Origin of the sequence: Lactobacillus rizhaonensis, from assembly GCF_036246345.1 — a bacterium.
Classification (GTDB): Bacteria; Bacillota; Bacilli; order Lactobacillales; family Lactobacillaceae; genus Lactobacillus; species Lactobacillus rizhaonensis.
Map to the genome: position 1 here is coordinate 288,357 of NZ_BTTV01000001.1, position 57,671 is coordinate 346,027.

Here is a 57,671-nt window from a genome sequence, read left to right on the forward strand (position 1 = left end):
CGAAGCTAACGATATATCACCAATAGTTGCGATCAAATCAACGTCACTTGCACTAGGGTCAAGCTTGAAAAGTGAACGACCGTCATCACTAACAATAAACTTTTCTTTTGCAGTTATTTCCACAAAACAATAAACTGACTCATTAAAAGAATCACGATAAATTGTTTCAACTTCCAGAGTATTTTGATCCATTAGTAAAACATGAGTATGATTATTAACCCATAATTGCAGAGTATTTTTAAACTCATTCAAATCAGCATTTTTTCCTATCATAGCGAATTTTTACCCCGCTCTTGTTTCTAACTTGATATTTTGCATCCCAATCATAGGATCTATCTGCCCAGAGTATATCAATTCAGGTGTCAAAATATAATTCGTTTTCTCAGGATTTATTTCTTCAGAATTCGGTATAACATCTTGGTCACTTTTAGCTGGAATCTGCTTCTTAGTTTCCTTGGGCTCAACTTTTAACACCGCTTGTAATTTAGTAGTTAAGCCAGTCTTGCGATCGTTACCTGAAGTAGTCAAAGCCATTTCATAAGCATGAGGATCACCGATTAAAACCAGATTTTTTTCTGCACGGGTAACGGCAGTATATAACAAATTACGCTTAAGCATGACATAATTTTGCATAGTCAGACTAAGGATAACTAAAGGAAATTCAGAACCCTGGGCTTTATGAATAGTAATTGCATATGCTCTAGTTAAATCGAAAAGATCCTTTTTGCTAAAAGTAACTTCCCTATCATCGAAATCAGCAACCATACACTTTTGCGAATTTTCGTTATCAATTGCTAGAATTTTACCGATTTGACCGTTATAAATATCTTTTTCCGGATTATTCTGCAGTTGTAGAATACGATCACCTATACGAAAAATCTCGTCATGTACTTCCAGAACTTTACTGTTAGGCTTAGCTGGATTCATAATTTCCTGAATTACATTATTCAAATTATTTACTCCGCCATCACCCTGATACATAGCTCCTAGGACTTGAATATCATCGGGATTGAACCCCTTTGCCAAAGCCCGCTCAACAATCTGACTAACTACGTGAGCAACTTCATGAGGTGGACAAGAAATGAAGGAATAGTTGCTGGTTTTCTGAAATAATTCTTGCACATTTTTACCCATATTAATGTCATGAGCAAGTGTGATAATGCTGGAATCATCACCTTGACGGTGGATTTGCTTGAGAACTGTAGTGGGAAAAGCTTGCGATTTGATCAAATCAGCAAACACATTTCCTGCACCAACAGAGGGCAACTGATCCTTATCTCCAACAAAAACAATATGTTTAGTTTCATTAATGCTATAAACCAATTGTTTAAACAAAAACATATCTACCATTGACATTTCATCAATGATTAAAATCTCACCATTTAATTCGTTCAAATCAGTTGCATCATTTTCTCCAATTCCCAGTCCTAATAATCGATGGATTGTTTTAGCTGTAATACCAGTGATTTCTTCCATTCTTTTTGCAGCACGACCTGTGGGTGCTGCCAGCAAAAATGGTGGATCCGTACTATACAAAGATGAAGCAGGTATTTTAGCTAAATCACGCAATGCTAACAGAATACCGTTAATGATAGTTGTTTTACCTGTTCCTGGGCCTCCCGTTAAAATTGAAATGGGATTAGTTAAAGCATTTTTAATAGCAGCTTTTTGGGTTTCATCATAAGTAATCTTTAACTTAGCTTCAGCCTGAGCTATGGCACGGTTTAATTCTTTCTCACTATATTTTGAACTCTTGTGGTTTTTTTCCACCAAATTTTTCATTGCATTGGCAATATCAGTTTCAGTTTCATATATTTCCTGCAGCGCTGCATTTTCCCCCATTACCACCACTTTACCTTGATGCTGGAGATTATTAACGCAATCAGCTATGACATCAAATTTATCAACTTGAAGCAATTTACCAGTCTCTGTTAGCAACTGTTCCAGTTTGATGTATGTATTACCTTCTTTAGCAACTTCATCAAGCAAAATTTGAAAAATAGCGCCATTAACTCTTTTAGGATCTGCGGAACTAATTCCTAGTTTACTACCTATTCGGTCAGCACTTTTAAACGCATAGCCCGTAACTTCAGCAATAGAAGCATATGGATCTTCTTCCAATTTGCTTAAAGTATCACCATGATAAAGCTGATAAAGTCTGCCAGCTACTTTTTTATTTAAGCCAAATTGCGCCAATTTTAGTACAGTTTCAGAATAAGAATCCATTGAACTGACACCATTAAGTAGACTATCTTTTTGTTTTTTGGTTAATGACAAAGTCGCTACTTTTTCAGGTTTTTCTTTTAAAATTGTTAATGCATCCATTCCCAAGTCTGAAATTATTGCACTGGCTGCCTTTTTACCGATTCCTGGAAATTTACTTGAACTCAAGTAACTGATTAAACTGCCTTTTTCATGTGGTAAAGCCAGTTTATAGTTATCAGAGCGAAATTGGAGGCCAAACTTATTATGAACAATTAACCTACCTGAAAAGCTATAAGTTGCGCCAACTTGGACGTCACCAAAATTACCGGTAACCTTAATTTCATCACGATCGTATTTTTCGAGTTTACCAATTATGGTGACATCAAGTATCTTATATAGATCCTGGTCATTTTCAAAAACTATTCTGTTAATTTTGCCGGTAAAAGTTGTCATTTTTTCTTTCTCGCATTAGTTATTAATTTTAGTGCAGAAGCATACTGTTGTTCTTCATGTGCAAAAACTTTGGGATCCTGTTTTTTGGATTTAGCAAAATACTTTTCTGCTTCGTGGCGGTTTTGAGTCAAACTTGTGATTCCAAGCATGAAATTGACTTTTGCCGTCCTTTGCTCTTTCCCGATTTTTTTATAACTTGACTCTGCCTCATTGATTTCACCAAGACTAAGCCAAATATCTCCTATCAATTCCCACACCTTGGCATCTTGTCGTTTAATGGTTAAAGCATAAGCAAGTGCTTTTTGCCTTTGTCCTATTTTGAAAAAGACGAGAGCCTTTTGGTATAAAACTAAATCATCGTTAGGAATCTGGTTAAGTAAGTTTATGGCCTTTTTAAATTCACCCTGCAGGTAATAGCATACTGCCAGATCATAATCTAAATCTTGAGGATGAGTAACCAAATTTTTAGCCTTTTTTAATAACTCCGTAGCTTGATCGCTGCTACCCTCTTTTATTAAAAAGGTTGCCAATTTTAAATAGTTTTCACTGCTATCTGGCTTTTCATCAATCTGCGTAATTAATTCGTGTATTTTTTTTTGGACAATATCGGAATTACCTGTTGATTTTCTTTTCTCTATCATAATGAATCTGAATCCACCATTTTTCTACCTAAAAATCCTGTTTCGTTCCAAACTAAAGCTTTAAAAGTCTTGCCTTTATCTTTTGTTTCTAAAATTGTCAGACTAGTATTGCTTAAGCCACCGTTGTGTCTGATATCTGACAACGGATAGCCTAACAATCCACCCATAATTGCTCCTAGGGCCGCACCGTGACTTACAGCAATTACTTTATCATCTGCCTTAAACTTCAGCGCAATATCATGACCAAAGCTTTTGCCACGGGCAATGACTTCAGAATAATTTTCTCCACCTATACTGTGACCGTCATATTTTTCGGGATGATCCCATATGTCAGTTACTTGCTTGGGATACTGGGCTTGAGCTTCGGTGAAAGTAAGGCCTTCCATTGCTCCTAAATCGAATTCGCGCAGACGATCATCTACTTTAATTGCAATAGGGTAGCTCAAAGTTTTTATTAAACCCTCCGCTGTAACCTTAGCTCTTTTTAATGGACTAGAATATATTCCAGCAAATTTAGTACTAGCTAAAAAACTGCCTAATTTTTGAATATCATTTAAGCTTTGGGGCAAAAGTGGTGAGTCACCATGAGCTCCTTGAAATCGTCTTTGTAAATTCCATTCTGTTTTACCGTGTCTGACAAAATAAATTTGCATTCATCCATTACTCTTTTCTATAGCTGTTGCTATCTAGTTTATCATTTAATTAGTTTAAAAGAAAAATGAACACAAATAAAAAAGAAAATGCACGACACATTTTCCTTACTCATTTATATTAGACTAATTGCAGTTGCTGCTCATTCTGGTAGGCGCAGTCGATATTACCTCCGCCTAAACACTCTTCACCTTGATAAAGAACCAGAGCTTGTCCAGGAGTGACAGCGCGAGCCGGCTCATCAAAGTAAACTTTGGCCCTGTTTGCTGCAGCATCATAAGATACTGTCACTCCGACATCCGGTTGACGATAACGGAACTTGGCACTGCAATGAATTTTAAAATCATGCTTTGGTTGCCCAGTAAAAAATGACATGTCACTAGCTTCTAATTCAGTGGCATAAAGTAGCTTGCTGTCATAGCCCTGTTCCACAATCAATTGATTTTTTTGCAAGTCTTTACCTACTACAAACCAGGGAGCAGTAGATTCTTTAGTTGAACCTAGACCTAAACCGGATCTCTGACCGATTGTATAATACATTAGACCTGCATGATGACCAACTACTCTGCCATCTGGCGTAATCATTTCACCTGACTGAGCAGGTAAAAATTCACTCAAAAACTTACGAAAGTTTCTTTCCCCAATAAAGCAAATACCGGTGGAATCCTTCTTTTTTGCTGTAGCTAAACCATTTTCTATTGCAATTTCCCGGACTTGCGGCTTGGTTAAGTTGGCTAATGGGAAAATAACACGGCTAATTTGCTTTTGATTTAACTGACTCAAAAAATAAGTTTGATCCTTGTTACCATCTTTAGGACGCATCATATGCGTGATACCTTTCTTATCAGTTATTGTTTTCGCATAATGCCCCATTGCAATATAATCTGCATCAAGGTTAAGGGCAAATTCTAAAAAGGATTTAAATTTAATCTGACTATTGCACATTACATCAGGATTTGGTGTGCGCCCTTTTTTATATTCATTTAAGAAATACTCAAAAACTCGCTGCCAATATTCCTTTTCAAAATTAATTGAATAATAAGGAATGCCAATTTGATCAGCAACTTTTTTAACGTCTTCATAGTCATCAGTGGCTGTACAAACGCCGGAATCATCTGTATCATCCCAGTTTTTCATGAAGACACCAATTACGTCATATCCTTGTTTTTTCAAAAGAAGGGCAGAAACTGAAGAGTCTACTCCTCCACTCATTCCTACAACTACCCTTTTATTTTTCTTTACCAAATTAATCAATCCTTCACAGCAACAATAATCTTGCGTTCCTCCAGGTCCTTTAAAATATAATTTAAAAGTTCCACTGTGGGAGCCAATTGCTTATTTTTAAAAATATTGACCTTTTGCAAACCATTTCTATCAGTAACGACCATTGTTAACCGGGTCATTTCCTTGTTAATGGTCATTTTCAACTTTGTTGGGGCGTTATATGGTGAATCATTATAAAGTGGATGCTCATAATTAAAATTACCCTTAACAGTTTTAACAAAACCGGCATCAATCAGTGCGTATAACTTCAAGTCAGGACTTAGCGTAAACTTACGTTTATCACCATTAATAATAACTATATTTGCCATAATATTACCTCACTTACTTATAATAAGCATATCTTTTTAAAAAAGCAATTTTTTTATTTGTTTTGTATTTTACCCACAATTTTAACCAACTGCCTTGCAAAAGCTGAAACTTCTTCTTCTGTGGTATACCGTCCAAAAGATATGCGAATTGATTCAGATATTCGTGGAGAATTTTTACCAAAGCAAGCCACTAAAACATGGGAAGGCTCCAGTGATCCTGCAGTACATGCAGAACCTCCTGAAACCGCAAACCCAGCCAAATCTAAGTTTGTTTGGAGAATGGTCGTATTGACATTAGCAAAATGCAAGTTCAAAACATGATGAGAATCAAATTCTTTAGTTCCACCATTAACTTGATACTCAATTTTAGCCTGATCGAGTTCATTTAAAATAATTTTTTGCAATTTCTGATAATTAACCTGAAGCTCATTTTTATCTATAGCTGCAATTTCATTAATTGCTTCACCAAAACCTGCAATTCCTGGAACATTCTCAGTTCCAGCCCTGCGTTTGGTTTCTTGTTCCCCACCATAAACTAAAGGTGGTAGTTTAATAGCATTTCTTTCATATAAAAATCCTAGAAATTTAGGACCATTGATTTTATGTGCAGAGGTGGATAATAAGTCGATATTCATTTTAGCAACATCAAGATTAATGTTCCCTAATCCTTGTACTGCATCTACATGAAAATAGGCATTACTTTGTCTTACTATTGCGCCGATTTCGGCCAAAGGATTAATTGTTCCTACTTCATTATTAACTGCCATTATAGATACCAAAACAGTTTGTGGAGTTAAAGCATTTTTTAAATCAGCCAATGATATACGACCATCTTCATCTACATCAAGGTAGATAACATCATAACCCTCTTTTTCCAATTGCTGCATTGGCTTTAAAACAGAAGGATGTTCAATTTTAGTTGTGATAATGCGTTTACCAATATTTTTACGACTACGGGCAGTCCCGAAAATAGCTGTGTTATTACTCTCAGAGCCACCGGAGGTAAAAATTATCTCATTTTCGCTTGCATTGATTGCTCGTGCAGCTTTTTGCCTAGCCAGATCAATGACATGACGGGCCTTACGTCCTAATTCATATGTACTGGAAGCATTACCAAAGTCATTTTTCATTTCTTCAGCTATCACTTTAATTACTTTGGGAGACATGGGTGTAGTAGCAGCATTATCCAAGTAAATTTCTGTCATTTATGAATTCATCTTTTCTATGTAAGTACAAATAATTTTAGCCGCTTTAGCACCCACTTTTTGTGCAAACTGATTAAAGTCTTCATTTGCATCTTGATTACCATTATCAGAAATAGCTCGCAAAGCTATTAAAGGCTTATTAAAATGATAAGCCACCTGTGCAAAAGCAGCTCCTTCCATCTCAACTCCTAAAGCTTGAGCAAAATTTTGCTTAATATCATTTTTTTGTGCTTGTGACCCAATGAATGAATCGCCTGTGACAATAAGTCCCTCTTTATATTCAATATTCTCATACTGCAAAAACTCTGCAAATTGTGTTCTGGCAGTCGACTTCAAAACAAACTCTGCCGGTTCACCTGGTATTTGTCCTTCAACATAATCTCCTGCTAGAGTATTATGCGCATCGTGATAAGCAAATGAACTGGCTAAAATCAAATCTCCCTTTTGAATACTTGTCTGTAAAGATCCTGCTGTACCAGTCATAAAAACTAAATCAATATTAACCTGGCATAGCAAACTGGCTAAATTCATGGCAGCTTGTACTTTACCAATTCCACTCAAACCAATATATAAATCATTGTGGTTAACGCAAAAATGCTCGAATGTAGTAGATCCGAACATTTCTTTGTGACCAGAGTGAAAATACTTATGATAATATTTAGCCTCAATTTCCATTGGGACAATAATTGCTATCTTCATTTTTACCCTCGTTTTTATTTATAAGTGAAATAACGCCAATAATACCAAAATAATTAAAATCGAAACAATGAAAATGGCACGATTAAGCTTACCTTTCAGTCTTAATGCTTTGTCTTGACTTGTAGTTGGTTGAGATTGTGACTTATTCTTTTCTCTTCTCGGCGTCTGCTCCTGAGTATTTACCCTTTTATTTGAAGATTCATTTGGGTGTATAACCTCATCTTCATTACGGGTAAAATCAGGATTAACGTCAACTTCATCTTCATTATCATCAAAAGCAGATTTAATTGTATTTAAAATATTTTTGCTTTTTTTCTTTTTTAATTTTTTACGGTAATCAGATCGCTTTTCTGTCATTTTAGTCCCTTGTATTAGCACTGGTAAGCAACATATTTTCCCAAACACTCATTGCATATAATGTCTTGGCATCAACAATTTTACCTTGTGCCGCAAGCTGTTTCAACTTTTCCAAACTATACCAGTGACTGGTTAAAAATTCATCAGGATCAAGCGCCTTTTTATCAGACAGTTTGGTTAATGTATCACAATAAAATAAGTATAGTTTCTCATTAGTAAAGCCAGGCGACGAATAGAATTCCGTTATCTTTTCCCAGTAGTCGGCATGATAACCGCCTTCTTCATTTAATTCCCTTTTCATGGCATCTAATGGACTGGCATCAGTTTCATCTATCAATCCTGCTGGAATTTCCAAAGTCAACTCTTTAATCGGCTCACGCCACTGCTCAACCAGCAACATTTCTTGCTTATCATTTACTGCAATGGCAGCCGAAGCAGGCTGATGTTTTACTACTTCTCTTGTTGCAGTTTCACCATTAGGTAATTTGATCGTTCTAACTGAAAGATCAACTATACGCCCAGTAAAAATTTGTTTTGAAGAGATTTCAGTTTCTGTTAAATCCATTATTCACTTTCCTGTTAATCAGCTAAATATACATTCACACATTGGAGCCCATTTTTTCCTTGAGCAAGCTGATATTTAACCTTTTGTCCCACTTGTAAGCGACGATAACCTTCTTCTTTTATTGCTGTATAAAAAACAAAATATGATTTTTGGTTTTCATTATCAGTAATAAAACCAAAACTACTATTACGATCGAATTGCTTTACTGTTCCGTAGCGCATTATTCTTCTAAGCCTTCCCGCACAGCTTCAGGGTAATCCTCTTTGACAATTTTAGCACATCTACCGCAGAGCATTGGCACTTCACTATCAGCTCCGATATCAGTTCTAATCATGCGACAACGAGGACAAACTTCTCCTTTAGCATGCTCAACTACAAAAGCTCCATTTGGTAATTCTTGAGCATTTGCCGGTGCCTCACCATTAGCAATTGTTAGTTTGGAAACAATCAGAATTTGTCTAAAGTTGGCATCAAGGTTTGTTAAAACGGTTTTCATCTCATCTGTAGGATAAACTGTAACAGCTGCTTCAAATGATTTACCTATTAATTTTTGATCACGTGCTTCTTCGAGCACCTTCAAAACATCATCACGTAAATTCATGAATTTTTCCCAATTTTCCAGAAGCTCATCATGATTATCATATTGTTCAACTTCAGGCATGTCAGCAAGTTGAACATAATCTTCTTTTTCTTTTAAGAAAGACCAAACTTCTTCCATTGTATGAGGCAATATTGGTGTCATAACTTTAGCAAGTTTTACCGCTGCATCATAGATTACAGTTTGCATTGATCTTCTCGCATGACTGTTTTTGCTTTCAATGTAAAGGACATCTTTGGCAAAGTCTAGGTAAAATGCTGATAAATCGTTTGAGATAAAGGCAAATACCTTTTTATAAACATTATTAAAGTCGTAACGTTCATAACTGTCAAGGCAAGTTTTAACTAAATCGTTAAGTTTAACTTCCATGTATTGATCAATTGAATTGAGATTTTCATAAGCCACACGGTCTTTTTGCGGATCAAAGTCTGAGGTGTTAGCCAGCATGTAACGGAAAGTATTCCGAATTTTACGATAACTCTCAGAAGTTTGACGTAAAATATCTTGTGAAACGGCAACGTCAGAAGTCGTGTCAACTGAAGCAACCCATAAACGAATTATTTCCGCACCCATTTGTTTGATGACATCGTTTGGAGAAATTACATTACCTAACGATTTAGACATTTTATGTCCTTTTTCATCTAAAACAAAGCCTTGTGACAAAATACCACGATAAGGTGCTTTACCCGTGGCAGCTACAGAAGTAATCAAACTTGAATTGAACCAACCACGGTATTGGTCACTACCTTCAAGGTAAAGATCACACGGAAATCTTAAATCTGGTCTTTTGGCCATAACTGCCTGATGGGAAGACCCTGAATCAAACCAAACGTCCAAAATATCTGTTTCTTTAGTAAATTTACCATTGGGAGAATGTACGGAAGTAAAACCGTCTGGCAACAATTCCTTGGCACTTCTTCTATACCATGAATTTGATCCTTCTTTTGCAAAAATCTGGGCAATGTGCTCAATAGTCTCTGGCGTGACAATCGGGGTACCATCTTCTGCGTAAAAGATAGGCAGTGGCACACCCCAAGCACGTTGTCTGGAAATTACCCAGTCACCACGATCTTTAATCATATTGTGTAAGCGTAATTGACCCCAAGACGGCGTAAATTTAACCTGATCAATCTGGTCAAGAATTTGCTGACGAAACTTAGCAACAGAAGCAAACCATTGTGTAGTAGCACGGTAAATTACAGGCTTCTTTGTGCGCCAATCATGCGGGTATGAGTGTGTAAAGAAACTTAACTTGAGTAAATTGCCTGACTTCTTTAATTTTTCGCTGACAACTTTATTTGCATCATCATAAAATAAGCCAGCTAAATCAGGATCATTAATATCTTTAGTAAAGCAACCCTTGTCATCCATAGGACTATATACAGGTAGACCATATTTTTGAGCAACATTATAGTCATCTTCACCAAAGCCCGAAGCTGTGTGAACTAAGCCAGTACCATCACTAGCAGTAACGTGCATCGCATTCATTAAAATGGCATCACGGTCATACAAAGGATGCTTAGCAACCATACGGTCCATTTCACTACCCTTAAGATGTTGCACCACCTCATAGTCATTCCAACCTAATTCTTCAGCGACGGCTTCTAAACGATCAGTTCCAACAACGTAGCGCTTATCGTTAACCTGGACTACTGAGTAATCAAACCCTGGATTGACTGTAATTCCTTGGTTAGTAGGAATAGTCCAAGGTGTAGTTGTCCAAATCAAGAAATATGTCTTCTCAGGATTCAGAATTCCTTTACCGTCTTTTACAGGAAATGAAACATAAATTGAAGGTGATTTAATATCGTGATATTCAACTTCAGCTTCAGCTAGTGTTGATTCACTTGAAGGAGACCAATAAACAGGCTTTTTGCCTTTATAGATATAACCTTTCTCATACATTTTACCAAAGACACGAATTTCTTCTGCCTCATATTCTGGTTGATAAGTAATATATGGGTGGTCCCAGTCTCCCATTACGCCTAAACGCTTAAAGTCAGTCATTTGCTTTTTAACTTCTTTACTGGCAAAATCTTGACAAAGTTGACGGTAATCCGCAAGATTCATTTTCTTACGGTCAACGCCCTGTTTAGTCAATTGTTGTTCAATTGGCAACCCATGAGTATCCCAACCAGGAACATAAGGAGCATAATAGCCGTTCATGTTTTTGAAACGAACGATTATGTCCTTAGATACTTTATTCATAGCATGGCCAATGTGAATATTACCATTGGCAAAGGGAGGACCGTCATGCAAGTCAAATCTTGGCTTTCCTTTGTTTAATTTTAATCTCTGTTCATATAATTTATTCTCTTCCCATTCTTTTTGCCATTGTGCTTCACGTACTGGCAAATTGCCCCGCATCTTAAATTTAGTTTTACCTAAATTAAGTGTATCTTTCACTCTCATTTTTTTATCCTTCCTATAAAAAAACCTCGTCCTATAATTAGGGCGAGGTTAATATCGTGGTACCACCTAAATTGAGCTGCTAAACTCCACTTAATGAGTTGCGTATCGTGCAACCACCGTAACAAACCATCATTAACAGCTGATCAACCTTTAAGCTCTTATATTAGACTCACACCCTCACTAATTCGCTGAATTGCTCGCAAGTTTTACTGTCAGTTTGTCATTTATGATTTTTATAGTCATCCGGAAAAATAATAGTAGTTCCGCCAGAATTATTATCGGCTACAGTATCGTCGTCATTAACAGTTTCAATACTAGGACTGTCACCGGTCATCGGTTGAGGACTATTATTTGTTTCTTCAGAGTCTTGTTCAAAGTTTACTTCATCATCCGTATCGTTGTCAACCTCAAAATCCTCATCCTCTTCATCAGTATCATCGTCATCGTCGTCATCGACATCCTCGTCCTCATCGGTAAGCATGATTGGTTCTGCACCATCTGGAGGATAAAATCGCTCTGTGTCAAAATATTGATCAAGAGCTTTTTGCCACTTTTCGTCATTCAGATTCTCAATTGCTTTTTGTAAAAGTTCTTGAATATACCTGCGATAACCAGAAGTTTCCTTTTTGACTCGTTCATAATCCGACTTAATAGTTTCCAGTTGTTGACGCTGATAATCAGTATCAATTTTAGCCTGCTCAGTTACATTATTTGCCTGAACTGTAGCGTCATTGATAATTCTTTCTGCTTTGATCTTAGCATTATTTATGGCTTCTTTTGTAGCATTTTCATTCTGCTGATATTTTGCAACCTGCTCTTGCAAATTTGAAACTCGATCTTGTAATTGTATTATTTTATTTTTATAATCAACATTTTGATCTAATACATCACCATAATCGTTAATAATTTGATCTAAAAAACTATCAACTTCATGCCTGTCATATCCACTTAATCCTCTTTTTTTAAATTCTTTATTGTGAATTTTTATCGGAGTCAGCTTCTGCGTTTCTTTCTTTTCGTCTGCCATAGCTTATATACCACCTTATAATTGCCCTTTTTTGTTGTTGAAATACCCATAATTTTACATCTGCCAAAATGTCTTAGGCTAAGAACATTATCTTCTTCAATTATTATATTAAAATCTTTAATAGTATGCCAATTTAATTTAACTAAATTATTCTTAATATTGTCTTTAATTTGATTTCTACTTTGTTTAGCTATCGCTGCTAAAACTGCATCCAATCGTAATGAAGAAGCAATTACAGTTAAGTGTTTGCTTTCATCTTTAACTGCTAATATTTTTTTGCTTGAAATAGGTCTTATTTTAACTTTTGTGTGGCCAATATGAGTAATTTCATATTGGAAAAAATCAGTTAGTTCACTTTTGCCAAAAAATTGCCAGCGGCCTTTTCCATCCGTAATAATATCACCAAATGTGGACGTTTCTATTCCAGCATTAGCTATACTTCCTAATACATCACTATGTGTTAAAGAAACAAATTTTTGAGGATATTCAATTTCAAAGAGACTGATTTGATATGACAGTGGTGAAACAGTATCCCAATCTTCGGTTATAAAAACTCTCTTCTTTTCAGCGTTTGAATAGCCACCAAAGCTTTGCAAGCAAACTTCATTTCCAGCCAGTTTTTTTAAAATGTCTCTTTCTCCTGGGTCTAAAAAATCAGTTAAAACTTTTTGATGTTTATAAATGACATCATTTATAAGCCCATTCATTCTATCAACTGTTTTTTGATCAGATAAATTTCCTTTAAAGACCACATTTTTAATATAAAAACTACGTTTTGCGATATTAGATTCTTTCAAGAACTGCCCCCCTAATAATGAAGGTGAAATTACTATTCTGTCACTTCGTAAATTATTATAGCATTATCTCTGACTTGCTTTTATTTTAAGAAATAATTATGACAACTGATAAATAAAGAGCTGGCACCTCCCGTCAAGTTATAACGAAATTTACCAGCTCTTTATTAAGATTGGAAATTAAACAAATAAGTGAAATAAAATATTTGCAATCCAATTTAGAACATAATCTTGGACAAAATAAAGCAAAAGCAAACCGATTAAAAATGAAATATCTAATCCTGTAGCATTAGACAGTCTTGCAATTGGTCCTTTACGAAAAATGTTCAAATAAGGATCAATTACACGATTAATCACGCGACCCACGGCTGAATCACGTAGAGAAGGAACCCAACTTAAAATTGCATCAATTACCATGACTATACTATAAATCCATATTACATAGTCAATGATATTAATGCCGTAATATATGATATTTGCTGCCATTAACTTAAAGAATCTTTCTTATCAACTAGATCACTAATTTTGCCATTCGTGACAAACTTCGGGGGAGTCGCTAAAAAAATTTTATCACCGATACGTTGAATTTCACCGTTTAAAGCATACACTGTACCAGTAATAAAATCAACGATTCTTCTGGCTGATGCATCTTCCATTCTGCTGAAGTTAATTATTACCGCTTTATTATTCAATAAATTCTGTGCAACTTCTTTAGCATCTGAATAAACACGTGGCTCATAAAGCACAATTTTGCTTTTGGCAGCATTCATACCAGATTTAATGGAAACAACTTTGTCACGGTTAACAGTACCAGCAGGAAAATTGTCTTCATCATTTAACTGCTGCTCTTCTGCATAATCGTCATCTAACATTTCATCTTCATCATTTGCCACGCCGAAAAATTTGCCTATTTTACTAAAAGACATTTCTCTTGCCTCCTATTAGTTTTCACCACGATGCCTGAAAAATGGAATATCATCAGTATCGTCATCATCAAAAGCATTAGTCTCGATTTGTGAAATACTACTTTGATCATCGTCATCAAATGAACTTGATCTTTCTTCCTGATTTGCTGCAAAAGGTGTTGACCGACGGTTGCCCTCATCATCGTTATCCAAACCCCAAACACTTGTTGGATCAACCATTGGCTTATGTTTGGGTGCACTTTGAACTGCACCGGAATTTTCACTTACTGCCGTATTTTGCTCCATAGGTCTGTTAACTGAGTTAATTTTTCTTTCTGGAGAAGTATTAGCTTGACCTGGTTGAGATTTAATCTGGTGACTATGACCCGGGAGTTGCTTTGATGCTTCCTCCTCTGCTTGAGAGTTGATTCCTGTCGCAATAACAGTAACTACAACCTCATCTCCCAAATTAGGATTAATAGAAGTACCAAAAATTATGTTAACATCGTCACCTGCAGCTTTAGAAACGATTTCTGAGGCATCCTGTGCTTCAAACAAAGTTAAGTCAGGACCACCAGTTATATTTAGCAGTACCTGCTTAGCACCATCAATCGATACTTCAAGCAAAGGAGAAGAAATTGCCAGTTTTGTAGCTTCAACAGTACGATTTTCACCACTTGCACGGCCAATACCCATTAAAGCAGCGCCTTGATTAGCCATAACAGTTTTAACATCGGCAAAGTCCAGGTTGACATAGTCAGTTGAAGTAATTAAGTCTGAAATACCTTGAACACCTTGTTTTAAAACATTGTCAGCTTCTTTGAAGGCATCCATCATTGGTGTCTTTTTGTCAACCATTTCCAATAAACGATTATTGGCAATAATTACAAGAGTATCAACGTACTGCTTTAGCTGTGCAATACCCTCAGCGGCGTTTTTTGATCTTTTTGGTCCTTCAAAAGTAAAAGGACGAGTTACAACGCCAACAGTTAACGCACCCGTTTCGCGGGCAATCTTAGCTACAATTGGTGCAGCCCCAGTTCCAGTACCACCACCCATTCCAGCAGTAATGAAGATCATATCCGCGCCTTTTAAAGCATCTTCAATTGTCTGTTCACTTTCTTCTGCAGCCTTTTGACCAACTTCAGGATGAGAGCCAGCACCCAGTCCTCTTGTCAACTTAGGGCCTAACTGAATTTTATTCTCCGCTTTATTACTATTTAATGCTTGTACATCAGTGTTAGCAGCAACGAAGGAAACTCCCTGCACACCGTCATCAATCATTCGATTAACAGCATTACCACCAGCACCACCGACACCAATAACTTTGATGACAGCATTTTTATTGTCGTCTGAATCGAACGTGAAATCCATCTAATTAACCACCTTTAATCAAAGAACTTTTTGAAGAAGTTCTTAAAGCCTTTATCTTTATTTTGCGTATTATTTTTTGTTTTACTATGCGGGGATTGCTCTCGCTTTAGTAACTCATGTCTATTATATTCTTCTTTTCTTTTAGTTTCATTAACAGCAATTGTTCTTTTAGAAGTTTTTGGCTTTTCCTGAATAGACTGCTCGCCTAAACCGAGCGCGCCTTTGCCATAAATAGCACTGATTACCAAGAAATCAATATCGGACATTTTATATGCATAGTTAACTACTCCGTAAGCCGCCGAGTAAATTGGATTGCGCATCCCAATTTGATCAGGCTGATAAATTCGCGCCTTAACGTTCAAAGTATTAGCTATAATGTTGTCAAAACCTTGCAGCAGACTGCTTCCGCCAGTAATAATAATACCACCAGGTAACTTCAAAGCGTCATGTTTAACCAAACCTTTCTCAATTCTGTCAATAGTCTGGATAACCCTAGCGTTAATAATTTCACTTAAATATTTTTCGTCAACCATTTGCTGGCCATTTGAACCAACGCTGTTAACGGCAAATTTATTTTTAGCAGATGCAAGGCTGGGATCAGCATAACCATAATCAAGTTTTATTTGTTCTGCATCTTTGTTAGAAGTACTTAAAACAACCGAAATGTCATTACTAATATCACTGCCACCTTCAAAATCGATATTAGCATATTTGATTTGATTATTATGAATTACCGTAGCTGTGGTAACTCCTCCACCTAAATCGAGGATAATTGAACCAAAATGGCGTTCACTTTCATTTAAAGCCACGCTGGCAATAGCAAGTGGAGTTGGAATGAAAAAGTTATTGGAATAGCCAGCACGCTCAATAGCTTTTTTTATATTATGTAAAGGACTGGCAGGAGCCGTTAACATGATGCCTTGTACCGACAGAGAATGTGCAATCATTTTTCGAGGATCATCGACTTCGGTTTTACCATCAATCAGAAAGCGGCTTGGCAAAAATGAAATAGGTTCCCGTTCGTTTTTCACAGCAGATTTAATAGCAGCACGAACTACTCGCCTAACATCATGGTTACCTACTTCTTGACCATTATCGCTGACGTTAACTAAATCACTTGCAGTTTCAAGTTGAAGCATACCTACAGGTATACCTGTTACCACTCGATAAATATTTGCATTCGTTTTTTTGGCTATTTCTTTTAAAGCCCTATTAATCGCAGCGGCAGTTTCATCAATATCAACTATATTACCATGTCGCATTCCTTTATTAGGAACTGCAACGGCTCCAATAACTTTGCCGGAATCAGCTACAACCGCTTTCACACTTGTGGTACCAATATCTAAGCCCACTAATAAATTCGAATTGTCCAAAATTTTCCCCCCGTCAGTGCTACCTAAAAAAATTTTACCATAAAACTAGTTTAAAATCAGTTTATATTAAACCGTAAGCACGCTTTTCATTTGGTGTAAGCGGCCTGCTAAACGCCCCTACTTCCAAATCAATCAGCGTATTTTTTCCCACTTTAGTTTTTATTTTATTATAGTACTTTATTTTGCTTTTTAGGGTTGAAACGTTGCCAATAACTACATTACCGTTTTTCATTAGAAAAATCACTTGTGATTTTCTTCGGGTATTACCACTTAATAATTTAATTTGATCCTGAAAATCAGGCGGTAAACTATTGAATAAATGAAGAATTTTTCTGAGAGATACTTCATGATTGTAGCCTACAAAAACTGGTTTATCTGGATACACTTTTGACCAAGGAATAAACTGAGACCCCAATTTTCCCTGTGTAAGTATTTTACGATATCCTTTAGAAGTCTTAATGTAGCCTTTTGTGGGATATTCATCAATTTCAATTATTAAATGATTAAAATCTTTAACTTGAACTTTGATGTTTTTTATTTCTGAGTATTTTGCAGATAGTTTACGGGATATGCCATTTTTATTAAAAAGATAATCGACTACTTTATCACTAGCTTTAATATCTGTTGCTTTTACAACTTCTTTTACTGGTAAATCATTTTCCCCGTTAATTTGAATACTTTGAACATTTGCCAGTGGAGAAATATAATAGCCAAGCCCCAAAAGTGCTATTACTGAAACACCTATTATAAGTCCCAATCTCTTTAATAGTGCAGATTTACGTTCATTATGTAATTTAGAAAGAGAGGCAGAGATTTTTGTATTAGTTCTGAAATTTTTCTTTTTCTTACTTGATTGATGACTTAAGTATGGTGACAGCTTTTCTTTAGGGTCAATTCTAGTTACTCGTTTTTTTGTCAACTGCCTCACCTTCTTTTTATTTAGCTAAATCTTGCATTACTTTGATTACTTCATCAGAAGCATCAGAAACTCCTAGTTTTTTTGATGCCTTACTCATTTCCTTATAGTACTTACGATCCAACACGATATGATCGATTGAAGAAATAAAGTTATTAATATTGAGTTCACTTTCCGCAATCACTGTCGCTGCGCCGGCTTTTTCAAGATCAAGAGCATTTTTCATTTGGTGATTATTAGTAACATTTGGACTAGGGATCAAAATAGCTGGGACTCCTAAAGCAGTAAATTCAGCAATACTAGTGGCTCCTGAACGCGAAACTACACAAATCATTTTTGGCAAGAGTGCTGGCATATCCTTAACATAAGGTAAAATTTTAATACTTTTCCCATAATTAACATTAGTTAGTTTTTCTGCAATTTTTTGATAATAATAAGTTCCTGTTACCCAAATGACCTGATATGGCTTTGTTTCAAGACGAGTCAGTGATTTCAACATAATCCGGTTGATAGCCAAAGCACCACGAGAACCACCAAAAACCAATACAGTAGGTATTTGGGGATTAAGACCCCATTTACTTTGCAAATCAATCTTTGTTGATGACAGATTTAGTACTTGTTGAGAACGTGGATTTCCAGTTTTTACCAACTTTTTCTTTTCCGAAAATTGCTTGGCAGCATCATCAAACGTATAACAAATTTTGTTCACATAGTGTCCTAAGAACTTGTTAGCAACGCCAACTACTGAATTAGATTCATGAATCAAAGTCGGAATCTTCATTTTTGCTGCTTCATACACTACGGCACCACTGACATAGCCGCCAGTTCCCATCACGATATCAGGCTTAAAATCATTAATAATTTTTTGAGCTTTTTTCGTGGCCTTAAGAAACAAACTAATTGTAGCAAAATTACTCATTATATGTTTACGAGAAAAACCGCGCATCTCAATTGTTTTAAAATTTACTCCTGCTGCTGGAACTATTTTAGCTTCGAGGCCATTTTTTGTACCGACAAACAGTATTTCATCATTTGTCGCCAAATTGCGCTCTTTTAATCGTTCAATAATTGCCATAATAGGATAAATATGGCCACCAGTTCCTCCACCTGTAAATATTATTCTCATTTTATTTAGTCTTCAAATCCTTTATAAAATTAACAAAATAGTCTCCACGTTCTTCAAAGGTTCGAAATTGATCCCATGACGCACAAGCTGGTGAAAATAACAATACATCACCAGGATTTGTTAATTCATATGCTCTTGGTACTGCTTCCTGTAAAGTATTTTCAATGACAATGTTTTTAATGCCAGCTTTACGAGCTGCATCAGCCAGTAAATAACGGGTTTCACCATATAAAACCACGGCTTTAACATGTCTTTTTAAAAGTGGGACTAAGGAATCAAAAGTAAAACCGCGATCTAACCCACCAGCGATCCAAACTTCAGGATCTTCGAAAGATGGAATAGCAACTGAAGCCGCCTCTATATTTGTAGATTTGGAGTCATTATATATCTTGCGGCCTTCCAAGGTCATAACATATTGCAAGCGATGCTTTGCCCCGGTAAAAGTACTTAATACTGCCTGGATATCGTGGATATCTGCTCCCATAATTTGTGCAATTGCGCTGGCAACTAACGCATTCTGCTGGTTATGGATACCTGGTAATTTCATGTCGGCAGTCTTAATGATTTTTTCATGCTGATTCTGTAAATAGCCATCAGCAATAAAATAGTCGGCAGTTCGATCATTTTCGGAAAATGTTATTAGTTTTGCTTTAGTAACTTTCTTTTCTTCTTCAAAAATATTTTTTTGATCTAAGTTAGCTAAAAAATAATGATCTGAAGTTTGCGTTCTGGTAACGTTTAGTTTGGCATTAACATAATTAGCAAAAGTCTTGTGATAATCTAAATGGACATTGTGATAAATATCAATAATTGCAGCTACTTTAGGATCAATATCTGTTACGCCAAGCAGTTGAAAACTGGAAGTTTCGCAAACCAAAATATCATCCTTGGTAGCTTTTTTCACCACTTCAGAAATTGGAACACCAATATTACCAACTGCATATGCATGATGGCCATTCTTAGCCAGATGATGCTCCAGAATTTTCTGTGTTAACATTACCGTAGTAGTTTTACCATTTGAGCCCGTAACACAAATATACGGAGCTTCACTAACACTCAATGCAATTTCAGGTTCAGTAATAATTGGCAAATTTAATTTTCTTGCTTCTTGCACCATAGGGTTTTCATAAGGAATCCCCGGATTTTTTACTAAATAAGCAAAAGATTCTTGGTGTAATAATTCTACTGGATGCGTGCCCCCTATTATTCGCACGCCCAGTTTTTCCAATTCCTGTGCTTTTTGATTTTTACTTAAATCAGCCTTGTCGTTTAAAGTTAGCTTTGCACCAAGTTCAAGCAGTAATTTACTTACTGCAAAACCACTTTTGCCGAGGCCTAAAACTAAAATATTTTTACCTTGATAAGTCTTAACTTGCCTCATTGAACTATTTTATCCCCATATTACTAAATACAAGATACTTCCTAGTAAGCCAACAATCCAGAAAATAATGTCTACTTTCCATTCAGAGTAACCCAGCATTTCAAAATGATGATGTATTGGCGTCATCTTGAAAATCCGTTTACCAGTTGTTTGAAAAGAGATAACCTGCAATATCACGCTTGCTGTTTCACATACAAATACAATTCCCACTAACAAAAGTGACCAGGGCCTATTTAAAAAGATACTGACAGCAGCCAGTCCTCCTCCTAAAGCTAGAGACCCAGCATCACCCATAAAAATTTTAGCAGGCTTATGATTAAAAATAAAAAATGAAATTAAACCACCTATGACACTCATACAAAAAATTAAAACGGCAAAGTTTTTTTGCTTAAGTGCAATATAAGAGTAAGTGGCATAAGCAATAATTGACAAACCAGTTGCCAGACCATCTAAACCGTCTGACAGATTAACCGCATTGGAATAACCTACCAACCAGAAAATTACAAAAATCGTGAATAAAACAACACTGTCAATTACACCAAAAAACGGTATGAAAAGTTTAAATTGAAAATGGTCCGTTGCAGCTATAATAATAATCAAAACAGCAACTAAAATTTGTAAAGAAAATTTTTGCCATGCACGAAGACCCAAGTTTCGTTTATAAAACAATTTTATACTATCATCTAAGAAGCCTATAATACCGTAGCCTAGCAAACTGATTAATAAAATCCACATCATTTTTGTGACTTCGTGTTGCCATGCACAAACCCAAATTGTAGAAACTGTGGCTGCTAAAACAAAAACCACACCACCCATTGTAGGTGTACCAGACTTTTTTTCATGCCATTTAGGACCTTCATCACGAATTTCCTGTCCTTCATGATGTGACCTCATGAAAATAATCATCCAGGGTAAAATAATCCCAGTTAACGCCAACGAACTTACCAATGCAATAATGCTAATAATCAGCATAAAATGCTACTCCTTTAATTGTATTTTTATTTTTGTCCCAGATTTGACAGTTTCACCAGCAGTTACACTTTGCTTTGATACTACGCCTGTACCTTTAATGCTTAATTTAGCCCCGGTCAAATCTGCAAACTGCTGCAGCTCATCATTTGTCCAGCCTTTCATAGCAGGACATTTTATAATGCCGACAGTCCGCACGAGCATTAATTTACCAGACTGCTTTTTTTGACCTACCTGATAAGACTGCTTGGTTATTTTATCACCTGAACCAATTCTGACAAGTCTGAAACCAACCCGTTGAGCAATTGCTTCAGCTTCCTTATAACTTAATCCCGTTAGGTCCGGTATTTTAATCATAGTTGAACTGCTTAAACCATTTTTCGACATAAGAATTATTCTATTCATCACAGGTTTAAAAATTGAAGAAAGAATTACTTCAGCCGGTTTACTCATTCTTTGGGGTTGCTTTACAGTGATGTAAATGCAATAACGTGGATGCTTAGCTGGTGTAACACCAACTACAGAAAAGATGTAATTATTGTTCCCCTTAAGATAGCCACCACCTTTAAGATTGGCAATTTGAGCTGTTCCCGTTTTAACAGCAATACTTTGATTTTTCATCCGGTATGCAGCTCCGGTACCAATTCTTTTATTTAAAACTTGTCGCATGTTTCCAAGAACTATATTTGCTGTTTCTTTAGTATAAACTGGTCTGCCAACTTTTTTTATTTGGTAACCCGTTATTATGTGATCATCTGCATCGGTAATTTTTTCAACGAATTGGGGTTTTACCATTTGACCATTATTCGCCAAGCTGCTAAAAGCTTGCATCATTTGCATGACGTTCACATCAACGCCCTGACCAAAACTAGTGACAGCTTGATCAATGGGTGAATTAAACGCGATCAATCCTGGTTGTTCACCTGGAAGCGTTACGCCAGTTTTCTGACCAATGTGGAATTTTTTTAAATACTTTTTCCAAGTCTTAGCACCCATTTGTTGTTCAATATGAACAAATCCGGTATTGCTCGAACGTGGAAATGCTTGTGAAAAAGGTATGCTTCCCCAGCCATGCGGCTTCCAATCGTGAATTACTGAACCATTCACAGAAACTGATCCTGAATTATAATATTGATTTGGATGATAGTTTCCACTATTGACAGCAGATGACAATGTCAACACCTTAAAAACCGATCCGGGTTCATATGTATCTTGCACCAAAATATTGCGATAAGAATTTTTCAGACCCTTTTTGGTCTGCGGGTTGAAACTTGGTCTTTGTGAAGCAGCTAACACTTTTCCCGTCTTCATATCTTCAACTACGGCTGTCATAGAAATAGGATTAAAGGTATCCTGAACATAAGACAATCTGCTTTCAAGGCATTCCTGCAGCTGCGAGTCAATAGTTAAATATATATTATTACCATCTACTGGGGCTTTATAAGTATGGGTACTATTGGGAGTCTGGAAATTTGAGGCATCAACAGCTGAAACCTGATAGCCGTTTTTTCCAGTAAGAACGTCGTCATACCAAGCTTCCAGTCCCATGGTACCCTCTAAATTTTGTTGCCTTGTTTTTTTATCATAAACTGGTGTAGCCATACCAATTATGTGTGATGCAAAATTACCATTTGGGTATAACCGTGACTGAGTTTCAAAAAATTTAATTCCTGGCAAATTCATTTTTTCAATTCGGTCTTTTTGCTTTTTTGTCAAATTAGAACCTGCAGTACCAAATTGTACCTGAAAAACTGGCTGCGAAGGATTAAGATACTTTAAAATTTTATTTGCTTTAAGAGGTAAAACTTGTGCTAACTTTTCAGCAGTTTTACTTTTGTTAAGAACATATTCAGGCTTATTTTTATAATTAATGGAAGATTTATCTAGAATGGCATAAATTGTATACAAATGGGAGTCCTGTGCTACAGCTAACCCGTTACGATCATAAATATTTCCCCGATTGGCCTTTAACACTTGGTTACGCATATACAATTGCTCGGTCTTAGCAGTTAAATTTTGCCCATTAACGGTTTTTGAGATTCCAAGATATAAAAATCTGCCTATAAATACAAGAAAAACCAAAGCAACAGCTACCTCGAGAAATCTCCCGACTGTAAAACGGTATCCGTGGGCTTTGGAATTTAAGTTATTTTTTTTACTAATGTGTTTATTCATTAGCGTATGGTCCTAATATTTTTTTCATTCAAAGCCAACCCCTTGCTGCGAGCAATTTTATTCATTCTTGAGCTTGAGGTCAACTCACCTAATTCTTGATGCAAATCTCCAACTTGACTTTGCTCTTTTGCAACCGAGCGCTGCAAACTAGTAAGTTCATGTTGAGCTGAAGTAGCAGAAATACTAGAAGAAACGAGCATTGTCATTAAGCCAATTGTGATCATAGTTCCCAATATAAGCAAGGACTTTTCGAAGCCGGTCCAAGCAACGTTGTGATGATTGAGAACTTGACGTTGTCTCTTCTCTGGATCTCTTTGCTCATTAGGATTAAACTCTATTTTTCTTGCTAAATTATCAGCCATTGTTTTTCCTCTTTACAATTTTTCTGCAACCCGTAACTTGGCACTGTGTGAGCGATTGTTATTTTTAAGCTCTTCAGCCGAAGCAACAATGGGCTTACGATTTACTAATCGAAGCGTTGGCTTCAAGTCATCGGGAATAGCAGGCATTCCCCTAGGTACCTCAACGTCAGAGTATTTTTTAAAAATATTCTTTACAATTTTGTCTTCATCAGACTGAAAAGTAATTACACTAATGCGACCGCCCGGTTTGAGTAGTTTGATCGCTTCCTCAAGTGATGTACTTAAAGCATCAAGCTCGTGGTTTACAGCAACACGCAAAGCCTGAAAAGTCTTTTTTGCTGGATGCCCTCCAGTCCTTCTTGCAAACGCAGGAATTGCTTCCTTAATAATGTCAACCAGTTCAAAGGTTGTCGCAATTGGCTTTTTTTGTCTTTTGAGGACAATTTTATGAGCAATCTGGCGAGAATACTTTTCTCCACCAAATTTATACAAAATATTAGCCAATTCCTTTTGACTTGAATCATTAACTAATTGATACGCATCGAGGCTTTGATCCTGATCCATTCTCATATCCAATCTAGCATCGAAGCGGTAAGAAAAACCTCTTTTTGCCTGATCAAATTGTGGGGAGGAAACGCCCAAATCATAATAGATACCGTCAATGCCATTTTGATAACCCAGCTTAACCAAGTTAATTTTTAAATGACTAAAGTTGTCGTGTACTAATTGTAATTTAGGGTCAGCCTCAGATTTAAGTAAATCGGCAAAGTTTAACTTAGCCGAATTTATTGCATATTCATCCTGATCAAAACCAATCACGGTACCACTAGCAAGTTTGCTCAGTAAATATTTTGTATGACCGCCGCCGCCAAAAGTTGCGTCTACATAAAGACCACCGTCTTTGGGTTTTAAATTTTCGATTGTTTGGTGTAAGAGTACACTGGTGTGTTTGAATTCCATGTTTATAGTTCCAAATCATCTAAATTTTCTGCGATATCATCATAGTTCTCGTTGGCTTCATCACTAAAGCTTTCCCAACGCTCCTTTGACCAAATCTCAATTCGGTCAGAAACTCCTATAATGACACATTCTTTAACAAGGCAAGCGTGCTTCTTCAACGTTGTGGTCAGATTCACACGTCCTTGCTTATCAAATTCGCATTCCATTGCACCAGAGTAAAATAAACGCGTAAAACTACGTGCATTTCTCTTAGTCAAAGGAAGGTGGGCTAGCTTGGCTTCAATTTCTTGCCATGCTTCTGTGGTATAGCCAAAAATACAGCCTTCCATTCCACGAGTAAATATCATTTTTTCTCCAATCTGACTACGCAAACGAGCGGGTATAATTAAACGCCCTTTACTGTCGAGATTGTGATGATATTCACCCATGAACATAGCATTGCCCCCTTCCACTAATTAATTTACCACAATTCACCACTTCCTACCACTTTTTAGTTATAAAGTTTAACATTTCTTTTTTATTATCCGAAAAGTAAAAAACGCAAACCATTACAGGTTTGCGTTTAACTAAAAAAACAAATTTTTTACTCAAAAAGTTTGACTATATCATCATAAATAATAATCCTAAATACCAAAAAATAGTATTAACAGTTAAATAGTCCCATATTTTGCGGAAAGTTTTACTTATGGACAAGTTCTTATTTTTAATTGCCTCAGTTATAGCAATTATTATAACTAAAATGAAGAAGACAAAAAAACCATATGGTAAAAACTCAGGCCTTTTCTGATTTAGAGTAATCAGGTGACATGCATATATAAAAAAGAATGGTAACAAATCATATCCGCGAAATTGAGCCTTGGGAAACATCTTATTAATAAGAAAAGCTAAAGCAAGACCAACAATAGGTATCAAAAAAATTAAAAACATTGGCTATATCCTCTATTATCTAATCTCTATTTTATCTTACTCTCTAATTGAAAAAAACTTTTAAGTAGCATAAAATATTGTTCAAACAGGGAGGTCTATCAATGACGAGAAGACATAAGAAAAAGAGATCTAAATTTCAAAAGCTAACAATTGCCATGGCCTGGCTAATGGCAATAATAACTTTAGTTGCTGTAATAATGCAAGTTGTTGGTGCATTATCCAGCTTTGGCTTTTTTGAATAAAAAAGCGTGAGATCATTGTCTCACGTTTTTTATTGTTGATAATTATCTAAATTTACCATAAAGGGATAGTTAACAGCTAAATTCCACCATAATTTATAAGTAACGGAAGCGAAAATAAATGCCCAACATAAGGTTGGCAAAATACTTTTTACCAATTTCATTGAACTAATAATAGTCAGACCTGTTATATTCATAATAAGCCAAGTATAGCCCTCAATCAGAATTGAAGCGGTTAAAACCGCTAAGATTCGTGCCCAGAAAACTTCTGGCAAAAATCTGGCAGTTTTTTGCAACAGCCAGCAAATTATAGGTAAACTAATAGTATAAACACCAATAATACCAAAAAAATAAATATCGCTTACTATACCAGTACCAAAAGCTAACCAAATCTCTTTATGATTAGTGTCATCAAAAAGTGCTATTAACATCATGCTAACGGGTACCAATAAGTTTGTAGCATTACCAATTAAAAAAAACCGGTGAAAGAATAAAGACAAACTGCCACTGATAGCTAAAGCAATATATAAAGCTAAAACAAGACTAAATTTTCGCAGAGACTTCATTAGTCGTTCACTTTCCTTTTAATAACTGACACTACAGAGGGGTCATTTAATTCACCTGCTGGATTAATTTTAATTAAATCAGATAAACCAAATGTATCATGGGTTGTGGTAGAAATCGTTCCCACCAATAATCCTTTGGGTGAATTACCACCTAAACCGCTAGTGTAAATTTTTGCACCACGCTTTAGTTTTTCACTGTCGACCGCCTGAGTAAATGCTAGTGTCTTGTTACCTATTACCGTAATAATTCCATGAACTTTCTTTCCGTTTACGGCTTGTGCTTCAACCGCGAAACGATTAGCTGATTTATCACTTGTTGTTATTAATTCAACTTTTGCAGTAGCGGCATTGACCTCTATTAGGCGACCAATAATACCACCACCGGACATTACCGCCATATTTTTACGCAAGCCAGATGTAGTTCCCTTATTAATAACTAACAGGTCTGTCCAACTGTCCGGTGAACGAGAAATGACAGATGCTTGAATAATATTATAGTCAGTAAGCGTATTTTTTACTTTTAGTGCTGATTTTAGTTGCTGATTTTCAGCTTCCAAGCTAGAATTACGAGTTTTGGTTTGTTCCAAGTCAGTAACTTTGCTCTTTAGGTAATTATTTTCATCTTGAGTATTTAACAAATCGTGAACATTATTTAAACTGCCAGAAACAAAACTAAGTGGAAAATCAATTATTCTTGATCCCACTGCAACCACATCATTGCCAAAACTCTGGATAATCAGAGGAGTATCACGTCTATTACGTAAGCTGACACTGCCTCCTATAATAGTAAAAGCCAAAATAACTGCTATACATGCCGATAATAATTTTTTGTTTTGTAGAAATTTCTTCATTTGGAAACAGTCCCTAAAGAAAAGCCGGCGAAAACAGCCGACTTTTAGTATTATCTGCGATTTTTGCGCATTACTTCAATATTTTTCAGAGACTCACCTGTACCAACTGCAACACAATCTAGTGGATCTTGGGCTATAAATACTGGCACTTTAGTAGCTTCGGAAATAATCTCAGGTAAGTTTTTAAGTAAAGCTCCACCGCCCGTCAATACAATGCCGTGGTCAATGACGTCTGCTGCTATTTCAGGAGAGGTCTGTTCAAGTGTTTCCTTAATTGCAACGATAATGTCCTGAACAACATCTTGAATAGCATGAGCAACATCGACTGCTTTTACATCAACTGATTTTGGTAAACCAGTAACTAAATCACGACCACGAATATTGACCGCTTCAATATCTTCAGCCTTTTCAACTGAAGCAGAACCAATCTGAATTTTGATATCTTCAGCAGTTCTCTCACCAATTAGCAGATTAAAGTTAGAATGAACATAATTCACAATTGCCGTATTGAATTTATCTCCGGCTTGGCGAATTGAGGTAGAAGAAACTATTCCACCTAAAGAAATAGTGGCAACATCGGTAGTACCACCACCAATATCTACAACCATTGAGCCAGTGGGATCCATTACTGGCAATCCTGCCCCAATAGCAGCTGCAAAAGGTTCTTCTATTACGAAAGCTTCACGTGCTCCAGCTACACGAGCAGCATCAATCACTGCACGCTTTTCAACCTCAGTTACACCAGAAGGTACACAAATCATAGCTGAAGGTTTGGAATTGCCAACAGTCTTTTCGATAAAATACTTAAGCATTGAGGCAGTTGTATCGTAATCAGCAATTACACCATCTTTCATTGGCCTAATAGCCACTATACTTTCTGGTGTTCTGCCAATCATTTCTCTTGCTTCTGACCCTACAGCAATTACCTTGCCTGTATGGGTGTTTTTTGCCACCACAGAAGGCTCTCTTAAAACAATCCCTTTACCTTCCATATAAACAAGAGTATTGGCAGTTCCTAAGTCAATGCCAATATTTTTTGCTCCTAATCCAAACACGTAAATCTCTCCTTATTATTGCAGTCTCTAAATCTTGAATAATTATAGCATAAAGTGCAACTTAAAAAAGAAAATGGAACGTAACTTTAAGATGAATTTAAAATAATTGCCGTTCACAGAAACTAAAGTAATTTCCTTTGCCCACAATGAAATGATCAAGAAATTCAATCCGAAATAGTTTTGCTGCCTCATGAAGCATCTCAGTGAGTTCAATATCACTTTTTGAAGGTAACAAATTACCGCTTGGATGATTATGCACCACAAAAAAGCCGGCACAGGCATAAATAACTGCCCAACGGAAAATCTCCCGAGGATGCGCAATTGACTTATCCAAAGTACCTTGAAACAACTTCTTTTCAGCAATTATATGATTACTATTATCTATGTAGATAGCCCATAGTTCTTCTTGTTTATGTCCTGCAAATTTATCTAATAAATAAGTACCTACTTCATCGCTTGAAGTCATAATAAGTTCCCGGTCTGATACTGCTGAGCGCATTCTTTCGAGCAATCCTTCGCTCAAAAGTGCTAAGCTGTCACAGCATTGACCACCAGAAATATATTTAAGCAGATCATTGGCATTTCTTATTTTTAATTCTTCCAACTTAACAAGAAGTTCATCAAAGTTTTCAATCCCATGTTCTTTCAGTTCTCCAAAAAAACTGTTCAGCATTTCCCAGTCGGTTTTAATTAAATAGTGATGAGACCTTATTAATTCCATAAAATCATTCCTTTCACTATTTATATACGCCAAAACTAACTAACTTTTTGTAAAAATTCAAAGAAGTCTTGACAAACAAGAACCGCATTCTGATGATCTTCGACAGTAGCTGGAATTAAATCCGGCACCATTACACATTTTAAGCCGGCTTTAACAGCAGCTAGCAATCCAGGAGAAGAATCTTCGAACGCTAAAATATTATTTTTAGCAATATGTAATTTTTGAGCTGCCAAAAGATAAATATCTGGTGCAGGCTTAGGCTTGACCTTATTATTTTTTACATCGTCATAATTTAAGTGAAATTGAAAATAGTTACGCGTACCTGTGGCCCACAAATTATGCTCCACCACATTTTCCGAATTGCTAGTTACCACAGCCATAGGCAATCCGGCAGCCTGAAACTGATCAAGAGCTTTTTGTACTCCTGGTCTTAACTTTAATTTACCTTGTTCGGTCCACTGCCATACTAGTTCATCAGTACGTTTAATAAATTTGTCACGTTGTTCTTTATTCTTAAAGTATTGCAGGTAAAAACCATTCATATCAGTTGTTGTCGAGCCAACTAATTTGAGATAGATATCATCGGGCGTATTAAGATTTGCCTCCTTAGCAGCTTGAATATTGGCTTCCCAGTACAAATTCTCGGAATTAACCAGCAAGCCATCCATATCAAACAAAATGCCTGTGATATTTTCCTCAATGCCTTGAACGCGCATTTTTTATCTCCATTTGTAAAATATCTCCAACTAAGTAAAATGATCCTGTTACTAGCAGTATATCATTTGTTTGACTCTTCTGCTTTAAATCTTGATAAGAAGTTCGCCAGTCAGCGTGATACTGATACCTTTTTTGAATCCAAAGCGGATAGTCTTCTTTTTTAGCAGCACGCGGATAATCAATTGTAGTTAAGTGAACTTCATCTGCCGCTTTAAACAGTTTAAAAACCTGCTCAATATCCTTGTCTTTCATCATCATAATCAATACTCTAATTTTGCCTTGCTTTTTCTCCTGCTTAAAATGAGCAAAATTTAACAGGTTTTGCATTGCCTGAATATTGTGTGCACCATCAAGGACAATTAAAGGATTATTTTGCAAGATTTGATAACGTCCAGGTACAGTTGTTTGGTTTATTGCATCTTCTATCTCTGAAGCAGAAAGTGAAAGATTTAATAAGTTAAAGGCTTGAACAGCAATAGCAATATCATAGCCCTCAACTAGTGGCCTGGGTAAAAAAGAAAGGTTTTGGAATTGATCTTGATACTCCAAATTTTCTTGAAGTAAAATACTAAAGTCAGAACCAAGTTTTTTAACCAGAGCATTTTCTTTTTGAGCCTTTTGCTGAATAATAGGTAATACTTCTTTTGGAATATTACCTAAAACAACTGGCCGATTTTCCTTTATTATTCCACTTTTTTCACGGGCAATATCTGCTAGAGTTGGTCCAATAACTTGCTCATGATCTAGTCCAACTGTAGTAATCACGCTGACTTCCGGTGTAATGACATTAGTTTTGTCATGCTCACCACCTATGCCAACTTCTATCACAGCATAGTCACATTTTTCCTGGGCAAAATAAAGAAAGGCCAATACTACTTCATATTCAAACGTCACTAATGAAAAAGTAGGTTTGGTTTTACGAATTCTTTTCAAAACCGACTCTATTTTATTAGCTACTCCAATCAAATTTTGGTTACTGATATTTTGACCATTCAGCTGAATCCGCTCGTTAAATTCAAAAACATAGGGCGAAACAAAAAGGCCAGTCCTTTGACCAGCCTTTTGTAACAAATTACTTAAATAGTAAGAAGTTGAACCTTTACCATTCGTGCCCGTAACATGGATTGTTTTTATCTGATCTTGCGGATTACCTAACATAGCCAAAATTGTCTTAATATATGTTAAATCTGCTTTTTCATGTAATTTAGGAAGTGAATATAAATATTTAATCACATCTTGAGCATTGGTAAAAGTCACGTTATTCACTCTTCTTTAATTCTTGAATTCTTTCATGAACGCTTTGAAGTTGATTTTCGTAATCAGCTTTTTTCGCTTTTTCTTTATTTATCACAGCTTCAGGCGCATGTGCGACAAAGCCTTGATTATTTAGTTTCTTAGTTGATCGTTCAACTTCAGCCTGCAAATCTTTTTCTTCTTTAGTCATGCGCTTAATTTCATCTGCAATATTAACCAAATCAGCTAACGGCACAAAGATCTGAGCTCCAGAAATCACAGCAGTTTTAGCAAGTTTTGGTGCAGCAATTTGAGTTGAAATGGTTAATTCCTTTGGATGCAAAAAGTTCTTAACGTAATCTTCATTATCAGTTAAAATTCTTTCATTCTTAGCATCTTCTAATTGAATCATAATGTCAATCGAAGAAGACAACGGAGCATTTACTTCCATCCGAATGTTACGTACAGCTTTAATAATTTCGATTAAGAAAGCCATGTCATGACGAGCTTGTGCATTTTCAAATTCAGCATGGGCTTCAGGATATTTGGCTACCATAATTGACTCACCATCATGGGGCATAGACAACCATAATTTTTCTGTCACAAATGGCATAATTGGATGAAGCAAACGTAATATCTGATCAAGAATCCAAACTAAATTATCTTGTTTTTTAGCTTTCAGTTCTTCATTGCTACCATTTAATGCAACTTTAGCCATTTCGATGTACCAATCACAAAAATCATTCCAGATAAAGTTGTATAGTTCGCGCCCTGCTTCACCAAATTGGTAATTATCAAATAAACGAATCACTTCGCTAACAGTATGATTTAAACGGTCAAAAATCCAACTGTCTGACAGATCAAACTTGCTGGTATCAAGCATATGAGCAGCTTGTGCATCTTCAGGTAAATTCATAATGACAAATCTGGCAGCATTCCAAATCTTATTAATGAAGTTCCAAGCAGACGCCAATTGTTTAGGGTTATAACGGGTATCTTGTCCTGGAGCAGTACCGTTAAGCAAGAACCAGCGTAAAGCATCAGCACCATACTGATCAATGACATCCATTGGATCTACACCATTACCCAATGATTTACTCATTTTGCGTCCCTGTTCATCACGGATTAAGCCATGAAGTACCACATCATTAAATGGTCTTTTATGTGTAAAATGCAAACTCTGGAAAATCATCCGTGAAACCCAGAAAAAGATAATATCATAACCGGTGACCAAGACATTAGTTGGGAAGTAGCGTTTAAAATCAGCGGAATTTTCATCAGGCCAGCCTAAAGTTGAGAATGGCCATAAAGCACTGGAGAACCAAGTATCTAATACATCTGGATCTTGTTTCCAGTTTTCAATGTCCTTGGGGGCATCTTCGCCAACATACATTTCACCGGTCTTTTTATTGTACCAAGCAGGAATGCGGTGTCCCCACCATAATTGGCGTGAGATTACCCAGTCATGAACATCTTCCATCCAGTGATCTAAAGTTTGTTCAAATCTTTTTGGTACAAAATTAACCTTACCCGCAGTTTTTTGATTTTCTAAAACTTTTTCAGCAAGTGGTTTCATCTTAACAAACCATTGAGTGGAAAGACGAGGTTCAACTTGAACGCCAGAACGCTCTGAGTGTCCAACTGAGTGCACAATCGGCTTAACTTTAATCAGATAGCCCTGTTCCTTCAGGTCCTTAACTAATGCTTCACGGCACTCAAAACGATCCATCCCTTCATACTTACCGGCATTTTCGTTCATAGTGCCATCGTCGTTCATGACGTTAATCCGTTTTAAGTTATGACGATTGCCGACTAAAAAGTCGTTAGGGTCATGAGCAGGTGTAATCTTTACTAAACCTGTACCAAATTCAGGATCAACGTGTTGATCTTCAATAATTGGAATATGGCGTCCCACTAGCGGTAAAACTAATTCTTTGCCTACAAGATCTTTATATCGTTCATCCCCTGGTGCCACGGCAACAGCAGTATCACCGAACATGGTTTCAGGACGTGTAGTTGCAATTTCAACAAACCCGGAACCGTCAGCAAACGGATATTTAATATGATAAAAAGCGCCCTTATCGTCTTGGTGAATAACCTCGATATCACTTAGAGCTGTTTGCAGCTCTGGATCCCAATTGATAATGTATTCACCACGATAAATTAATCCTTCTTTGTAAAGTTGGACAAAGACGCGGCGAACAGCTTTAGACAAACCCTTATCTAATGTAAATCTTTCACGTGAATAATCTAGTGACAAACCCAATTTTGCCCACTGGCTCTTGATAATAGCAGCGTATTCATCTTTCCAGTCCCAAACTTGTTTAACAAAAGCTTCACGCCCCATTTCATGACGGTCTTTACCCTGTTTGCGTAATTTAGCCTCAACTTTAGCCTGAGTTGCAATTCCGGCATGATCCATTCCCGGAAGATACAAAGTATCATAACCCTGCATTCTTTTAAATCTAATTAATGTATCCTGAATTGCTGTATCCCAAGCATGACCCAAATGAAGCTTACCAGTAACATTTGGCGGCGGAATAACAATTGCATACGGATGTGCTTTTTTATCTCCAGATGGCTTAAATAAATCTTGATCAAGCCACTTTTGATATCTACCCTGTTCAACCTCGCGTGGGTCATATTTTGGTGCTAAATCTGTCATAGTTCTCCTCCCAATAAAAAAGTCCTAGACAAAATGTCTAGGACGATGTGATTAACCGCGGTACCACCTAAAGTTAAGCAGAATAAATTCTGCCTCTCTTAAAAATGATAACGGCGAATTTGCCGGATCAGCCTACTGTTAGTTCAGCCAATCAGTCCAATTGAGCTACCAATTAACCTTCATTCGGCCTTTCACCATCATCAGCCTTTCTCTATCTATAAGGTTAATACCTCTCAATTATTGCTTTGGGCGTATTATAACACGTTTTTTATAGTAGTGCAGCATCTTCTTCTGCTTTATCTGCTAAAAACTTATCATTAGGGTAAATTGAAGTTACTTGTATACCAGCTAAAGCACGGTCAATTAGTCCTTCAACATCTAGACGATTTTCAAATTCTCTTGCTTTATCGATTTTTGGTTTAGTTTTGGGACGAGGAGGGGCAAAAATTGTACAGCAATCTTCAAATGGCTGGATAGATAAATCAAAAGTACCAATTTTTTCAGCCAAATTAATGATTTCAGTTTTGTCCATAGTAGCAACCGGTCTGACAACAGGAGTGGTCGTCACATCATTAATTGCGGCCATTGATTCCAAAGTTTGCGAAGCCACCTGGCCAACGGATTCACCGTTAAAAATAGCTAGACCTCTTCTTTTAGCTCTAATTTTATCTGCTAACTGCAACATGAATCTTCTTTGCACAGTCATTAAATAGCCTTCAGGAATTTTTTCTTTAATGGTTTCCTGAATTTCTGCAAATGGCACCGCAATAAAATTGATCTTGCCTGCATAATTAGCCAAGATACCAGTTAACTCTTTAGCTTTATTCAGAGCTTTTTCAGTAGTATAAGGTGGACTATAAAAATGGACCATTTCAATATCGACACCACGCTTTAGAGCCAAATATGAGGCTACTGGTGAATCAATTCCGCCAGATAACATCATAACAGCCCTACCACCAGTGCCAACTGGCATTCCACCTGCACCGTGAAGCAATTGATTGGAAACGTATACAGCGTCTTTGCGTACTTCGATTCTAAGGACAATTTCAGGGTGTTTCATTTCTACCTTTAAATTTTCCATATTATCAAAGAGATAATCACCCACCATTTTATTCAACTCATTGGTATCGTATAAAAATTGATGATCACTGCGTTTAGTGTTGACTTTAAAAGTCATTCCCTTTTTAAAGGTTTCTTTCATTAAAGCTAGAGCAGTTTCTTCAATTTTTGCCAAAGTTTTTTCAACTTTGATAGTCGGTGAATAAGTTTGGATACCAAAAACCCTTTTTAAACGTTTATCAACTTCTTCAAAAGGTGCATCATTTAAAACTATATGCATGCGGTCATGGCGCGGGTGTATTTCGACTTGCGGAAAATCGCGTAATACTTTAGTCACATTACCAGCTAAGCGACCAATGAAATCTTTACGATTCTTTCCTTTGGTTGACAGCTCACCGTAACGTACCATTATTTCAGTATATTTCATAAAAAATTATTCTCCTAAATGATTAATTCTGGCAAAATGATGGTAAATTTTATCAAAGACTTTAATAAATTCATCTGCTTCAGCAAGAGTATTAGTTTCATCAAAACTAAGACGAATCGCACTAGTCGCTATTTTATCATCAACATGCATTGCAACTAATGTGCTTGCTTGATCAGTCTTAGTAGAAGAACAGGCCGAAGTAGTTGAAGTATAAATATCATACTCTTCAAGTGTATGAACAAGAGTCTCTCCTCTAATACCTTCAAGGGCAAAACATAAAATATGAGGGGCAAAGTTATCATTCAATGGTGAAAATATTGTGATTCCTGGTTTATCTTGTAGATACTTCACTATTTTGGCTTTAATAGCAGCCTCACGTTGAGCACTTTCCCGTTCATTTTCTAAAAGCAAGCGCACTGCTTTAGCCATCCCCGCTATTGCCGGCAGATTTTCAGTACCTGAACGCAAACCCTTTTCTTGACCGCCACCATCATGCAAGGGATCAAGCATCTTGCCCTCCTTTTTATAAAGGATTCCGGTACCTCGTGGTGCATGAAATTTATGTGCTGACAGACTAGAAAAATCAACACGAGGAGTAAAAACACGATGCCAAATATTTTTACCTAATGCTTGCACATTATCTACATGAAAACTTACGGTTGGATAGTTAGTTAATAAATCACTAATTTCATCGATTGGCTGAATAGCACCAATTTCATTATTAACGCCCATTATTGAAACCAAAGTTGTATCAGAATCTAAAGCATTACGTAAATCGTTTACGCTAACACGCCCTTCTTTATCAACGGGTAAATGGGTTACACGAAAACCAATATACTCTAAAGCGTTAAAAGCATTGGCAACAGAAGCATGTTCAACACTTGAGGTAATGAGATGCTTGCCAAATTCCCGTTTTTGAAAAGCAGTTCCTTTTATTGCCCAGTTGTTTGACTCGGTTCCACCAGAGGTAAAGAAAATTTCATCCTGTTTTGTGCCTAAAAGATTGGCAATTTGCTTACGTGAACTCTCTAAAAGTTGAAATGCACGGTCTCCCAGTTTATGTAAACTGGATGGATTGCCCCAAATGGTTTGAGCTACTTTACCATATGTGGCTAAAACAGCAGGATCAATCTTGGTCGTGGCGCTATTGTCAAAGTATATCACGTAATTTCTCCTCTCCAAAAACACTACATGGTCAGCTATTAACTTATAAATTGTAACTTAAATTCTTGTCAGCTTCAATTATTTATTCGTGAGCACTAAAAAAGCTTTAAAATTGTTTTTAAAATTTTAAAGCTAAATATTTTCCGAGGAATTATGATTTCTATCAGCTATTTTTCTTATCAGAATAGTACAAGTTTTCTAAGCGTTGATATGAACCCGGCTCAACTTTTTCAATAGCTGTTGCAATGGTGTCCAGAGCATCTTTATAGTTATAATCCTGTTCATAAAGTTGCATTGCCTTTTTCTGAGCGCTTTTAATAGAACCATTATTGGAATATTTATTAGAGTATTGCAAAGTAAGTTGAACTAGATCTGCAGAATTGATGATATCATCTGCTTCACGTTTTAACCTTTCAACATCATCAGAAATTTGAATTAATTCCTGAGAAATCTTTTCCATGTTTAGCCTTACCTGACTCAATTCTTTTGCTACATGACCTATCTCATTGACAACCAAAGTATACATTTGAACAAAAGTATCAGGATTACCAGGGATCTTTTTGCGTTCCAAACGCCGATAAACTAGAGAAACTTCCTGTTTAAAGCGGTTGATCGAATCATTGGCTACATTTTCAGAATCATAAAGACCATCAACGTCTTGGGACATTTTCTTTTGTTCATCACTAATTTCACGTAATCTTTCCAACATGCTCAACCACGATGACTTAATTTTGGAATAGACTCCCTTCCCATCAGCAACATTTTGGGTATCGACCGTATATTGACGCTCCATATCACTAACTTCCTGTTCCAACTTTCTACTAGTGGCAAGTTCATTGTGAGTAAGCTCATAACTCTCATCAATGTGGCGCAATTTTGCTACTAATTTTTTTGATTCCACTTGTTCGTGAGCAAGAAGACGCTGAATTTTATCTTGATTTTCTTCTACAAATGGTCTTGCTTTATACTCTTTAGCTAAAATTTCATAAAGAGCAGAAATCTCTTTTTTGATTTCCGCATTTTTTTCTTTTAACTCGGAAACTTTAAGCTCTTTTAGCAAACTATTTGCATCGACTACTTGTCCTCTAATTTTTTTAATCTCAGCCAAAACATCAACCTGAGTTATGTAATATTTAGAAGACATCATCTTCTTATAACTATCAGATAGTTCACTCAACTGATCTTGAAAAACTTTATTAAGTTGATGACGGGCATTTCTGATTTCGGGTAAAATAGACCTAATGCTAGTCAAAGCAGCTTTGATTTTTGACAAAATACGCTTTGCTTCAACCTGATCTCCTTGAGCAGTCAAACTCTTGGCTTCCGAAAAGTCATTTTCAATATTTGTCAATTCATTTTCAATCTGATCCAGAGCAGCACCATAATCATATGAATTTGCAAGAATGTCTTTACGCATTTCTTTAAAACCATTAAACAAGTCATTATACTTCTTTTGATTCTCACGGTTTGATTCAAGTAATTCTGTAAATACTTCCTTAGTATTCTTGGCATCTTTGTATGTTGGATCCATAATTTCTTGAGCTTGTTTAATATTTTTATGAGCCTTAAGTAAGTGATAGTGTGTATTTTGCTCAGCCGCCTGTTCAAGAAAGTTCTGCGCTGCAGGAATTTTTTTTGCCAATGCCTGCTCGTAGTTTTTACGCCAGGTAGTTAATGTAGTCAAACTTTCACCGGCTAAATCCATTTTATCCAGACTGACAATATCTGTTTCTAAATGCATTTTATCAATTTTGGTAATCAAATCGTCTAATTCAAGAATTTGCCTCAATTGGCGGCGATTGATTATTAACATAACGGCTATAATTATAATGATGATTAAAATTGCAATGATTACAACTATGGATTGAGTTGGTGACATAATTTTCCTCCAAAACTACCCCAATTATACCAAACTTCTACATTATTGTGGTCAAGAGTTTTTTTAGGTTAATAAAATTCATTATTTAAATAAATCGTGCTAATAGATATTTATAAATGTTTCTTTAAATAAAAGCAGTATACTAGTATTAGCAAGTTGATATCAGGGCTTTTATCTTTTTTAGTTAAATTATTAAACATTAAAGCAATTGATGTTTTCCTTGCTTTAATAAGGTAATACAACTATAATATAGAACGTGTAAAATATTTGCAGCTATAAGTGGCAAGAACGTCAACATCTTAATACGTTTTAGTGAACGAGTAACCGACGCTGCAATAGGCGAAAATGAAAATTAAGATGCACGAATGTTAAACTTATACGTAATTATTTTACTCCAAAAACTGTTATCAGATTTTATTGGAGGATTTTATGTCAAGATATACAGGTCCAAGTTGGAAACGTTCCAGAAGATTAGGAATTTCACTTTCAGGTACTGGCAAGGAGCTTAGTCGCAGAAACTATGCCCCTGGTCAACACGGTCCTAATTCACGTGGTCGTTTATCAGAATATGGTGAACAATTACATGAAAAGCAAAAGCTACGTTGGATGTACGGTTTAAATGAACGTCAATTTAGAACTTTGTTCAAACGTGCTGGTAAGATCCGTGAAGGTGAACACGGTACTAACTTTATGGTTTTGCTTGAATGCCGTTTAGACAGTATTGTTTACCGTTTAGGATTGGCTACCACTAGAGAGCAAGCTAGACAATTAGTTAACCACGGTCACATCACTGTTGACGGCAAACGTGTTGACATTCCTTCCTATGAAGTCAAGGTTGGTCAAACCATTGGTCTTAAGGAGAAGTCAAAGAACTTGCAACAAGTTAAGGATGCACTTGAAGCAGTTGTATCCCGCCCATCCTTTGTTTCATTCGATGACAACAAGGTAGAAGGTTCACTTGTTCGCCTTCCAGAACGTGATGAAATGGAACCAGAAATTAATGAAGCTCTAGTTGTTGAATACTACAACAAGTTACTTTAATTTCCATGTTTTTACAAAACCCCTTTCCTTCTTGGAGAGGGGTTTTTGTTACCCGAAGGGAGTACCAATCAATGACAGAGGATTTAAATACCAGAGTTTCAAATGCTGCTCAAGGAATCACACCCCAAACAAAACCGGATGAGCGCAGAAGATTTTTAGGGTCTCTTCGCGAACGAGTTTTAGTCAGAATGACCAATGCCGAAGTGCAAGATCCTAAATTAGCCAACCTATTTTTACGCCACTTTAAGGATTATATTGGTTACAATATCCTGATTAATGGCAATTTACACGATAAGTTTGTTGACCAAGTGGAAACAAGTTGTGGCAAATACGAGATTTCTTTTACTATCGTTAACAATGAAACAGCAAAAACGGGTCCGAATGACTCTGCAATCTTAGTCGTAGCTGCAAATGCAATTAACAAAATGCGCATTGAAATAAGTCAAGTGTATCCACCCGAGATGTCTAAAGCTCAGCTTGCTAATACCAATCAAAAAAAAGCTGGCTTTTGGCATCGGCTTTTTCATGGAGACAATTAAATGAAACCATTAGCTTACAGAATGAGACCAAAAACATTAGATGAGGTAGTCGGTCAGGATCATTTAATTGGCCCTGGAAAAATTATTCGCCGGATGGTCGAAGCCAAAATGTTATCCTCGATGATTCTTTACGGTCCCCCGGGAATAGGTAAAACAAGTATTGCCTGTGCCATAGCTGGTTCCACCAAATATGCTTTTCGCCAGCTTAACGCTGCAACAGACAGCAAAAAACAGCTGGAGCAAGTAGCCGCGGAAGGAAAATTGAGTGGCACGGTAATATTACTCCTAGACGAAATTCATCGCTTGGATAAAACCAAGCAGGACTTTTTATTACCTCTTTTAGAATCCGGTCAAATTATTTTAATCGGTGCAACAACTGAGAATCCGTATATAGCAATCTCCCCCGCTATTCGTTCCCGCTGCCAGATTTTTGAATTAAAGCCTCTGGCAAAAGATGATGTCAATAAAGCAATTGATCGGGCGCTTAAAAATTGTGAACTTGGTTTGGGTAAGTACAACGTTAAATTGACTTCAAACGCAAGGGAATTATTAGTGCAAAATGGCAACGGCGACTTACGGTCAACATTGAATGGTCTCGAACTTGCAGTCCGCTCAACGAAACAAGAAATGATAGCTGCCGGTAAAAAAGATGAAACAGAATTAATCATTGATCAAGATGAAATGGCCAATTCTATCCAGCTACGTAATCAAAACTTTGATGCTAAGGGCGATGGACATTATGATCTGGTTTCTGCTTTTCAAAAATCAATTCGTGGCTCTGATACAGATGCAGCCTTGCATTATCTAGCTCGACTAATTGAGTCTGGTGATTTAATAGCAATTTGCAGGCGCTTGAGTGTAATTGCATATGAAGACATTGGCCTTGCAAATCCTGCAGCCGTTCAGCATGCTCAAATAGCTATTCAGTCTGCAAAGAGACTCGGTTTCCCTGAAGCTCGGATACCTTTAGCTAACGCTGTAATTGAACTGGCACTATCGCCTAAAAGCAATAGTGCAATCAGTGCTATTGATCAGGCTTTAGCTGATGTAAAAAATAAGGACTATGGCAATATACCTCCTACTTTAAAAGATGCACATTATAGTGGTGCTGCAAAATTAGGTCATGGTAATGATTACATTTATCCTCATTCATATGTGAATGACTGGGTACCACAACAGTATTTACCTGATAAACTCATTGGCACACAATATTTTCAGCCTAAAGGAAATTCTAAAATAGAAAAAGGATTTAAAAAACAATACGAAACTTTGCATGAACTGCAAAAAAAGGGACTAAAATAATTAGTTAACCATAGGGAATATTTTAGTATATGATGGCCGAAGATTTTTTGAAATCAGCCCTTTTATTTTAATGTTGCACAAAGTAATCAGTATAGTGATAAAATTAATTCATTCAGTAGCTTAAAAGCTAGCCTAAGAAAAAGCATCCTTTCATTTTTCTGCCTTGACAAAACTTGTGATGCTTAGTAGTATAATAGTTGATCTGAGTTGATCGACTAGCTCAATTGTATAAGGTTGACCGGTCAAACATAAGACATGCGAGATAGTAAATAACTTTCGAATCGGAAAACTATCTTCAAAGATAGGATCCATATTCGTTGCGATACATCTCATTTTTTGAACACTGCGGGTTCAACAAGCATTGTTTTGCTATGTTTCGACGACTCGGATTTCTTGAGAAATTTAGAAAGCGGTCTGCGGACCGTTTTTTGTTTGGAGATTTTATGGCTATTAAAATTGTTATTCTAATTTACCTTGCAGTATTGCTATTGACTGCATTTTACTTATGGCATAATCGGCACAGCCATTTCCTAATATACAATAGTAAAAATATTTCTAATTTTAGTTCTCTAATGTCTTGGACAGCTATTATTTTAATTTTAGAAACTATTTTGGGTTTAATTTTAGTCTTTCAGAAAAATAAATACTTAAATCTTATTACTTTAATTCTTAGCAGCATTACTATCTTAATTTTTAGTCTTTTACTTAATCAAAAGGATGATTAACCGGACTAAAGTTTGGTAAAATAGTGGTAAGAGAGGTGTTTTAAATGATGAAACAATATCACCGTATTCAAGTCGCAGTTGATGGCTCAAAAGAAGCTGATTTAGCTTTTAAAAAAGCTGTCGCTGCAGCTAAGCGAAATGAAGCTGCTTTGGAAATTTTACATGTCATTGACACCAGATCCTTCCAAAATGTTTCTAGCTTTGATTCAGAAATGGTTGAACAAGTATCAAACGATGCTAAAGAAAAATTGCAAAATTACTACCAGCAGGCTACAGAAGCTGGAGTAAGTGAGGTTCACTATTCAATTGAATTTGGGGCTCCTAAAGCAATTATCGCCCACCAATTCCCTAAAAAGCACCAGATTGATTTAATCGTATTAGGAGCTACAGGTCTAAACGCTGTTGAGCGTATATTAATCGGCAGTGTTACCGAATATGTTACTAGAACTGCAGATTGTGATGTGCTAGTTTGTCGCTCTAACGAAAATTTGAGTAATTAAAAAAGAGCATTTCAGTTGAAATGCTCTTTTTGTGTATTAATAAATTAGAAATCGCCTGCTTGACTGAACATATAGTCTTTATTATGAAATTTCATGGACAAAATCATACCAATACCGATCATATTACCAATTAAGGCTGATCCACCTTGAGAAATAAAAGGCAATGGAATACCAGTTAATGGTAGCAGATCAATACTCATACCAATATTTTCAAATACATGGAAGAGTATCATCATGATGACACCAGTAGAAACGTAAGAATAAAATGCGTTTTTTGTATCAAAAGTGATCCGGACCATTTGCACTATCAAGTATAAGTAAAGCAAAATGATTGCTACACTCCCGATGAAGCCAAATGATTCCCCTATTACCGAATAAACCATATCTGAGCCACGTACAGGCACATAGACACTTAGTTTACCAAAGCCGTTACCGAATATTTGCCCAGAACCAATCGCTTGCATACTTTGCCACAATTGATACGCAGCTTTTGACGTGTCATTGGATGGATTCAACCATGACATAATGCGTCTAAATTGGTAAGGCTGAAAGAAATGACTTAGATAAGATTGACCATTTGGTGTGGTAACCATATAAATAACTACGACCCCTAGTACAAAGACAGCCGCAAACATTGGAGCGATTATTTTCCACGAAATACCAGACACCAGCACAACGCCACCAACAATTGCAATGAAGACCAGCATCGTACCAAAATCATTTTGTAATTTTAAAAGCACAGCAATCGGTAGCAGCCAAGCCAACATTTTACCAATTAAAATCCAATCATTTTTAATCGTATGTGTAAACTTGTCATTATGTTCACGCACAACCCGGGCCAGCATCAATATAAAAGCTGGCTTCATGACTTCTGATGGCTGAAAAGAAATTGGCCCTAGCTTAAACCAGCTTTTGGCGCCAGCATCTGCTGCTATACTGCGGTTGTAAAAGAACAAAACCGCAATTAAAAGTAAGATACCGAGTCCATATACATATGGCGCAATACGATATAACTGTTCAGCGTCAAATTGAATTACAAAAGCAACTGCGGCAATCGAAATAATATACCATAATCCTTGCATTGCCACCGCCCTAACTGGGCTTCCCATATGACTGGGATCATCAATTGCCGCAAAATAAATGGAATAAAGGCCCACAGCTGCCAATATGAGCACAGGGACAACAATATTCCAGGCAATTCGATCAAACAGATTGGTTTTATTTTGTACTTTGACCATTAATTAATCACAACCTATTATTTTTCATGCAAAGCGAAGTATGAAAGCAAATCATTAATACAGCTTTCCAAACTTTTTGCATACAAGACGCTATTTGTTTTGCCAGTTGTAGCCCGATAACGACCAGCAATTTTTTCAATCACGCCAATAGATTTTTTCTGAGGAATTACTACTTCCCAAGTTGGGTTTTGTTTACCCTTAATTTCATTAATTTCCACATTAATATTTTCTGGTTTTTTTGACATAAATACTCCTATTTTGTATTAGGATGGAACTTTTTTGCAATAATCTCATCTTCATATTGTTCTGGATGCGGATTGCGAAAAATTGTAAATTTATCTGGTACCGGATCAACACCACCGCGCACAAAAGGATTACAGCGTAATATACGTGAGATTCCCATAATAAGTCCTAAAAGAGGACCAAATTTAGTTAAAGCGTCAATCATATAAGTCGAGCACGTCGGATAATAGCGGCACGATTTTGGTAAAGCAGGAGAAATAAACTTCTGGTAGATTTTAACCAAACAAATCAAAATTTTACGCAAATCTATCCTCCCATGATCAGTGACGCTGATGCTTTTCAATATTCTTAAGCAAAATTCCAGTCCCAAGTGCCACAGCTTCAAGTGGATGATCGGCCGTTAATACTGGTACCTTAAGATAATAAGAAATTAGCTTATCAATATTCTTAAGCAATGCTCCGCCACCTGTCAGCATAATTCCACGGTCAATAATATCCGCAGAAAGCTCCGGTGGGGTCTTTTCCAAAACCTCTTTAGTAGCAGCAATAATAGTCATCAAGCCATCATGAAGAGCTTCTTGAATTTCAGGCGCAGTAACAGTAGCCTGTTTTGGCAGACCATCAACCACATCACGACCACGAACAGTGATAGTTTCGTTCTTATCAGGTTCAAAAGCACTTCCAATCTCAATTTTAATCTGTTCTGCAGTGCGTGAGCCAATTAACAAGTTATGTTTATTCTTAATATAAGAAACAACTGCCTGGTTCATATGGTCTCCAGCATAACGTAAAGATTGACTGGTAACAATTTCACCCATTGATAAAACGGCAATATCAGTAGTACCACCACCAATATCGATTACGATGTTGCCTTGAGGTTTGAAAATATCAAGTCCTGCACCTACAGCAGCAACTTTAGGCTCAAAATCTAGGTAAACTTTGCCTCCACCCGATTTTTCCGCAGCCTGAATAATTGCCTTCTGTTCAATTGATGTTACTCCAGTAGGAGCACAAATTAAAATATTTGGCTTGGACATAAAGCCTTTAACGTTTAATTTTTCAATAAAGTAAGACAGCATTGCTTCTGTGATATCAAAATCAGCGATAACACCATTTTTTAAAGGTCGGATCACACGGATGTTGCCGGGAGTCCTTCCTACCATCTTGTAGGCTTCTGTACCAACTGCTACTACTTTATTTGTACTTGTATTAACAGCAACAACAGAAGGCTCATTTAAGACAATTCCTTTACCAGAAACATTAATGAGCACATTTGCTGTTCCTAAATCTATTCCTATATCTCGTGCCACGATAATCCTCCATCATATTTCAATGTATATTTTACCATAAAGATTTTAAGTTTGTCGGCGACTTTATCCGCTTTACCAAGTCTTAAAAGAAATTACTTAACTGCAATGAAGTATCAATTAATGTAATAAAGAAATTACCCACTAGAAAACCTAAAGCAATTGCAGCAAAGATCAGTAGCAGCTGTGCTTCAAATATTCTGTTCTTACGAATTATCTTTTCAATGCGAACACTTTTCATAATCTGAAAGGACAAACCAATCGTAATTAAATAAATTACTATACTAATTAAAGCATGAACGCCAAGTTGAAACATATTCTTTTACACTTTTCCTAAGTTACAATAAAAGCGGACACACAAAAGCAGTGCATCCGCTTAAAACTTTAAATCTATTTAACTGAATTGTAAACACTAATTCGGTTGACGGCTCTTCTAAGTGCAACCTGTGCCCTCTCAAGTGATCGTTGATCATGAGCAGCTTGGGCTTTTTTCAGTGCATTTTGAGCACGTTCTCTAGCTGCTTTTGCCCGAGAAACATCAATATTATTCGCCCGTTCAGCACTGTCAGCAATAATGGTAGCCACATTATTTGAAAATTCAAAATAGCCGCCACTAACAGCAATGTGGTTAACAATATTGTTCATTTCCCGACTTCTTTTAACCTTAATCTCACCTATTGCTAGCGGAGTCAAAATCGGTAAGTGATTATACATCACTGAACGTTGACCATCAATCGCACGCATTTCAACAATACTAGAATGATGAGAAAAAATTAGACCATCTGGAGTTACAACATTTACCATAAAAAGTTTTTCTGGATCTGCCATTTGACATCACCTTACTTTTCTAATAATGCTTTAGCTTCAGGATCACTCGGAGTTACACCCATTTGCTTTGCTTTTTTCAAAACATCCTCAATTGGGCCTACACTACGGAATGCGTCTTCTGGAAGATCATCTAAATGACCATCTAAAATCATCTTAAAGCCCTTAATCGTTTCTTTAATTGGAACATAAGAACCAGGTACACCAGTAAACTGTTCGGCCACAAAGAAGTTTTGCGATAAGAAAAATTGAACTTTACGAGCACGGCTAACAATTACCTTTTCCTCGTCAGATAATTCATCCATTCCCAAAACAGAAATGATGTCTTGCAATTCATGGTATCTTTGCAAAATATGCTGGACGCCAGTAGCGACCTCATAGTGCTCTTGGCCCACAATTTCAGGATCCAAAGCACTTGAAGTAGACTCTAACGGATCAACAGCCGGGTATATACCTTGCTCAACTAAACTACGTTCCAAATTGGTAGTAGCGTCAAGGTGAGCAAAAGTAGTAGCTGGAGCCGGGTCAGTATAGTCATCGGCAGGAACATAGACCGCTTGAATTGAAGTAATAGAACCCTTCTTGGTAGAAGTAATTCTTTCCTGTAACTGACCCATTTCTGTTGCCAAGGTTGGCTGATAACCAACGGCACTTGGCATCCGTCCCAGCAAAGCTGAAACTTCCGAACCGGCTTGAGTAAATCTGAAGATGTTGTCGATAAAGAGCAGAACGTCTTGACCCTCAACATCTCTAAAGTACTCTGCCAGCGTTAATCCTGTCAGTGCCACACGCATTCTGGCACCAGGCGGCTCATTCATTTGACCAAAGACCATGGCAGTTTTGCTTAAAACTCCAGATGCTTTCATTTCAAAGTAAAGGTCATTACCTTCACGTGTTCTTTCACCAACACCAGTAAAAACTGAAATACCACCATGTTCCTGGGCAATATTGTGAATTAATTCTTGGATAATCGTCGTCTTACCAACACCGGCACCACCAAACAATCCAACTTTTCCACCACGGACATAAGGTTCAAGTAAATCAATCACCTTAATACCAGTTTCAAGGATTTCCTGACTCGTTGTTAGTTCATCATATTTAGGAGCATTCTTATGAATACTGTCACGAGGGTGATCTTTTGCAAATTTAGGGCCATTGTCAATAGGCTCACCTAAAACATTAAAGACACGTCCTAAAGTATCATTACCAACCGGTACTGAAATAGGGCCACCAGTGTCTTCAACCTTCATTCCGCGTCTAAGACCATTGGTAGATTCCATCGCAATTGTTCTTAAAACACCATCGCCAAGCTCTAGTGTTACCTCGAGAACAACAGATTCATCGTCCGACTTAACGACGCGCAAAGCATTGTCAATATCAGGCAGATTTTTGTCAAGCGGGAATTTGACATCGACAACTGGGCCGATTACTTGAACAACTTCACCTTCACTCAAAACATCTACCTCCTTTTCTTAATTATTTCAAAGCGTTAGCACCACTGACGATTTCAGTAATTTCAGTAGTGATTTCTGCTTGTCTTGCACGGTTTAATTTAGTAGTTAAACTCGAAACCAAATCGTCAACGTTGTCCGTAGCACTCTGCATGGCAGTCATTGAACTGGCATGTTCAGCAGTTTTGGCATCCAGAATAGCACCGTAAATAGTAGAACGGGCATATTGGGGAATTAGTGTTGTTAAAACAGCATTAACATCAGGTTCGATATCATATTCCAAATCTTGATGAGCTTCAGCTTCCTTGACACCTATATCAATGTCAACAATTGGCAACATTTTTTCAACCCGAAATGCAGATGAAAGTGAGTTGATGTGGTGAGTATAACATACATATAATTCATCATATACTCCGTTCAAGTACATTTTGATTGCAGTTGAAACAATTGGTAAAACTTCATCAAAAGTAGGTACGTCACTAATGCTATCATTTTCATAAACAACGTTCAGATTGTTTTTCTTAAAGAAATCAGCACCGACTGAGCCAACAGCCAAAACTTTAATGTCTTTGTGTTCAGCCTTCGAATCCTCAAACAATCCCATCATATTTTTGATGACAGCACTATTGTAAGAACCGACAAGGCCGCGGTCACCGGTAATGACCAAATAACCAGTAGAATTGACCTTTTTGCGAGCTTGAACCATATCGGAAACAACACCCAAACCAAAGACATTTTCATAATCGATTTTGCTAATGCTGTCCTCATCAATTGCCACATGTGCCTTACGCAAATGACTGACGACTTCAGCACTCATCAAGCGCGATAAAGTTTGCCGTACGTGATCATTGTAAATCGTGTAACCCTTATCACGCTTTTCAGTTTGGTTTAACTTTGATGCCGAAACCATTCTCATGGCCTCAGTAATTTTACCAGTTTGCTTAACTGAAGCTATTTTCTTCTTCAACGCAAGTAAAGATGCAGGCATATAACTACCTCCTATTTATTACTTGGTGAAAAACTATCCGCAAATTTAGAAATTGCTTCTTGTAATTTCTTCTCATCCGGCAATTCACCAGTCTTACGAATGTGCTCTAGCAAATCTGCATGATTAGTATCGAAATTGTCATATAACTCTTTTTCAAACCTGGCAATATCATCAACTGGAACGGAATCAAGATAGCCGTGAGTTAAAGCGTAAAGAATGATAACCTGTTTTTCAACCGGAATTGGTGTATGAAGTGGCTGCTTTAACACTTCAACAACCCTACGTCCACGGTTTAGCTTAGCTTGAGTTGCTTGATCCAAATCACTACCGAATTGAGCAAAACTTTCAAGTTCATGAAAGGCTGCCAGGTCGGTACGTAAAGTACCAGCAACTTTTTTCATGGCCTTAATCTGGGCACTACCACCAACACGGGAAACTGAGTTACCAGCATCAATCGCAGGACGGGTACCTGCAAAGAACAAGTCGCTTTGCAAGAATATTTGTCCATCAGTAATTGATATCACGTTAGTTGGAATATAAGCTGAAATATCTCCCGCTTCAGTTTGAATAAATGGGATGGCAGTCATTGAACCGCCACCAAGCTTATCACTCAACTTTGCACTACGTTCAAGTAAACGTGAATGCAAATAGAAGACATCGCCAGGATATGCTTCACGACCAGGCGGACGACGGAGAAGCAAAGAAAGTTCACGATAAGCGACAGCTTGCTTTGATAGATCATCAAAGACTACCAAAACATCTTTGCCGTTATACATGAATTCTTCACCCATAGCTGTTCCGGCATATGGTGCTATATATAGCATTGGCGCAGGCTCACTTGGCCCAGCCTCGACAACTATTGTATAGTCCATTGCGCCAAAACGCTTTAAAGTTTCTACTTGTGCTCTGACAGTTGACTCCTTCTGACCAATAAAGACATAAATACAAATTACGTCCTGACCTTTTTGGCTCAAAATAGTATCAATTGCCAAACTAGTTTTTCCAGTCTTACGGTCACCAATAATTAATTCACGCTGACCTCGACCGATTGGCACTAAGGCATCAATAGCCTTGATACCTGTTTGCAGCGGTTGATTAACTGACTGGCGTTCCATAACACCCGGTGCCGAAGCCTCGATTGGACGAGTCTTTGACGTTTTTATTTCGCCAAGTCCATCAACTGGCTGTCCCAAAGGGTTTACCACGCGACCAATTAGTGCATCACCAACCGGTACACGCATAATTTCACCGGTTCTTTTGACTTGGTCACCTTCACGAATATCATCAAAATTGCCTAGAATAATGATACCAACATCATTTGATTCAAGGTTTTGTGCAATACCATAAGAACCATTGTCAAATTCCAATAGTTCGTTGGCCAAAACATTGTTCAATCCGTGAGCCCGGGCGATACCATCACCTATGTATGTTACAACTCCAACTTCATTAATGTCGAGTTTATCATCATAGTGTTCAAGCTGCTGCTTGATTAAAGAGCTAATCTCTTCTGCTTTTATGCTCAATGGTTTCACCTCTTTTAATTTTTATTAATTAACTGCGCACGAATCTTATTCAGTTTATTCTTGACTGATCCATCGATTACGCAATCACCAACTTTTAAAATTACGCCACCAATAATACTTTGATCAACCTCATTAGTGAGAATGACTTTGCGCAAATTAAACTTCTGAGCGTAACTAGTACCTAATTTTTGTAATTGTGTTTGATCAAGCGCTACTGCTGAAACAGCAACTCCCGTTTCAATTTTTTGATTTTTATTATACAAATCATTGAAACAATTTATAATGTCTGGCAATTCCAAAAAATGATCATAATCCAGTAACAGGTTCAAAAAATTCTGAACTTCTTCTGACAGACCTTGCTCAATCGCAGAAAGCGATTTTGCTTTTTCAGTACTATTAAAAATTGGGTCGCTAAAAACTTTCAAAATTTGCGGATAATTGGAAATAGCCTTAGCTAGTTCTTGCACATCTGCATGAACAGTATCCAAAGCAGCCATATCTTCTGCATAATCAAATAATGCAGTACCATAACGTGCAGCAATTTCTGCTTTACTTAAGGCCATTATTTATTCAGCCCCTTAATAAATTGATCAACCAAATCTTTTTGGTCATCAGCAGATAAATTCTTCGCAATTACTTTTTCTGCAATCGTAACAGAAATATCCGCAACTTGTGCACGAGCTTCATTTAAGGCATCCGCTTTAGCCTGTGCAGCATCTGCCTTTGCCTTCTCATGAATCGAAGCCGCATTATCATTAGCTTCCGCAACAATCTGCGTGCTGGTTTTTTCAGCATTTGCCTTTGCGTCAGAAAGAATTTGCGTTGCTTCTTGTCTTGAGTTCTTCAAGGCAGCTTCACGCTCATTAGCCAAAACTTCGGCTTTTTTGCGATTGTCTGCAGCTGAATCTAGATCATTGATTACCTTTTGGCGTCTTTTCTCCATCATGTCGGAAACAGGTCCCCAAGCATAATGTTTAACTAAAACAAGTAAAATTGCGAAAACAATTAAATACCAGATAGTATTACCCAGATAAATATGACCTGCCGAGGCTGCAAATAAAATTTGAAATGTCATTTACTGCCCTTCTCTCTTTTATCTAAATTGTTTTAAATAAAAAAATTAAACGAAGAGAATCAGGAAAGCAACAACAATCGCCAAAATAGGAACGGCTTCAATCAGACCAACACCGATAAACATTGTTGATCTCAAGTTACCAGCACTTTCAGGTTGACGGGCCATGCTCTCAACTGTCTTAGTGATAACTTTACCATTACCCCAAGAAGCTGCCAATGCAGCAATACCAGCTACAATCGCTGCTGAGATATATTTAAAAGCTTGTGACATATTTAAACCTCCAATAAATTATTCTTTTGTAACTTTTTTCCCAACATAAACCATGGATAAAGTTACGAAAACATATGCCTGGATAGAGCCAATGAAGACAGAGAATCCTTGCCAGATCATAGCAAGCGGTGCTGCTAACACCAAAGTGATAACACCAAAGCTAGGAGCAAAGCTATTACCTATTAAAGTTAATAACACTTCACCAGCGTAAATATTACCATATAAACGCAAAGATAATGTCAAAAAGTTAGTAATTTCTTCAATCATATTGATTGGAAAAAGAAAACTAACAGGTTCGGCATAATTGCGCCAGTAGCCACCAGTACCGAATTTCTGCATACCGAATGTGAATGAAAGAAGCAAGGTCATCATTGCAAACGACATTGTCGTTACTGGATCTGCTGTGGGAGATTTTACAAAAATGTTGTCTCCCGCCTTAACCTCTAAGAAGAGGCCCAACTGGTTCATAAACCAAATGTAAATGAAAAGGACAAAAGCATAAAGCGAAAGGTGCTTTCGCGCATCAACATCACTGACATTGTCTTTAACAATTCCATCAGTAAAGTCAATCAAATATTCCATGATATTTTGCTTTTTATTTGGTTTCATCTCAACTTTTCTTGATAACCAGATGCAGACAAACAATACTACAGCTGCCATTAAAGTTGAGCCAATAATCCCAGAAAGATCAAATGTCAAACCCAGAAATTTAAAAACAAATGATTGCTCCAATTCTTCGTGACCTCCCTTCTCGTGCCCATATTATCGAACACTCATACAATATTAACACCATTCAATAATTTTGTGAAAAATGTAAGCGTATTTTGCAATTAATTTACATAAAAAAGATTATTTGGTACCAAATAATCTATCGCCTGCATCTCCCAAACCAGGCGTAATATAACCATTTGGTAGCAATTTTTCATCTTCAGCAGCAGCATAAATATCGACGTCAGGATTCTCTTCTTGAATAGCTTTGACACCTTCAGGAGCGGCAACAAGAACAGCTAATTTAATCACTTTAACGCCCCGCTTTTTAAGCGCACCAATTGCCATATTAGCAGAGCCGCCAGTTGCAAGCATTGGGTCAACCACAAGACATTCACGCTCCGCAACGTCTTTAGGCATTTTGCAGAAATATTCGTGAGGCATAAGTGTTTCCTCATCCCGATACATACCAATTACTCCCACCTTGGCTGACGGAATCATTTCCATAACACCATTAAGCATACCGATACCAGCACGTAAAATTGGCACAATGGTCAATTTCTTGCCAGCTATCTCTTTTTGGGTAGTCTTGCCAATTGGTGTTTCAATTTCAACATCTTTCAGAGGCAAATCTCTGGTAATCTCGTAAGTCATTAGCCCACCGATTTCACCAACTATTCTCCGAAACTCGTTGGAACTTGTCTCCTTACGCCTGATAATTGTTAACTTGTGTTGAATTAACGGATGATTCAAAACCGTAAATTTGCCCATCTTTTTCCTCCTATAAACATAAATACGTTTACGTGTATTTTAATAAAAAAAACAAAGGGTTTAAAGTCCCTTGCCACTAAAATTTTACTCTTTGACATAATGATGTCCTGCAGCAGCTTTATCAAGCCTGTTCATATATGCTAAAGTATCCTCGCTGCCATTAAATCCCTGTACAAAAATTTGTTTGATCTCTGGTTTATCATCGAAGTAGCGTAAACCACCAAATAAATTATGGTCGGCATCTAACAAATTTTTACCCAAATTAAATTTATTAGCGGCTGGCAGCTTAATTTTTTCAAGCACATCTGTTAATGCCATTACTCCTGATGTTTTCGTTAAATCAATGTTTGCAAAGTCCTCTGGATCATCAACCACGACTACAGGTGCACTTGGAGCATAATGACGGTATTTCATTCCTGGGGCCTTGGGAACATCCTTATCAGCAACTTTACCACTGTTAATTAAAACTTTTTCACCCAAAACCTGGCTTAACTCTGCGGGAGTTACTGCACCAGGACGTAAAACAATTGGCGTAGCTACAGACAAGTCAATAATCGTTGATTCTAATCCAACTTGTGTGGGACCACCATCAATAATTCCCGCAATTTTTCCCTTTAAATCATGATAGACATGTTCAGCTGTCGTTGGGCTAGGTTTAGTAGAAGTGTTTGCTGAAGGTCCGACAATGGGATAACCTAATCTACTTATTAATTCATGGGTTAAGTCATCATTGGGGCAGCGAAAGGCAACAGTATCAAGGCCACCAGTTACAGCTTTAGGCAAACTGTGAGGTTTAACATAAAGCAGAAGAGTTAAAGGACCTGGCCAAAATTTTTTAATTAACTTTTGAGCACGCTCTGGCACCTCTTTGGCATAATGAGACATCATTTGAGCATCAGAAACCGTCACAATTAACGGATTATCACTAGGACGTCCCTTAGCCGCATAAACATTTTTTACAGCCTGTTCATTTGTGGCAATGGCACCTAACCCATAGACTGTTTCTGTCGGAAAAGCAACCAATTCTCCCTGAGCGAGTAATTTTACTGCATCATCTATTTGATCCTGTGAAAAAATTTTAGTTTCCATTATTTATTCCACTTTCCTTTAACCATGCGTGGTTTTCCAGCTAAATCATTTTTAAATTCAATAGTAAAATCAGGCAGCTCTCGTCCAAACAAATCAGCCAGCTGCTCTTTTTCACTGAAGCCAAATTCTAAGAAAAACTCTCCTCTACTATTTAAGTGATCACGCACTTGTTTGACAAATTTCTGGTAAAATTCAATACCATTTTTCCCACCGAAAAGTGCTTCTTGGGGTTCATTTTGCAATACATTTTGGTCCATCACATCTTTTTCCGTTTCCTTTATATAGGGAGGATTAGAAATAATTTTATCGAACTTTTCCAGACCAATTAAAATGTTTGCTTTTCGAATAGTAACATCAACTTTATGAATCAAAAAATTTTCTTCACTAGTTCTTAGTGCAGCATCAGTGACATCAGAAGCATATAAATCAAGATCGGTAATCTGCTTTTTAGCAGCTTCTTTAGCTAGAGCTACAGTAATGCAGCCAGAGCCTGTTCCTAAGTCAAGCACTTTATCACCACTAGTCAGATTGGCTAAAGCCCATTCTACTAGTTCTTCAGTTTCAAAACGGGGAATTAAAACTCCGCGTTGCACTAAAATCTTGTAACCAAAAAACCAAGAATAGCCCAATATATACTGAGGGGAGATACCCTTAGCCAACTTACGCACATCTTTTTGTGCCTGCTTAATTTGCTGGGAAGTTAGTTCCATGTCCTGTTTTAACTGAAATTCACTAGGACTCAGCTGCAGTCTTTCAGCTAGTAAAAAAGCGATATCTTCCGGTCTTTGTTCTGGTGCAGTTTCAGCTGCCCAAATTCTTAGGCTTTTTAAAGTGTCAATCTTAGACATTCTGTTCAGCCAACTCCTCCAATTGCTTTGTTTGATTATATAAAATCAAGGCATCAATAATTTCATCAAGTTCACCATTCATTACCCGGTCAAGCTTATTAAGAGTCAAACCAATACGATGGTCAGTTACACGGTTTTGCGGGTAATTATAAGTTCTGATGCGCTCAGATCTGTCACCAGTGCCCACAGCATTTTTTCTCTTAGCATCATACTTATCACGGTTTTGACTTTCATAATAATCATAAACACGTGACTTCAAAATCTGCATAGCTTTTTCCCGGTTTTGCTGTTGACTACGCTGATCCTGCATTGCCACTACAATGCCAGTAGGCAAGTGAGTCATTCGCACAGCACTTGAAGTTTTGTTAATATGTTGGCCACCGGCACCACTTGAGCGATAAACATCAACTCTAATATCTTTGGGATCCAGGTCAAGGTCAACCTGTTCATATTCAGGCATGACGGCAACCGTAGCCGTTGAAGTATGAACGCGGCCTTGAGATTCAGTTACCGGAACACGCTGCACGCGATGAGCACCATTTTCGTATTTTAATTTAGAATAGACTTTATTACCGGTAATCATGATGGCAACTCGTTTATAGCCACCAACTTCAGTTGGCTCACTGTCAACGATAGAAACCTGCCAATTTTGTCTTTCTGCGTATTTTTCATACATTCTAAGCAAGTCTCCGGCAAATAACGAAGCTTCATCACCACCAGCTGCCCCTCTAATTTCCATAATAATGTCTTTATCGTCATTAGGATCTTTGGGCAGCATTAATATTTTGATTTCATCTTCAAGTTTTGCAATATCTTGTTCTAACTCGTTATTTTCATCTTTGGCCATATCAACCAAATCTGAATCACTATCGTTTGCAATAATATCCTTATTATCTGAAATTCCTTTTTTATCAGCCTTATATTTGCGATATTTTTCAACTACATCGCGCAAATCTGCTTCTTCTTTAGAAACTTCCATGTACCTTTTAGTATCATTGATAACTTCCGGGTCAGCCATCATTTCTTGTAATTCGTCATAATGAGCAACAAGACTTTCAAGCTGTGCCATAATCTTATCCATGTTGTTCTAATCCCTTCCTATCTTGTTTGGTGCGGGTGAAAATAATGAAACCGACAAACTGGGTAATAACTTTCATCCCCGCCAATTTGAACCTGTTCACCCTCGTAAACTGGTTTACCATTGTGTATCCGTTGATTCATTGTAGCCTTTCTACCACAGTAGTGGCAAATCGTTTTGATCTCTTTTATTTTATCAGCAAAAATCAACAAATTCTTGGTTCCTTCAAATAAATTATTTTGAAAGTCGTTTTTTAAGCCGAAAGTCATCACAGGAATGCATAAGTCATCGACAATTTTGGCACATTCTACCACATGATGACGTTCCAAAAACTGAGCTTCATCGACAAAAACGCAAGCGATTGCACCATCCCCTTGTGCTTTTTCCTGTTCGTTTAATTTTTTTATATAAGCAAAAATATCAAAATCATGATCGATCGGAACTGCCTTTCGGTGAAGACCGATTCTTGAGGCCACGGTACCAACTCCGCTACGATTATCAATTTTACTGGTTAACAAAGCAATCTTGCGACCCTGAGCCTCATAGTTATGAGCATCCTTTAGTATTTCTAAAGTTTTGCCACTGCTCATCGTGCCGTACTCAAAAAATAATTGTGCCATTTTTGCTCCTTTGTTTCATTTAAAATCACCTAACTTATCTAGTATAATGTAAAAATAAAATATGTGTAGTTAAATGGTTATAAAAACTCGTTTTCGGTTTATGGCTATGCTATAGTTGATAATGATTTTAAAGCGAGGGAAAAATATGAGTTTTAAATCTGTAATTGCAAAAAGTGCGGGTAAGTCAAGCTACTGGTTCTTACATAATGTTCTAAAAGGCGGGACTAGTTTTCCCGGCAAACTGGCAATGAATCTTGATCCGGAGATTTTAAAGACACTAGCAGAAGGTTATGAAACGGTAGTTGTTACAGGAACAAATGGCAAAACCATGACTACAGCGCTGATTGTCGCTGCATTAAGAGAAAAATACGGTGATGTCTTAACCAACCCTTCAGGTTCCAACATGCAACAAGGAATTGTGACGGCTTTTTTAGCTCATAAAAAGAAAAAATCATCCAGACCAATTGCGGTGTTAGAAGTTGACGAAGCTAATGTCAAAATGGTGACGGAATTGCTTCATCCCAGTGTGTTTGTTCTTACGAACATCTTCCGAGACCAAATGGATCGCTATGGGGAAATCTACACTACTTACGAAAAAATTGTGGATGGAATTAAATTAGCGCCCGAAGCTACTATTATAGCCAATGGTGATGCCAGCATCTTTTCTTCCGTTGATTTGCCTAATCCTAAAATTTATTACGGCTTTAAACTGCCAGATGATAATCAGCAAAATGATACTAAAGCTCCTGTCAATACCGATGGCATCTTGTGTCCTGATTGTGATCATATCTTACATTATCATGAGCGTATTTATGCCAACTTGGGGGATTTTTTCTGCCCTCACTGCAACTATCACAGACCCGAGTTAACTCATTCTGTTAACAAGATTATTGAACAGTCACCGAATAAACTTGAGTTTCAAATGGGCAGTAAAAACTATACTATTAACATTGGTGGTACCTACAATATTTATAATGCCTTGGCAGCTTATTCTGTGGCCCGCTATTTTGACCTCAGTGAAGATAAAATCGCTCAGGCTTTTGCCAAAAACAAGCGTATTTTTGGTAGACAAGAGTTAATTAAGTATGAAGGAAAAGAAATTGACCTGATTTTAGTTAAAAATCCGGTTGGCTTGGATGAAGTGCTGCACATGCTTAACACTGAAAAACATGATTATTCATTAGTGACATTGCTTAACGCCAACCACGCTGATGGAATCGACACTTCCTGGATTTGGGATGGTCAGTTTGAAGATCTCAACCATAACCAAATAAAAAAAATTCTGGT

General features: G+C 36.9%; 62 protein-coding genes (2 of these 62 cut by a window edge). 7 read left to right on the plus strand and 55 right to left on the minus strand.

All coding sequences use genetic code 11. The features are described 5' to 3' along the window. The 27 genes from AAA915_RS01380 to AAA915_RS01510 form a co-directional block, all read right to left on the minus strand. Positions 1-273: the 5' portion of a DUF1828 domain-containing protein gene (locus AAA915_RS01380; protein ID WP_338199211.1), read on the minus strand. It extends 117 nt beyond the left edge of the window; 273 of the gene's 390 nt are visible here — the first part of the coding sequence; the start codon lies at positions 271-273; its stop codon lies off the left edge, out of view. 9 nt (positions 274-282) lie between these two features. Continuing rightward, entirely contained in the window at positions 283-2,658 is a 2,376-nt protein-coding gene (recD2, locus tag AAA915_RS01385; protein WP_338199213.1) for an SF1B family DNA helicase RecD2, read from the minus strand. After that, positions 2,655-3,299: a tetratricopeptide repeat protein gene (locus tag AAA915_RS01390; RefSeq protein ID WP_294603585.1), complete on the minus strand. Its 645-nt coding sequence runs from the start codon at positions 3,297-3,299 to the stop codon at positions 2,655-2,657. The genes recD2 and AAA915_RS01390 overlap by 4 nt, the downstream gene beginning before the upstream one ends. Further along, positions 3,296-3,952: a histidine phosphatase family protein gene (locus AAA915_RS01395; RefSeq protein WP_338199216.1), complete on the minus strand. Its 657-nt coding sequence runs from the start codon at positions 3,950-3,952 to the stop codon at positions 3,296-3,298. The genes AAA915_RS01390 and AAA915_RS01395 overlap by 4 nt, the downstream gene beginning before the upstream one ends. Before the next feature lie 118 nt (positions 3,953-4,070). Beyond that, a complete protein-coding gene (gene mnmA, locus AAA915_RS01400) occupies positions 4,071-5,195 on the minus strand; it encodes a tRNA 2-thiouridine(34) synthase MnmA (RefSeq protein WP_338199218.1) in 1,125 nt (374 codons plus the stop codon). Positions 5,196-5,200: 5 nt separating this feature from the next. After that, positions 5,201-5,542 carry a DUF1831 domain-containing protein gene (locus AAA915_RS01405; protein ID WP_338199220.1) on the minus strand — a complete coding sequence of 114 codons (342 nt, stop codon included), beginning with the start codon at positions 5,540-5,542 and terminating at the stop codon, positions 5,201-5,203. A 53-nt stretch (positions 5,543-5,595) separates the two neighbouring features. Further along, entirely contained in the window at positions 5,596-6,747 is a 1,152-nt protein-coding gene (locus AAA915_RS01410) for a cysteine desulfurase family protein (RefSeq protein ID WP_338199222.1), read from the minus strand. Beyond that, positions 6,748-7,446 carry a 5'-methylthioadenosine/adenosylhomocysteine nucleosidase gene (locus tag AAA915_RS01415; RefSeq protein WP_338199224.1) on the minus strand — a complete coding sequence of 233 codons (699 nt, stop codon included), beginning with the start codon at positions 7,444-7,446 and terminating at the stop codon, positions 6,748-6,750. It abuts the gene before it with no gap. A gap of 18 nt (positions 7,447-7,464) precedes the next feature. Beyond that, positions 7,465-7,803 carry a hypothetical protein gene (locus tag AAA915_RS01420; protein ID WP_338199226.1) on the minus strand — a complete coding sequence of 113 codons (339 nt, stop codon included), beginning with the start codon at positions 7,801-7,803 and terminating at the stop codon, positions 7,465-7,467. A gap of 1 nt (position 7,804) precedes the next feature. Continuing rightward, on the minus strand, positions 7,805-8,368 hold the full coding sequence (locus AAA915_RS01425; RefSeq protein WP_338199227.1) for an NUDIX hydrolase: 564 nt from the start codon (positions 8,366-8,368) through the stop codon (positions 7,805-7,807). 14 nt (positions 8,369-8,382) lie between these two features. After that, entirely contained in the window at positions 8,383-8,589 is a 207-nt protein-coding gene (locus AAA915_RS01430) for a cold-shock protein (protein ID WP_122025989.1), read from the minus strand. After that, positions 8,589-11,378, minus strand: coding sequence for an isoleucine--tRNA ligase (gene ileS, locus AAA915_RS01435; RefSeq protein ID WP_338199230.1), 2,790 nt, complete (start codon positions 11,376-11,378; stop codon positions 8,589-8,591). Before ileS ends, AAA915_RS01430 begins: the two co-directional genes overlap by 1 nt. A 220-nt stretch (positions 11,379-11,598) precedes the next feature. Continuing rightward, positions 11,599-12,405, minus strand: coding sequence for a DivIVA domain-containing protein (locus tag AAA915_RS01440; protein ID WP_338199232.1), 807 nt, complete (start codon positions 12,403-12,405; stop codon positions 11,599-11,601). Beyond that, positions 12,372-13,202 (minus strand): YlmH family RNA-binding protein, encoded by an 831-nt coding sequence (locus AAA915_RS01445; RefSeq protein WP_338199234.1) that lies wholly within the window; start codon positions 13,200-13,202, stop codon positions 12,372-12,374. The genes AAA915_RS01440 and AAA915_RS01445 overlap by 34 nt, the downstream gene beginning before the upstream one ends. Positions 13,203-13,379: 177 nt before the next feature. Continuing rightward, a complete protein-coding gene (locus AAA915_RS01450; RefSeq protein WP_338199236.1) occupies positions 13,380-13,685 on the minus strand; it encodes a YggT family protein in 306 nt (101 codons plus the stop codon). Further along, on the minus strand, positions 13,685-14,125 hold the full coding sequence (locus AAA915_RS01455) for a cell division protein SepF (RefSeq protein WP_338199238.1): 441 nt from the start codon (positions 14,123-14,125) through the stop codon (positions 13,685-13,687). The genes AAA915_RS01450 and AAA915_RS01455 overlap by 1 nt, the downstream gene beginning before the upstream one ends. Positions 14,126-14,140: 15 nt before the next feature. Next, entirely contained in the window at positions 14,141-15,478 is a 1,338-nt protein-coding gene (ftsZ, locus tag AAA915_RS01460) for a cell division protein FtsZ (protein ID WP_338199240.1), read from the minus strand. Positions 15,479-15,492: 14 nt separating this feature from the next. Further along, positions 15,493-16,851, minus strand: coding sequence for a cell division protein FtsA (gene ftsA, locus AAA915_RS01465; RefSeq protein WP_338199241.1), 1,359 nt, complete (start codon positions 16,849-16,851; stop codon positions 15,493-15,495). 61 nt (positions 16,852-16,912) lie between these two features. After that, a complete protein-coding gene (locus tag AAA915_RS01470) occupies positions 16,913-17,770 on the minus strand; it encodes a cell division protein FtsQ/DivIB (protein ID WP_338199243.1) in 858 nt (285 codons plus the stop codon). A 16-nt stretch (positions 17,771-17,786) separates the two neighbouring features. After that, on the minus strand, positions 17,787-18,893 hold the full coding sequence (gene murG, locus AAA915_RS01475; RefSeq protein ID WP_338199245.1) for an undecaprenyldiphospho-muramoylpentapeptide beta-N-acetylglucosaminyltransferase: 1,107 nt from the start codon (positions 18,891-18,893) through the stop codon (positions 17,787-17,789). A 1-nt stretch (position 18,894) separates the two neighbouring features. Further along, positions 18,895-20,274 (minus strand): UDP-N-acetylmuramoyl-L-alanine--D-glutamate ligase, encoded by a 1,380-nt coding sequence (gene murD / locus AAA915_RS01480; RefSeq protein WP_338199247.1) that lies wholly within the window; start codon positions 20,272-20,274, stop codon positions 18,895-18,897. A gap of 9 nt (positions 20,275-20,283) precedes the next feature. Further along, entirely contained in the window at positions 20,284-21,246 is a 963-nt protein-coding gene (gene mraY / locus AAA915_RS01485) for a phospho-N-acetylmuramoyl-pentapeptide-transferase (protein ID WP_294603624.1), read from the minus strand. Positions 21,247-21,252: 6 nt separating this feature from the next. After that, positions 21,253-23,406, minus strand: a complete 2,154-nt coding sequence (locus AAA915_RS01490; protein WP_420915101.1) for a penicillin-binding transpeptidase domain-containing protein — start codon at positions 23,404-23,406, stop codon at positions 21,253-21,255. 11 nt (positions 23,407-23,417) lie between these two features. Continuing rightward, complete coding sequence (gene ftsL / locus AAA915_RS01495) at positions 23,418-23,780, minus strand: cell division protein FtsL (protein ID WP_046324739.1); 363 nt, start codon at positions 23,778-23,780, stop codon at positions 23,418-23,420. A gap of 12 nt (positions 23,781-23,792) precedes the next feature. Then, positions 23,793-24,740: a 16S rRNA (cytosine(1402)-N(4))-methyltransferase RsmH gene (rsmH, locus tag AAA915_RS01500; RefSeq protein WP_338199253.1), complete on the minus strand. Its 948-nt coding sequence runs from the start codon at positions 24,738-24,740 to the stop codon at positions 23,793-23,795. 2 nt (positions 24,741-24,742) lie between these two features. Beyond that, complete coding sequence (gene mraZ / locus AAA915_RS01505; RefSeq protein WP_294603631.1) at positions 24,743-25,174, minus strand: division/cell wall cluster transcriptional repressor MraZ; 432 nt, start codon at positions 25,172-25,174, stop codon at positions 24,743-24,745. A 166-nt stretch (positions 25,175-25,340) separates the two neighbouring features. Next, the gene (locus AAA915_RS01510) at positions 25,341-25,667 is read right to left on the minus strand and encodes a DUF3397 domain-containing protein (RefSeq protein WP_338199256.1); all 327 of its coding nucleotides are present in this window, start codon (positions 25,665-25,667) and stop codon (positions 25,341-25,343) included. A gap of 101 nt (positions 25,668-25,768) precedes the next feature. Here AAA915_RS01510 and AAA915_RS01515 point away from each other — a divergent pair, with 101 nt between their 5' ends. Next, entirely contained in the window at positions 25,769-25,909 is a 141-nt protein-coding gene (locus AAA915_RS01515; protein ID WP_338199258.1) for a DUF4044 domain-containing protein, read from the plus strand. A 29-nt stretch (positions 25,910-25,938) separates the two neighbouring features. Here the strand turns inward: AAA915_RS01515 and mreD are convergent, their stop codons facing one another. From mreD to ezrA, 10 genes are all read right to left on the minus strand, one after another. After that, positions 25,939-26,472 (minus strand): rod shape-determining protein MreD, encoded by a 534-nt coding sequence (gene mreD, locus AAA915_RS01520; RefSeq protein WP_338199260.1) that lies wholly within the window; start codon positions 26,470-26,472, stop codon positions 25,939-25,941. After that, positions 26,472-27,323, minus strand: a complete 852-nt coding sequence (gene mreC, locus AAA915_RS01525; RefSeq protein WP_338199262.1) for a rod shape-determining protein MreC — start codon at positions 27,321-27,323, stop codon at positions 26,472-26,474. The genes mreD and mreC overlap by 1 nt, the downstream gene beginning before the upstream one ends. Before the next feature lie 50 nt (positions 27,324-27,373). Next, entirely contained in the window at positions 27,374-28,378 is a 1,005-nt protein-coding gene (locus AAA915_RS01530; protein ID WP_110446011.1) for a rod shape-determining protein, read from the minus strand. Between the two features lie 97 nt (positions 28,379-28,475). After that, entirely contained in the window at positions 28,476-29,099 is a 624-nt protein-coding gene (locus AAA915_RS01535) for a JAB domain-containing protein (protein WP_338199265.1), read from the minus strand. 35 nt (positions 29,100-29,134) lie between these two features. Then, the gene (locus AAA915_RS01540; protein WP_338199267.1) at positions 29,135-29,815 is read right to left on the minus strand and encodes an HAD family hydrolase; all 681 of its coding nucleotides are present in this window, start codon (positions 29,813-29,815) and stop codon (positions 29,135-29,137) included. Further along, the gene (locus AAA915_RS01545) at positions 29,796-31,073 is read right to left on the minus strand and encodes a bifunctional folylpolyglutamate synthase/dihydrofolate synthase (RefSeq protein ID WP_338207469.1); all 1,278 of its coding nucleotides are present in this window, start codon (positions 31,071-31,073) and stop codon (positions 29,796-29,798) included. The genes AAA915_RS01540 and AAA915_RS01545 overlap by 20 nt, the downstream gene beginning before the upstream one ends. 1 nt (position 31,074) lies before the next feature. After that, positions 31,075-33,714: a valine--tRNA ligase gene (locus tag AAA915_RS01550; protein ID WP_338199271.1), complete on the minus strand. Its 2,640-nt coding sequence runs from the start codon at positions 33,712-33,714 to the stop codon at positions 31,075-31,077. A gap of 268 nt (positions 33,715-33,982) precedes the next feature. After that, complete coding sequence (gene thiI / locus AAA915_RS01555; protein WP_338199273.1) at positions 33,983-35,200, minus strand: tRNA uracil 4-sulfurtransferase ThiI; 1,218 nt, start codon at positions 35,198-35,200, stop codon at positions 33,983-33,985. 6 nt (positions 35,201-35,206) lie between these two features. Next, a complete protein-coding gene (locus AAA915_RS01560) occupies positions 35,207-36,364 on the minus strand; it encodes a cysteine desulfurase family protein (protein ID WP_338199275.1) in 1,158 nt (385 codons plus the stop codon). A gap of 163 nt (positions 36,365-36,527) precedes the next feature. Next, positions 36,528-38,243, minus strand: a complete 1,716-nt coding sequence (gene ezrA / locus AAA915_RS01565) for a septation ring formation regulator EzrA (protein ID WP_338199277.1) — start codon at positions 38,241-38,243, stop codon at positions 36,528-36,530. 429 nt (positions 38,244-38,672) lie between these two features. On the opposite strand from ezrA, the gene rpsD reads away from it, so the two are divergent. From rpsD to AAA915_RS01590, 5 genes are all read left to right on the plus strand, one after another. Then, positions 38,673-39,284 carry a 30S ribosomal protein S4 gene (rpsD, locus tag AAA915_RS01570; RefSeq protein ID WP_046324725.1) on the plus strand — a complete coding sequence of 204 codons (612 nt, stop codon included), beginning with the start codon at positions 38,673-38,675 and terminating at the stop codon, positions 39,282-39,284. Between the two features lie 71 nt (positions 39,285-39,355). Next, positions 39,356-39,823, plus strand: coding sequence for a YueI family protein (locus AAA915_RS01575; protein ID WP_338199280.1), 468 nt, complete (start codon positions 39,356-39,358; stop codon positions 39,821-39,823). After that, on the plus strand, positions 39,824-41,125 hold the full coding sequence (locus AAA915_RS01580; protein WP_338199282.1) for a replication-associated recombination protein A: 1,302 nt from the start codon (positions 39,824-39,826) through the stop codon (positions 41,123-41,125). A 443-nt stretch (positions 41,126-41,568) separates the two neighbouring features. After that, complete coding sequence (locus tag AAA915_RS01585; RefSeq protein WP_338199284.1) at positions 41,569-41,850, plus strand: hypothetical protein; 282 nt, start codon at positions 41,569-41,571, stop codon at positions 41,848-41,850. Between the two features lie 44 nt (positions 41,851-41,894). Further along, a complete protein-coding gene (locus tag AAA915_RS01590; protein WP_046324721.1) occupies positions 41,895-42,350 on the plus strand; it encodes a universal stress protein in 456 nt (151 codons plus the stop codon). A 44-nt stretch (positions 42,351-42,394) separates the two neighbouring features. Here AAA915_RS01590 and AAA915_RS01595 read toward each other — a convergent pair whose 3' ends face one another. The 18 genes from AAA915_RS01595 to AAA915_RS01680 form a co-directional block, all read right to left on the minus strand. After that, positions 42,395-43,588 carry an FtsW/RodA/SpoVE family cell cycle protein gene (locus AAA915_RS01595; RefSeq protein ID WP_338199287.1) on the minus strand — a complete coding sequence of 398 codons (1,194 nt, stop codon included), beginning with the start codon at positions 43,586-43,588 and terminating at the stop codon, positions 42,395-42,397. 17 nt (positions 43,589-43,605) lie between these two features. Further along, complete coding sequence (locus tag AAA915_RS01600; RefSeq protein WP_338199289.1) at positions 43,606-43,833, minus strand: DUF2969 domain-containing protein; 228 nt, start codon at positions 43,831-43,833, stop codon at positions 43,606-43,608. Positions 43,834-43,841: 8 nt separating this feature from the next. Continuing rightward, the gene (yidD, locus tag AAA915_RS01605) at positions 43,842-44,135 is read right to left on the minus strand and encodes a membrane protein insertion efficiency factor YidD (protein ID WP_338199291.1); all 294 of its coding nucleotides are present in this window, start codon (positions 44,133-44,135) and stop codon (positions 43,842-43,844) included. 16 nt (positions 44,136-44,151) lie between these two features. Continuing rightward, positions 44,152-45,141 carry a rod shape-determining protein gene (mreB, locus tag AAA915_RS01610; RefSeq protein ID WP_046324716.1) on the minus strand — a complete coding sequence of 330 codons (990 nt, stop codon included), beginning with the start codon at positions 45,139-45,141 and terminating at the stop codon, positions 44,152-44,154. Positions 45,142-45,223: 82 nt separating this feature from the next. Then, a complete protein-coding gene (locus tag AAA915_RS01615; protein ID WP_034981184.1) occupies positions 45,224-45,454 on the minus strand; it encodes a DUF1146 family protein in 231 nt (76 codons plus the stop codon). 74 nt (positions 45,455-45,528) lie between these two features. Beyond that, positions 45,529-45,966, minus strand: a complete 438-nt coding sequence (locus tag AAA915_RS01620) for a F0F1 ATP synthase subunit epsilon (protein WP_046324715.1) — start codon at positions 45,964-45,966, stop codon at positions 45,529-45,531. A gap of 11 nt (positions 45,967-45,977) precedes the next feature. Continuing rightward, positions 45,978-47,417, minus strand: a complete 1,440-nt coding sequence (gene atpD / locus AAA915_RS01625; protein ID WP_294605662.1) for a F0F1 ATP synthase subunit beta — start codon at positions 47,415-47,417, stop codon at positions 45,978-45,980. Positions 47,418-47,439: 22 nt separating this feature from the next. Continuing rightward, entirely contained in the window at positions 47,440-48,402 is a 963-nt protein-coding gene (locus AAA915_RS01630) for a F0F1 ATP synthase subunit gamma (protein WP_294757386.1), read from the minus strand. Between the two features lie 11 nt (positions 48,403-48,413). Then, positions 48,414-49,925 carry a F0F1 ATP synthase subunit alpha gene (gene atpA / locus AAA915_RS01635; RefSeq protein ID WP_294757384.1) on the minus strand — a complete coding sequence of 504 codons (1,512 nt, stop codon included), beginning with the start codon at positions 49,923-49,925 and terminating at the stop codon, positions 48,414-48,416. A 14-nt stretch (positions 49,926-49,939) separates the two neighbouring features. Next, a complete protein-coding gene (gene atpH, locus AAA915_RS01640) occupies positions 49,940-50,488 on the minus strand; it encodes an ATP synthase F1 subunit delta (RefSeq protein ID WP_338199299.1) in 549 nt (182 codons plus the stop codon). Next, entirely contained in the window at positions 50,488-51,000 is a 513-nt protein-coding gene (atpF, locus tag AAA915_RS01645) for a F0F1 ATP synthase subunit B (RefSeq protein ID WP_338199302.1), read from the minus strand. The genes atpH and atpF overlap by 1 nt, the downstream gene beginning before the upstream one ends. Positions 51,001-51,045: 45 nt before the next feature. After that, positions 51,046-51,270 (minus strand): F0F1 ATP synthase subunit C, encoded by a 225-nt coding sequence (gene atpE / locus AAA915_RS01650; protein ID WP_034981200.1) that lies wholly within the window; start codon positions 51,268-51,270, stop codon positions 51,046-51,048. Between the two features lie 18 nt (positions 51,271-51,288). Continuing rightward, positions 51,289-52,002, minus strand: a complete 714-nt coding sequence (atpB, locus tag AAA915_RS01655) for a F0F1 ATP synthase subunit A (protein WP_046324709.1) — start codon at positions 52,000-52,002, stop codon at positions 51,289-51,291. A gap of 117 nt (positions 52,003-52,119) precedes the next feature. Then, entirely contained in the window at positions 52,120-52,749 is a 630-nt protein-coding gene (gene upp, locus AAA915_RS01660) for a uracil phosphoribosyltransferase (protein WP_046324708.1), read from the minus strand. An 84-nt stretch (positions 52,750-52,833) separates the two neighbouring features. Continuing rightward, positions 52,834-53,838, minus strand: coding sequence for an L-threonylcarbamoyladenylate synthase (locus AAA915_RS01665; protein ID WP_338199307.1), 1,005 nt, complete (start codon positions 53,836-53,838; stop codon positions 52,834-52,836). Next, a complete protein-coding gene (prmC, locus tag AAA915_RS01670; protein ID WP_338199309.1) occupies positions 53,838-54,686 on the minus strand; it encodes a peptide chain release factor N(5)-glutamine methyltransferase in 849 nt (282 codons plus the stop codon). Before prmC ends, AAA915_RS01665 begins: the two co-directional genes overlap by 1 nt. Then, complete coding sequence (gene prfA / locus AAA915_RS01675; RefSeq protein ID WP_338199311.1) at positions 54,679-55,767, minus strand: peptide chain release factor 1; 1,089 nt, start codon at positions 55,765-55,767, stop codon at positions 54,679-54,681. Before prfA ends, prmC begins: the two co-directional genes overlap by 8 nt. Before the next feature lie 17 nt (positions 55,768-55,784). Beyond that, a complete protein-coding gene (locus AAA915_RS01680; protein ID WP_046324704.1) occupies positions 55,785-56,384 on the minus strand; it encodes a thymidine kinase in 600 nt (199 codons plus the stop codon). 145 nt (positions 56,385-56,529) lie between these two features. Between AAA915_RS01680 and AAA915_RS01685 the strand changes: the two genes are divergently transcribed. Continuing rightward, a protein-coding gene (locus AAA915_RS01685) for a MurT ligase domain-containing protein (protein ID WP_338199314.1) crosses the window boundary here: on the plus strand, positions 56,530-57,671 show its 5' portion. The gene runs 211 nt beyond the window's last position; only the first 1,142 of its 1,353 coding nucleotides appear in the window; the start codon lies at positions 56,530-56,532; its stop codon lies beyond the right edge, outside the window.

Bases quoted from the DNA above. Each gene is read 5' to 3' on its own strand.
- rsmH (WP_338199253.1), bottom strand. From the start codon at position 24,740: ATGGAATTCAAACACACCAGTGTACTCTTACACCAAACAATCGAAAAT.
- ftsL (WP_046324739.1), bottom strand. From the start codon at position 23,780: ATGGCTGATAATTTAGCAAGAAAAATAGAGTTTAATCCTAATGAGCAA.
- ileS (WP_338199230.1), bottom strand. From the start codon at position 11,378: ATGAGAGTGAAAGATACACTTAATTTAGGTAAAACTAAATTTAAGATG.
- AAA915_RS01510 (WP_338199256.1), bottom strand. From the start codon at position 25,667: ATGTTTTTAATTTTTTTGATACCTATTGTTGGTCTTGCTTTAGCTTTT.
- AAA915_RS01550 (WP_338199271.1), bottom strand. From the start codon at position 33,714: ATGACAGATTTAGCACCAAAATATGACCCACGCGAGGTTGAACAGGGT.
- atpE (WP_034981200.1), bottom strand. From the start codon at position 51,270: ATGTCACAAGCTTTTAAATATATCTCAGCAGCGATTGTAGCTGGTATT.
- ftsZ (WP_338199240.1), bottom strand. From the start codon at position 15,478: ATGGATTTCACGTTCGATTCAGACGACAATAAAAATGCTGTCATCAAA.
- rpsD (WP_046324725.1), top strand. From the start codon at position 38,673: ATGTCAAGATATACAGGTCCAAGTTGGAAACGTTCCAGAAGATTAGGA.
- AAA915_RS01450 (WP_338199236.1), bottom strand. From the start codon at position 13,685: ATGGCAGCAAATATCATATATTACGGCATTAATATCATTGACTATGTA.
- AAA915_RS01410 (WP_338199222.1), bottom strand. From the start codon at position 6,747: ATGACAGAAATTTACTTGGATAATGCTGCTACTACACCCATGTCTCCC.
- upp (WP_046324708.1), bottom strand. From the start codon at position 52,749: ATGGGCAAATTTACGGTTTTGAATCATCCGTTAATTCAACACAAGTTA.
- recD2 (WP_338199213.1), bottom strand. From the start codon at position 2,658: ATGACAACTTTTACCGGCAAAATTAACAGAATAGTTTTTGAAAATGAC.
- AAA915_RS01395 (WP_338199216.1), bottom strand. From the start codon at position 3,952: ATGCAAATTTATTTTGTCAGACACGGTAAAACAGAATGGAATTTACAA.
- AAA915_RS01595 (WP_338199287.1), bottom strand. From the start codon at position 43,588: ATGGTCAAAGTACAAAATAAAACCAATCTGTTTGATCGAATTGCCTGG.
- atpH (WP_338199299.1), bottom strand. From the start codon at position 50,488: ATGGCCTTAAGTAAAGCAGAAATTGCTGCACGTTATGGTACTGCATTA.
- murG (WP_338199245.1), bottom strand. From the start codon at position 18,893: ATGAGAATAATATTTACAGGTGGAGGAACTGGTGGCCATATTTATCCT.
- prfA (WP_338199311.1), bottom strand. From the start codon at position 55,767: ATGGATAAGATTATGGCACAGCTTGAAAGTCTTGTTGCTCATTATGAC.
- AAA915_RS01515 (WP_338199258.1), top strand. From the start codon at position 25,769: ATGACGAGAAGACATAAGAAAAAGAGATCTAAATTTCAAAAGCTAACA.
- AAA915_RS01630 (WP_294757386.1), bottom strand. From the start codon at position 48,402: ATGCCTGCATCTTTACTTGCGTTGAAGAAGAAAATAGCTTCAGTTAAG.
- AAA915_RS01585 (WP_338199284.1), top strand. From the start codon at position 41,569: ATGGCTATTAAAATTGTTATTCTAATTTACCTTGCAGTATTGCTATTG.
- thiI (WP_338199273.1), bottom strand. From the start codon at position 35,200: ATGAAATATACTGAAATAATGGTACGTTACGGTGAGCTGTCAACCAAA.
- AAA915_RS01430 (WP_122025989.1), bottom strand. From the start codon at position 8,589: ATGCGCTACGGAACAGTAAAGCAATTCGATCGTAATAGTAGTTTTGGT.
- AAA915_RS01455 (WP_338199238.1), bottom strand. From the start codon at position 14,125: ATGTCTTTTAGTAAAATAGGCAAATTTTTCGGCGTGGCAAATGATGAA.
- ezrA (WP_338199277.1), bottom strand. From the start codon at position 38,243: ATGTCACCAACTCAATCCATAGTTGTAATCATTGCAATTTTAATCATC.
- AAA915_RS01440 (WP_338199232.1), bottom strand. From the start codon at position 12,405: ATGGCAGACGAAAAGAAAGAAACGCAGAAGCTGACTCCGATAAAAATT.
- AAA915_RS01405 (WP_338199220.1), bottom strand. From the start codon at position 5,542: ATGGCAAATATAGTTATTATTAATGGTGATAAACGTAAGTTTACGCTA.
- atpF (WP_338199302.1), bottom strand. From the start codon at position 51,000: ATGACATTTCAAATTTTATTTGCAGCCTCGGCAGGTCATATTTATCTG.
- AAA915_RS01415 (WP_338199224.1), bottom strand. From the start codon at position 7,446: ATGAAGATAGCAATTATTGTCCCAATGGAAATTGAGGCTAAATATTAT.
- AAA915_RS01390 (WP_294603585.1), bottom strand. From the start codon at position 3,299: ATGATAGAGAAAAGAAAATCAACAGGTAATTCCGATATTGTCCAAAAA.
- mraY (WP_294603624.1), bottom strand. From the start codon at position 21,246: ATGCTGATTATTAGCATTATTGCATTGGTAAGTTCGTTGGCGTTAACT.
- AAA915_RS01420 (WP_338199226.1), bottom strand. From the start codon at position 7,803: ATGACAGAAAAGCGATCTGATTACCGTAAAAAATTAAAAAAGAAAAAA.
- mreD (WP_338199260.1), bottom strand. From the start codon at position 26,472: ATGAAGTCTCTGCGAAAATTTAGTCTTGTTTTAGCTTTATATATTGCT.
- AAA915_RS01540 (WP_338199267.1), bottom strand. From the start codon at position 29,815: ATGCGCGTTCAAGGCATTGAGGAAAATATCACAGGCATTTTGTTTGAT.
- mraZ (WP_294603631.1), bottom strand. From the start codon at position 25,174: ATGTTCATGGGTGAATATCATCACAATCTCGACAGTAAAGGGCGTTTA.
- AAA915_RS01575 (WP_338199280.1), top strand. From the start codon at position 39,356: ATGACAGAGGATTTAAATACCAGAGTTTCAAATGCTGCTCAAGGAATC.
- AAA915_RS01620 (WP_046324715.1), bottom strand. From the start codon at position 45,966: ATGGCAGATCCAGAAAAACTTTTTATGGTAAATGTTGTAACTCCAGAT.
- AAA915_RS01600 (WP_338199289.1), bottom strand. From the start codon at position 43,833: ATGTCAAAAAAACCAGAAAATATTAATGTGGAAATTAATGAAATTAAG.
- AAA915_RS01615 (WP_034981184.1), bottom strand. From the start codon at position 45,454: ATGTTTCAACTTGGCGTTCATGCTTTAATTAGTATAGTAATTTATTTA.
- AAA915_RS01580 (WP_338199282.1), top strand. From the start codon at position 39,824: ATGAAACCATTAGCTTACAGAATGAGACCAAAAACATTAGATGAGGTA.
- AAA915_RS01590 (WP_046324721.1), top strand. From the start codon at position 41,895: ATGATGAAACAATATCACCGTATTCAAGTCGCAGTTGATGGCTCAAAA.
- AAA915_RS01665 (WP_338199307.1), bottom strand. From the start codon at position 53,838: ATGGAAACTAAAATTTTTTCACAGGATCAAATAGATGATGCAGTAAAA.
- AAA915_RS01425 (WP_338199227.1), bottom strand. From the start codon at position 8,368: ATGGATTTAACAGAAACTGAAATCTCTTCAAAACAAATTTTTACTGGG.
- mreC (WP_338199262.1), bottom strand. From the start codon at position 27,323: ATGAAGAAATTTCTACAAAACAAAAAATTATTATCGGCATGTATAGCA.
- AAA915_RS01535 (WP_338199265.1), bottom strand. From the start codon at position 29,099: ATGGAATTAATAAGGTCTCATCACTATTTAATTAAAACCGACTGGGAA.
- murD (WP_338199247.1), bottom strand. From the start codon at position 20,274: ATGAGGCAAGTTAAGACTTATCAAGGTAAAAATATTTTAGTTTTAGGC.
- AAA915_RS01680 (WP_046324704.1), bottom strand. From the start codon at position 56,384: ATGGCACAATTATTTTTTGAGTACGGCACGATGAGCAGTGGCAAAACT.
- prmC (WP_338199309.1), bottom strand. From the start codon at position 54,686: ATGTCTAAGATTGACACTTTAAAAAGCCTAAGAATTTGGGCAGCTGAA.